Here is a 57,671-nt window from a genome sequence, read left to right on the forward strand (position 1 = left end):
CACAACCCCCCGGCCGCCTGCGCGGGATCCCGCCCTGCCCCCTTTTCCACCTGACCCTGGTGGGCGCGGCCCCCGGCCGCCCCCTCCTCGTGCTCTCACCCGGCTAGACCCAGGTGTCGAGCCACATCCTGTTCCGCCACTGGTCCATCGGGATCGCCGTGCCCGTGTAGATCGGCCAGAAGTAGATGAAGTTCCAGACGATGAGAAGAACGAGAACTCCCGCCCCCACCGCCCCGAACGTCCGGCGTCTCTCCGAGGAGCCCGCGGGGCCGATGATCGCGCCGAGCATCATCGTCACCGCCAGGCACAGGAACGGCACGAACACCACCGCGTAGAAAAGGAAGATGGTGCGTTCCTGGTAGAGGAACCACGGCAGCCAGCCCGCCGCGATGCCGCAAGCGATCGCGCCCGCCCGCCAGTCCCGGCGGAAGAACCAGCGCCAGAGGATGTACAGGATCGCGAAGCAGGCCGCCCACCACAGCAGCGGTGTGCCCAGGGCAAGGACCTCCTGAGCGCACTTCTCCGTCGCGTTCGACGGGCAGCCCGCCGTGCCCGGTGCCGGGGACTCGTAGAAGTACGAGACGGGGCGGCCCAGGACGATCCAGCTCCACGGGTTCGACTCGTACGTGTGCGGCGAGTTCAGGCCCACGTGGAACTTGTAGACCTCCGTCTCGTAGTGCCACAGGCTGCGCAGCCAGTCCGGCAGGAACGCCCACGTCCCGCCGCCGTCGATCTTGTCCTGTTCGGCCGCCCAGTTACGGAAGTACCCCTTGTCGGTGACGATCCAGCCGGTCCAGCTGACCAGGTACGTCACGATCGCGACCGGCACCACCGAGACGAAGGCGGGCAGCAGGTCGCGCCGCGCCACCGACGCGTACGGCCGGATCGCGCCCGCCGTGCGCCGGCCGCCCACGTCCCACAGCACCGCCATCAGACCGAACGCGGCCATCACGTACAGGCCGTTCCACTTGGTCGCCGCCGCGAGACCCAGCGACACGCCGGCCGCGAGCCGCCAGGGCCGCCAGCCGAGCCGCAGCGTCTCCGCGGTCCAGGCGTCCGGCCGCAGCAGCCCCTCCTCGTCCTCCGGGAGCGCCGCGGCCAGCTTCCGCCTCGCCCAGTCCCGGTCGACGACCAGGCAGCCGAACGCGGCGAGCACGAAGAACATCAGCACCTGGTCCAGCAGCGCCGTGCGGCTCATCACGAAGTGCAGGCCGTCCACCGCGAGCAGCAGACCCGCCAGGCACCCCAGGAACGTGGAGCGGAACAGCCGCCGCCCGATCCGGCAGAGCATCAGCACCGACAGGGTGCCGAGCAGCGCCACCATGAACCGCCAGCCGAACGGGGTGAAGTCGAAGATCTTCTCGCCCAGACCGATGACCCACTTGCCCATCGGCGGGTGGACGACGTAGCCCGGCTCGGTGGGGATCGGGACCGCGTCCGGGTTCAGCAGGATCGACTTGTCGACGTCCTTCGGCCACGCCCCTTCGTAGCCCTGGTTGATGAGCGCCCAGGAGTCCTTCGCGTAGTACGTCTCGTCGAATATCACCGCGTGCGGCTTGCCCAGGTTCCAGAACCGCAGCAGCCCCGCCACCAGCGCCACCAGCAGCGGACCGCCCCAGGCGGCGAGCCGCCACACCCGGTTCGCCGCCCCGGGCGAGACCCCGAGCAGCGACCAGAGCCGCTCCGACGGCCGCGTGTAGGGCGGTACGAGACGCTCCCGCAGCCCCGGTCCGGCGGCCCTGGATGCGGGGGATGCGTAGCCGAAGCGCCGCAGACGCTGCTGCCACGACGGAGGCTCTTCCACGGCGCGCTGACCCTGCAGGGCCTCGGGTGCGGTACTGGTCACGGCGCCATCGTAGGGAACGCGCCTGTGCGAGTCGCCTGTCCGGGCTGCGAGGATGACCCATGTGACAGGAACGCTGGTACTTGCAGGGACCCCCATCGGGGAGATCGCGGACGCCCCGCCGCGGCTCGCGGCCGAGCTGGAGACCGCCGACATCGTCGCGGCGGAGGACACCCGGCGGCTGCGCGGCCTGACCCGGGCCCTCGGTGTGCACACCACGGGCCGGGTCGTCTCGTACTTCGAGGGCAACGAGTCCGCCCGTACGCCCGAGCTGGTCGAGGCGCTCGTCGGCGGCGCGCGGGTGCTGCTCGTCACGGACGCGGGCATGCCGTCCGTCTCCGACCCCGGCTACCGGCTCGTCGCCGCCGCCGTCGAACAGGACATCAAGGTCACCGCCGTCCCCGGCCCCTCGGCCGTGCTGACCGCGCTCGCCCTGTCCGGGCTGCCCGTGGACCGCTTCTGCTTCGAGGGCTTCCTGCCCCGCAAGGCCGGCGAGCGGCTCGGCCGGCTCCGCGAGGTCGAGAAGGAGCGCAGGACCCTCGTCTACTTCGAGGCCCCGCACCGGCTCGACGACACCCTCGCCGCCATGGCCGAGGTCTTCGGCGCCGAGCGCCGGGCCGCCGTCTGCCGTGAGCTGACCAAGACGTACGAGGAGGTCAAGCGCGGCGGCCTCGGCGAACTGGCGGAGTGGGCGAAGGAGGGCGTACGGGGCGAGATCACCGTCGTCGTCGAGGGCGCCCCGGAGGCGCCGCCCGCCGAGCTGGACGCCGAGGAGCTGGTGCGCAGGGTGCGGGTGCGCGAGGAGGCGGGGGAGCGGCGCAAGGAGGCCATCGCGGCGGTCGCGGCCGAGGCGGGCCTTCCCAAGCGCGAGGTGTTCGATGCCGTCGTCGCGGCAAAGAACGCGGCTGCGTCGGGCCCGGGGAAGGGTAAAGAGCTATCGTGAAAAGCAAAGCGAAACCCGCGCGGCGGGCCTCCTGAGGGCCTGAGAGCAAGGGATGGCCCAAGGGCTTTCCATTGTTCGTCCGGCGCTGATGCGCTCCGGCCCGAAAAGGCGTCCACTGGATCAGTGGAGAGGAGCTGGCATGAGTGAGATCACCGGCACCGGCATACCCGTCGCCCACGAGGCGTACGCCTTCGCCTGCATGAGGTGTGGGTACGGCTGGGAGCAGGCGTACGACATCGAGCACCACGTCGACGCCGCCGGCCAGGAATTCATCGTCTACAAGGCCGGTGGTGAGCGAGTCCCCTCGCCGCTGTCCAGTCCGACCTGCATGAACTGCGGCGGACACGTCGTCCGCATCATGCGCGCGGGTCAGGTTTCCTCGGTCCTGGACTCGTGGGAACAGGCCCATCACCGAAACGTCCCGGGGACGCCGCGCAGGCCGGTCATCCCGGCCGGGCCGATCGGCCTGGCGGGGCCGATCGGGCAGGACCTGGAACGCGAGGAGGGCCCGGAGCGGGACGCCCCCGGACCGGTGCACATCGAGGAGCCCCGCCGTCGGCGCCTGTTCCACCGCAAGCCGCCGGCTTCCTGACCACCGACCCCGCAGGCCACCGCGAGTGAACTCATGGCCCCTCGTACGATCGGGGCCATGAGTTCCAAGGACGCCCCGCCGCCGCTGCCCGAGCCCCTCCTGGTGCCCGTGGCGGACTCGCACACCCACCTCGACATGCAGTCCGGCACCGTCGAGGAGGCCCTCACCAAGGCCGCCGCCGTCGGCGTCACCACCGTCGTCCAGGTGGGCTGCGACCTCAAGGGCTCCCAGTGGGCCGCCGAGACCGCCGCCGCGCACGAGAACGTGCACGCCGCCGTCGCCCTCCACCCCAACGAGGCGCCCCGGATCGTCCTCGGCGACCCGGACGGCTGGTCCCGTCAGGGTGCCCGCGAGGCGGGCGGGGACACGGCCCTCGACGAGGCGCTCGCCGAGATCGACCGGCTGGCCGCCCTGCCGTACGTACGGGCCGTCGGCGAGACGGGCCTGGACTACTTCCGCACCGGCCCCGAGGGCATGGCCGCCCAGGAGCGCTCCTTCCGCGCCCACATCGAGATCGCCAAGCGTCACGGCAAGGCGCTCGTGATCCACGACCGGGAGGCCCACGCCGACGTGCTCCGCGTCCTGGCGGAGGAGGGCGCTCCGGAGCGGACCGTCTTCCACTGCTACTCCGGCGACGCCGAGATGGCCGAGATCTGCGCCGCGAACGGCTACTTCATGTCCTTCGCCGGCAACATGACCTTCAAGAACGCGCAGCCGCTGCGCGACGCCCTGGCCGTCGCCCCGCTGGAGCTCGTCCTGGTCGAGACGGACGCCCCGTTCCTCACCCCGGCGCCGTACCGCGGACGGCCCAACGCGCCGTACCTCATCCCGATCACCGTCCGCGCGATGGCGGCCGTGCGCGGGATCGCGGAGCAGGAGCTGTGCGAGGCGATCGCGGTGAACACCGCCCGCGCCTTCGACTACTGAGATCGACGAGCGACGGAGATCACCGATCCGCCGAGAGATCACCGATCCATAACGGTTACGTGCAGTAGTCGGGTCGCTTTGTAGCGTGACGGCCGCGGCGGCTAGGGTCCCGGCCTCGTGAGCACTTCCCAGGGCAGTCACCGAGCCGGACGGCGGGCAGCGACGGGGCCCGTGCCCGTGCCCGTCCACGACCAGCCGACGCAGGCGGCCGTACTCGTACCGGGTCAGGCCGCCGGCCAGGGCACCCGTGCCGAGGCTCGGCGGGCCGCCCGCCGCCGGAAGACCGCCCCCGGCGCGGTCGAGGGGCTGCGGCGCATCGTCCCGCAGGCCCTCGTCGTCGCCTTCCTCGCCGGCGGCACCAGCGCCTTCGTCGCCAACGACAAGGCGATCCGGCTCTCCGTCGACGGCGTGCCGCGCACCCTGCACACCTTCGCCGACGACGTCGACGAGCTCCTCGCCGACGAGGGCCTCGCCGTCGGCTCCCACGACATCGTGGCCCCCGCCCCCGGCGCGGACCTGGCCAGCGGCGACGAGGTCGTCGTCCGCTACGGCCGGCCCGTCGCCCTCACCCTCGACGGGCAGCGCCGCCAGGTGTGGACCACGGCCCGCACCGTCGACGGCGCCCTGCGCCAACTCGGGGTCCGGGCCGAGGGCGCGTACCTCTCGGTCTCCCGCTCCGCCCCCATCTCCCGCCGGGGCCTCGCCCTCGACGTCCGCACCGAACGGACCGTCACCCTCCTCGCCGACGGCCGCGCACGGACCCTGCGCACCAACGCCGGCACCGTCCGCGAGGCGGTCGAGGAGGCCGGGATCACCCTCTCCGGCCAGGACACCACCTCCGTACCGCCGAGCTCCTTCCCGCGCGACGGCCAGACGATCACCGTCATGCGGATCACCGGCACCAGGGAGGTCCGGGAGGAGCCGATCCCGTACGCCGTCGAGAAGACCCGCGACCCCGAGCTCTTCGCGGGCATGGAGGTCGTCGAACGGCAGGGGGTGCAGGGCGTGCGCCGGGTCACGTACGCCCTGCGGACCGTCAACGGCGTCCGGCAGAAGCCGAAGAAGATCGGCGAGGAGATCGTGCGGGAGCCCGTCACCCGGAAGGTGAAGGTCGGCACCCGGCCGCTGCCCTCGTCGGTGGCCGGCGCGGACGGTCTCGACTGGGGCGCGCTCGCGGCCTGCGAGTCCGGCGGCCGGCCGGGCGCGGTCGACCCGTCGGGGACGTACGGCGGGCTCTACCAGTTCGACCCCGGCACCTGGCGTTCGCTCGGCGGCAGCGGAGTCGCCCAGAACGCGCCCGCCTCGGAGCAGACCTACCGGGCGAAGAAGCTGTACGTGCAGCGGGGAGCGAGTCCGTGGCCCCATTGCGGCCGAAGGCTGTACCGGTGAGCCGTAGGCTGTACCGGTGAGCACCACCACCGGCCCCGAAGGCCCCGACGCCCTCCTCGGCCCCGCCGACATCCGTGAACTGGCGGCCGCGCTCGGCGTACGCCCCACCAAGCAGCGCGGCCAGAACTTCGTCATCGACGCCAACACGGTCCGGCGGATCGTCCGCACGGCCGAGGTGCGCCCCGACGACGTGGTCGTGGAGGTGGGCCCTGGGCTCGGCTCGCTGACCCTGGCGCTCCTGGAGGCCGCGGACCGGGTGATCGCCGTCGAGATCGACGACGTGCTCGCCGGCGCGCTGCCGTCGACGATCGCGGCCCGCCTGCCGCGGAAGAAGGACCACTTCGCGCTGGTCCACTCCGACGCGATGCACGTCGAGGAGCTGCCGGGCCCGCCGCCCACGGCGCTCGTCGCGAACCTCCCGTACAACGTGGCCGTGCCCGTCCTGCTGCACATGTTGGACCGTTTCCCGACGATCGAGCGGACCCTGGTCATGGTCCAGGCGGAGGTCGCCGACCGGCTCGCCGCGCAGCCCGGGAACAAGGTGTACGGCGTGCCGTCGGTGAAGGCCAACTGGTACGCCGAGGTGAAGCGGGCCGGCTCGATCGGCCGCAACGTCTTCTGGCCGGCGCCGAACGTAGACTCGGGCCTCGTCTCGCTCGTCCGCCGTACGGAGCCGGTGGCGACCACCGCCTCCAAGGCGGAGGTCTTCGCGGTCGTCGACGCGGCCTTCGCGCAGCGCCGCAAGACCCTGCGGGCCGCGCTCGCGGGCTGGGCGGGCTCGCCCGCGGCGGCGGAGGAGGCGCTGGTGAAGGCCGGGATCTCGCCACAGGCGCGGGGCGAGTCGCTGACGGTGGAGCAGTTCGCGCGGATCGCGGAGGCGAAGGCATGAGCGGTACGGGGCTGGGGCGCGGGGCGGGCACGGAGCCCGGCACGGGTACGGATGTCGACGCGGGTGCGGGAGCCGGTTCGGCCGGCGGCCGGAGCGTCACCGTACGGGTGCCCGCCAAGGTCAACGTCCAGCTGGCGGTCGGCGGGGCACGCCCCGACGGCTTCCACGACCTGGCGAACGTCTTCCTCGCCGTGTCCCTGTACGACGAGGTCACCGCGACGCCCGCGGACGAGCTGACGATCACCTGCGAGGGGCCGGACGCCGACAAGGTCCCGCTGGACCGGACGAACCTCGCCGCGCGCGCGGCGGAGCTGCTCGCCGCCCGGCACGGCATCTCCCCGGACGTGCACCTGCACATCGCCAAGGACATCCCCGTCTCCGGCGGCATGGCGGGCGGCAGCGCGGACGGCGCGGGCGCGCTGCTCGCGTGCGACGCGCTGTGGGGCCTGAACTCCTCGCGCGCGGACCTGCTGGAGATCTGCGCCGAGCTCGGCAGCGACGTGCCGTTCAGCCTGGTCGGCGGGGCGGCGCTCGGCATCGGACGCGGCGAGCGGCTGACGGAGCTCCCGGTCGGCGGCGGCTTCCACTGGGTGTTCGCCGTCGCCGACGGCGGGCTCTCGACCCCGGCGGTGTACGGCGAGTTCGACCGGCTCGCCGAGGGCGTCACCGTCCCCGAACCGGTCGCCTCCCCGGCGCTCCTGGACGCCCTGCGCACCGGCGACGTGACCGCCCTGGCGGGCGCGCTGGCCAACGACCTCCAGCCGGCCGCCGTCTCCCTGCGCCCCTCCCTGACCGCCACCCTGAACGCGGGCACGGCGGCGGGGGCCCTGGCGGCGCTCGTCTCGGGCTCGGGCCCGACGACGGCGTTCCTGGTGAAGGACGAGGACGCGGCCCGCACGGTCGCCGAGGCCCTGATCGCCTCCGGCACCTGCCGCACGGCCCGCGTGGCGACGTCCCCGGCGCCGGGTGCGGCGGTCCTGTAGCCCGCCAGGGGCCGCCTCCTAGCCCTTGTTCAGCGTGGCCAGGAGCAGGTTCGGGTTCGGCACCTCCTTGAAGAAGGACGCGCTGGTGACGTAGACGGTCTTGTCGTGCACGGCCACGGATGTCGGGTTGGACAGCCCGTCCTGCCCGGTGAGCACGATCTTGTGCGTCCCGTCGGGGCGTACGAGGGCGACCTCGTCGCTCATGATCAGCGCGGCGAGGACCGTGTCGCCCTTCCCGGTGAAGCCGAAGTCGTCGATCCACGTGAGCCCGGTCGCCCGGGTCTCGATCGGGCCGGCGCTCTTGTCGGCGCGTACGGGGATGCGCAGCAGGGTCTGGCGGTCGGTGTTGGACACCCATACGGCGTCGTTGTGGAACTTGAGGCCGTTGGCGCCGACGCCGACGCCGTCGGGTGGGGCGATGGGCTGGAGCGCGGTCCCGGTGGACCAGGCCGTGGGCGTACCGCCCTCCTGCGGGACGCTCCACACGGTGCCGCGCACCGAGTCGGCGACGTACAGGGTGCCGCACTTCTCGTCGAGGGCGAGGGCGTTCGGGAACCCGTCGGCCGGCAGCTCGGCGATCTGCACGGGCGCGGCGCCGTCGGGGCCGATGCGCCAGACGCCGTTCTCGCTCGTCCCGGTGGCGTACGTGACGTACAGGGTGCCGTCGTGGGCGCGGGTGATGCCCATGGTCGCGGCCACTCCGATGACGGGGGTGTTCGGGTTCGCGACGGCGGGCAGGGTCGCGAGGATCCGGGTGGCGCCCTTCGTGTCGACGCGGGCCACCTGCCGGGCGAAGGCGAACGTCACGTTCGCGGAGCCGTCGGGTGAGAGGGCGATGTTCTCGGGAGCCTGTCCGGCGGCGAAGTCGAAGCGGGCGACGACGCGCGGATCGGTGACGGTCGGCTGTCCGGCCGAGGTGGGCGCGGAGGCGAGCAGAGCGAGGGCGAGGGCGGCCGTGGCGGCGGCCGCCAGGCGTGGGAGTCGGGGCATGGGCCTCTCCTGGGGCGGAGGTCGGGTCGTGCGGTGCCGGTGCGGCACTCCATGAACATGACGAACAGTCAGGTGGAGGAGGCGGTGCCGTGGCCGGGAGATCGCCCGCGTGGTCGACGACTTGGGCCCAGTCGGCCCGTACTCAGACCCGAGTTGAGTATCCGAGCGGTGCCGCGGGCCCGCCGCCGGGCGGGACCGTACCCGCATGGGAAACAGCGGAATCAGCGGAATCAGCGCGCGGGAGCTCGCCGCCGCCACGCCCGCGACCCGGGACCGGTACGTCGACCTGTTGCGGGTCGCCTCGCTCGGGGTCGTGGTCCTCGGTCACTGGCTGATGGCCGCGGTGACGTCCGACGGGTCGGTGGGGAACCTGCTCGCCGTCGTGCCGGAGCTCCAGGTGGTGACCTGGGCGTTCCAGGTCATGCCGGTGTTCTTCTTCGTCGGCGGCTTCTCGCACGCCCTCGCCCACCGCTCCCGCCCCCAGTACGCAGCCTTCCTGCGCGCCCGGCTCCAGCGGCTGCTGCGGCCGACGATGGTGTTCGTGGGGGTGTGGGGCGCCGCCGCGCTGGTGATCCAGCTCCTCGGCGCGGACGGCGGGCTGACCGGGGTCGCGCTGCGGCTCGTCACCCAGCCGCTGTGGTTCATCGGCATCTACCTCGCGATGGTGGCGTTCACCCCGCCCCTGCTCACGCTGCACGAGCGGTGGGGATGGAGCGCGTTCGGCGCGCTCGTCGGCGGGGCGGTCGCCGTGGACGTCCTGCGGTTCGCGTTCGACGTGCCCTTCGTGGAGTTCCTGAACTTCGCCTTCGTATGGCTGGCGATCCACCAGCTCGGCTTCCTGCGGGCCGACGGCATGATCCGGCTTCCCGGCGCCCTCGCCGCCGGCGGTCTACTCGGCGCGGGGCTCCTCGTCGCCCTCGGGCCGTACCCGCTCTCCATGGTCGGGATGCCCGGCGAGAAGGTCTCCAACATGGCCCCGCCGACCCTGGCGCTCCTCTGCCACGGCCTCTGGCTGGTCGGCGCGGTGGAGCTGCTGCGGGGCCCGGGAGCCCGGTTCGCCGCCCGGGCCGGCGTCTGGCACAAGGTCGTCGCCGCGAACGGCATCGCGATGACCGCGTTCCTGTGGCACCTGACCGCGATGCTCGGCGTGTACGGCGCGCTGCTCGCGCTCGACGTGACGCTGCCCGCGCCCGCGACATCCGCCTGGTGGGCCCAGGTGCCCCTCCGGTTCGCCGCCGCGGCCGTCCTCACGGCCCTGCTCGTCGCCGCCTTCCGCCGCTTCGAGCGCCCCGCCCCCGCGGCCCCCGCCACCGGCTCGGGCGGCCTGCCGGCCGCCGTGGGCATCACCCTGGCGCTCTTCGGTGTCCTCGGTCTGTCGATGACGGGCTTCGCCGGCCTTCTGGACGGCCACGCGGCGACTCTGATCGCCGTCCGCGTCACCGCCCCGGCCGCCGTCACCATGGCCCTCGTCGGCTGGCTGCTCGTCGAGCGGGCGGGTCGCGTAGGCAATCCCGGGAAGCGCTCTACCTGATCCCGAGTCAGATATTGGGACTGGCACGGCCGTTGGTGCCTGCGCTGCAAGAACCGGTCCGTGCGACCTCGCACGTTCGGCTACCCCTACGCTGGTGCCTTTCACGATCGTGAATCGGTGCGGTGCGACGGATGGGAGCGGGACGGGTGACGGGGGAGAGCGGCGCGGAGATGGTCGGCCAGGTTCTGGGCGGGCGGTACCGCGTGACCGCGACGATCGGGCGCGGTGGCATGGGCGTGGTCGCCCGTGCGGTGGACCAGGTGCTGAACCGCGAGGTCGCCGTCAAGGTGCTGCGGGCCTACACCGACGCCTCCGCCGCCGAACTGGCCGATCTGCGGGTCCGGATGGAGCGGGAGGCGCAGGCCGCCGCCCGTATCCGGCACAGCGGTGTGGTGACCGTGCACGACGTGGTCGAGGAGCAGGGGCTGCCGGTCATCGTCATGGAGCTGGTCGACGGGCCCTCCCTCGACGACGTGCTGACGGAGCGGGGTCCGCTGGACCCGCGCGAGGCGGCCGCGATCGGTGCCAAGGTGATGGACGCGCTCGCGGCGGCGCACCGGGCCGGGGTCATGCACCGGGACGTCAAGCCGGGCAACGTACTGCTCGAGCGCGGCGGGCGGGTCGTCCTCACCGACTTCGGCATCGCCACCATGGAGACCGCCGGCGACGAGGCCATGGCCAAGCTGACCCAGAGCGGCCAGATCGTCGGCTCCCTCGACTACCTGCCGCCGGAGCGCGCGCAGGGCCAGGAACCGGGCGCCGCGTCGGACATCTGGTCGCTCGGCATGACGCTGTACGCGGCGGTGGAGGGCGCCTCGCCCTTCCGCCGTACCTCGGTGTGGTCCACGCTGGCGGCGATCGTCGGCGAACCGCTCCCGGAGCCCCGGCGCTCCGGACCGCTCGCTCCGGTCCTGCAGGCGCTGATGGCCAAGGAGCCGCAGCACCGGCCCGACGCCGGGCGGGCGCGCGAGATGCTGGAGGCGGTCGCCGCGGGCCGGACGGTGGACCCCGTGCCGGGCCCCGGACAGGGCTGGGCCCCTGGTCCCGTACAGGCCCCCGCCCCTGGTCCCGTACAGGCCCCGGCCCCGGGGCACGTACAAGCGTCCGCACCTGGCCCCATGCAGGCCCCGGCCTCAGGTCCGGTCGCCCCGTCCGGCGCCTTCGGTCCTGCCGCCGTGCCGTTCCAGCAGCCCGTCCCGCAGCCCGCGCCGCAGCCCGCGGGCGCCGCCTACATGCCGACCGACCCGCACGGCGGTGTCCCCCAGCCGGGCATGCAGTCCGGCATACCCGCCGGTCGTGGCAGCCGCTCAGAGACCCGTACCGCCACGATCCGCGCGCGGCGGCGCCGCACCCGTACCGTCGTCGCGGCGGCGGTCGCCACCGTCCTCGCCGGCGGCGGCGTCGCCTTCGCCCTGATGAACGCGGGGGGCGATACGGGCGGCGGCGGCTCGCAGGCGGCGCCGCCCGCGGCGAGCGGCCCGTCCGACGGTGACATGTCAGGTACGGGCGGCGCGTCCGACGGCGCGACCTCCCCGGGGGACCTGACGTCCATGGGCCCCGGCGAGACCCCCTCCGCGACGCCCTCGAAGGAGAAGGACGGTTCCGGCAAGGACGGAGGGGCAGGGCCCACGACGACGCCCGGGACCGGGAGTGACGCGCCGGACGCGAAACCGTCCGCCTCCGCGAAGCCCACGCCCAGTTCCACGGGGAACGAGCCCACCCCGGTGTCGACGGCGTGCACCGGCTGGGCCCACTCCAACCGCAGCGACGGCCACGGATACATGTCCCAGAACTCCCACCTCTACACCGGGCCGTACGCGGAGTGCGGCTGGGTGACCACGGTCAAGTCCGGCGCGAAGATCTACTACCACTGCTACGTCACCAATGCCCATGGCAACAAGTGGATGTACGCCCGGATCGAGGGCACGGAGAGCGAGGGCTGGGTGTACGGCGACAAGACCACCGGGGGCAGCGGCACACTCAACCGCTGCTAGAGCCTGTCTCCTGGATCTTGCCGGGCGTCGCCGCACCGGCCCGGCCGTCTACCCTTGGACCTCGATCCATCCCCCGGTACAGGAGTCAAAGTGGCCGTCAATCTGGTCAATGTCGAGGCTGTCAGCAAGGTGTACGGCACCCGTGCCCTGCTCGACGGCGTCTCGCTCGGCGTCTCCGAGGGCGACCGGATCGGCGTCGTGGGCCGCAACGGCGACGGCAAGACCACCCTCATCCGGATGCTCGCGAAGCTGGAGGAGGCCGACACCGGGCGCGTCACGCACAGTGGCGGGCTACGGCTCGGCGTGCTCACGCAGCACGACTCGCTCGACCCGAAGGCCACCATCCGGCATGAGGTCATCGGCGTCATGGCCGACCACGAGTGGGCCGGCAGCGCCAAGATCCGCGACGTGCTCACCGGGCTCTTCGGCGGGCTCGACATGCCCGGCTTCGAGAAGGGCCTCGACACCGTCATCGGGCCGCTCTCCGGTGGCGAGCGGCGCCGGATCGCGCTCGCCAAGCTCCTCATCGAGGACCAGGACCTGATCGTCCTCGACGAGCCCACCAACCACCTCGACGTCGAGGGCATCTCCTGGCTCGCCAAGCACCTCCAGGAGCGCCGCTCCGCGCTCGTCTGCGTCACCCACGACCGCTGGTTCCTCGACCAGGTCTGCACCCGCATGTGGGACGTGCAGCGCGGTGATGTGCACGAGTACGAGGGCGGCTACTCCGACTACGTCTTCGCCCGCGCCGAGCGCGAGCGCATCGCGGCCACGGAGGAGACCAAGCGGCAGAACCTGATGCGCAAGGAGCTCGCCTGGCTGCGGCGCGGCGCCCCCGCCCGTACCTCCAAGCCCCGCTACCGCATCGAGGCCGCCAACGAGCTGATCGCCGACGTGCCGCCGCCGCGCGACACCTCCGAGCTGATGAAGTTCGCCAACGCCCGCCTCGGTAAGACGGTCTTCGACCTGGAGAACGTCACCGTCACGGCAGGCCCCAAGACGCTGCTCAAGCACCTCACCTGGCAGCTCGGCCCCGGCGACCGCATCGGCCTGGTCGGTGTCAACGGTGCCGGCAAGACCTCCCTGCTGCGGGCGCTGGCCGACGCGGCCGTGACTCAGGGCGACATCCAGCCCGCCGACGGGAAGATCGTCGTCGGCAAGACCGTACGGCTCGCCTACCTCTCCCAGGACGTCACCGAGCTGCCCGCGACGCTGCGGGTCCTGGAGGCCGTCCAGCAGATCCGCGACCGGGTCGACCTCGGCAAGGGCCGGGAGATGACCGCCGGTCAGCTCTGCGAGCAGTTCGGCTTCTCCAAGGAGAAGCAGTGGACGCCGGTCGGCGACCTCTCCGGCGGCGAGCGGCGCCGGCTCCAGCTGCTGCGGCTCCTGATGGACGAGCCGAACGTCCTCTTCCTCGACGAGCCCACCAACGACCTGGACATCGAGACCCTGACCCAGCTGGAGGACCTCCTCGACGGCTGGCCGGGCTCGATGGTCGTCATCTCCCACGACCGCTTCTTCATCGAGCGCACCACGGACCGGACGTTCGCGCTGCTCGGCGACGCGGCGCTGCGGATGCTGCCGCGCGGCATCGACGAGTACCTGGAGCGGCGGCAGAAGATGATCGAGGCGTCGGTCCCGGCTCCGGCCGCGACGCAGGCCGCGCAGCAGAAGCCGGGTGTCTCCGCCGCCGCCGCGCGCGCCGCGAAGAAGGAGTTGCAGAAGGTCGAGCGGCAGTTGGACAAGGTCTCCGAGAAGGAGGCCAAGCTGCACGCACAAATCGCCGAAAACGCCACGGACTTCGAGAAGGTCGCGAAGCTGGACGCGGAGCTGCGGGAACTGGCCGGGGAGCGCGAGGAGTTGGAGATGCGCTGGCTGGAACTGGCCGAGGACGCGTAGAGAAGCCGTGCAGAACGCGTAACGGCGGTATCACGGGCCGGTCCTCCCTTGGGAACAAGGGGTGGACCGGTCGCTTTTGCGCCATCCCCCGAGTGGTAGAAAGAAAACCCGCTCACATCAAGGGGGAACGCGCTGATGACCCAGCCGCCCAGCAACCAGCCGCCGGGCTTCGGCGCACCGGACCCGAACCAGGGTGGCACGCCGCCGATGCCGCCGGTCCCGCCACAGGCCCCACCGGCCCCGCAGACACCGCCGCCCGCCGCGCCCGGCCCGTACGACCAGCCGGCGCAGCCCGGTTACGGCTATCCCCAGCAGGCGCCGCAGCCCGGGTACGGCTACCCGCTGGGGGCACCTCCCGGGCCGCAGGGCCCAGGGGGACAGCAGCCCCAGCAGCCGGGGCCGTACGGCCAGCAGCCGCAGCCCGGACCGTACGGGCAGCAGCCCGGCCCCTATGGCCAGCAGCCCGGCCCGTACGGCGGCTACCCCGGCCAGCCCCAGTACCCCGCCGCCCCGACCCCCTCCGGGGGCGGCAACCCCTTCAAGGGCAAGCCGGGTGTCATCATCGGCGCGGCCGTGGCCGCGCTCCTGGTGATCGGTGGCGGCACCTGGTTCGCCCTCAGCGGTGACGGCGAGAAGGAGCCGGTCGCCAATCCGACCGCGAGCAGCGGCACTCCGAAGCCGTCCGAGTCCGTGGACCAGGGCGACGGCAGCGGCGACGGCGAGGGCCGCAACGGCGAGGACGACCTCAACGCCGGCCGCAAGCCCGGCGAGGCGAAGATCAACTGGCTGCTCAAGAACAACGTCGACCTGCCCCGCAACGGCGCCGACGTCTTCGGCCCGTGGGTCGTCGGCGACGTCGTCGTCAAGGGCATGTACAAGAGCCTCGACGGCTACAGCCTCAGCGACGGCTCCGCGAAGTGGCACCTGGACCTGCCCTTCGAGCTGTGCACGACCGCCCCCGAGCCCGCCGCCGACGGCAGCCTCGTCATCGGCGTCAACGACAGTGCGGGCGACCGCGCCAAGTGCACCGAGCTGCAGAAGGTCGACCTCAAGACCGGCAAGGTCGGCTGGAAGAAGTCCGTCCCCAAGGGCACCGGTTTCAGCTCGCTGTCCGACACCACGATCGCCATCAGCGGCAACACGGTGACCGCGGCCGGCACCGGCAACTCGCACGGCTACTCCCTCGCCGACGGGCGCGACATCTTCACCGGGCCGACCAGCGGCTGCAAGCCCTACGCCTACGCGGGCGGGGCGAAGCTGATCGCCGCCGCCAGCTGCCCCACCAGCGACTACAAGAAGAAGCAGGAGCAGATCAGCGAGGTCGACCCGAACACCGGCAAGGCGCGGTGGACCTTCAAGCTCCAGCCCAACTGGGAAGTCGACAAGGTCTACTCGGTGAACCCGCTGGTCGTCTCCGCCCAGCAGCGCGACGAGAAGAAGTGGACCGTCTTCGCCGTCACGCCGGACGGCAAGCTCCGCTCGCAGATCGAGGGCGGCAAGGACAAGTACGCGCCCAACTGCGGCGGTTCCTTCGTCGTCTTCGGCCGCAACCTCCAGGGCTGCACCGGCGTCGCCGCCGACGCCGGCACGTTCTACATGGCCACCGAGGCCGCCTACGGCACCGCCAACGCGGTCGTCGCCTTCGATCTGAACACCGGCAAGGCCAAGTGGCGCGCCTCCGCCCCCGCCGAGCGGACGATGACCCCGCTGCGCATGGAGGGTGCGGACGTCCTGCTGTACGTGGACGCCTCGTACGACACCGGCGGCGCGGTCGCCACCCTCGCCCCGACCGGTGGCACGCCGAAGATCCTGCTCCAGCACCCGGCGTCGACGGCCCAGGTCGAGAACACCTTCTACGACGCGGGGTACGCCTACGGCAACGGCACGTTCGTCGTGTCCAGCGGACGGGTGAGCGCCTCGAACGACAAGGAAGAGAAGGAAGTCAAGACGATGATGGCCTTCAGCAAGTGACGGCTGTCGGACTCCGATGACGACACCACAGCAGCCGGGCCCGGCACCGCAGCAGCCGGGCCCGCCCCCGCCGACGTACGGGCCGTACGGACGGCTCAATCCGTACGGAGGCGGGGGCCCCGGCCCCGACACGCCCCCTGCGCCGACTCAGGTGCAGCCGCCCGTTCGCGGGAAGCGCCGCACGACCGCCGTGATCGCGGCCGTCGTGGCGGCGCTGCTCGTCGTCGGCGGTGGGACCTGGTACGCCCTCGGCGGCCCCGGGGAGCGCACGGACGACAAGGCGTCCCCGAGCGGGAGTCCCGCGCCGGTGACGTCGTCCGCGCAGCCCTCGGGTCCCCCCGCGCCGGACGCCGCCGCCGCGGCCCGCTACAACACGGGACGCGCCCCCGGCGACGCCTCCGTGCTCTGGGTCCGTAAGAACGACATCGACGTGCCCGGTCTGGGCGGCGACGTGTTCGGCCCGTGGGTGGTCGGGGACACGGTCGTCACCGCCATGTACCGCACGGTCACGGCGCATTCGGTGACCGACGGCACGGTGAAGTGGCGGCTGAAGCTCGACACCGAGATCTGCCGGGCGTCCCAGATCGCCTCCTCCGACGGGAAGATCGCCCTCGCCCTGAAGGACCGCCTCCACGCGGAGACCGACGAGTGCCGTCGGCTCCAGATGGTCGATCTGGCCACCGGCAAGGCCGGCTGGCAGCAGAAGATCGTCGAGCAGAGCAAGTGGGACATGAGCCACGAGTACTCGATCGCGATCAGCGGCGGCACCGTCACCGCGGGCCGGCACGGGTTCTCGACCGGCTACCGGCTCAGCGACGGCAAGCAGATCTTCGGCAGGTGGGAGGGGAGCGCCTGCCAGCCGTACGCCTACGCCGGCGGTCCCGCTCTCGTCGCCGCGGTGTCCTGCCCGACCTCCGACGCCGACAAGCCGCAGGAGGAGATCCACGGGGTGGATCCGGCGACCGGCACGTCCCGTTGGAAGTACCGCCTCCCGGTCGGCTACCGGGTGGACCACGTCCTCTCCGTGCGGCCGCTCGTCGTCTCGGCCCACAACCGTGCCGAGGACAAGCACGGCGTGGTCGTCCTCAACGAGGACGGGACCAAGCGTTCCTCGCTCCAGGGCACTGACGACTACGCCGAGGGGTGCACCGAGGACGTCGTCCACCAGGGCAATCTGCAGCGCTGCAAGGTCGTCGCGGACGACACCACCCTGTACATGGCCACCGCCGGGGCCGGCAAGGGCAAGAGCAACGCCGTCGTCGCCTTCGACCTGACCACGGGCAAGGAGGTGCGCCGCATCCAGGGGCCCGTGGACCACATGGCGTGGCCGCTGCGGATGGAGGGCCGTTCGCTGGTCGTCCGGATGGCCGCGCTCCTCGACGGGCCCGGCACGCTGGCCACCGTCGCGCCGGGCACGAGCAAGCCCGTCGAGCTGCTCCGGATCCCGAGCGCGGCCGGACGGGCCGAATCACGCTTCTTCGACTGCCCGGCGGTGTACGTCGACGGCCGGTACATCCTGGTGCAGAGCACGGTCACCGGCTCGGACGACGCTGATGAGATGAAGAGGGAGACGCTGATGGCCTTCGGCAAGTGACACCGATTCCCGCCCGCCTTCCGACACTTCAGAGGTACGCACGCCATGACGCAGCCGCCGCCCCCGCCCAACCAGCCCCCGGGCCCGCCGCCGAACCAGCCGCCCGGCCCGCCCCAGGGGGGCTTCGGCGCGCCCCAGGACCCCCCGCCGGGCGGGTTCGGCGCGCCCACGCCGCCGCCGGAGCAGCCCGGGTACGGATACCCGCAACAGCCGCCGACGCAGCAGCAGCAGTACGGATATCCGCAGCAGCCGCCCACGCAGCCGCAGTACGGATATCCGCAGCAGCCGCCCACGCAGCCGATGGGGGCACCTCCCGGGCCGCAGGGCCCCGGGGGACAGCCGCAGTACGGCTACCCGACCCAGCCGCAGTACCCGCAGCAGCCCGCACCGGCCGGCGGCGGCAAGAAGCTGTCCACGCAGATGCAGATCATCGTCGCCGCCGTGGTCGCCGTCGCCCTGATCATCGGCGGTGGCATCTGGTACGCCAACTCCGGCGGCGGTGAGGAGAACGAGACCGCCAACGGCGGCACCGGTTCGACCCAGGGCCAGGAGGGCCAGAACAAGGGCAACGGGCTCGGCGGCAACGGCAAGGAGAAGGTCCCGGCCAACACCCAGGCCAAGCTGTCGTTCCAGCTGCCCGAGCCGAAGGTCGAGGACCTCACGGACGTCTCCGGCTCCTGGATCACCGACAAGGCGTTCGTCAAGACGGGCGTCAACTCGATCGTCGGCTACGACCTCGCCAAGGGCACCCCGCTGTGGACGCTGCCCCTGCCGGGTCAGGTCTGCGGCACCTCGCGCCACGTCACGGCGGACCGCAAGGTGCCGATCCTCTTCGAGGCGACCAAGCGCGTCGCGCCGAAGTTCTACCAGGTGTGCACCGAGGTCGGCCTGGTCGACCTGAACACCGGCAAGCTGGTGTGGTCCACCTCGGTCACCGGCGGGTCGGCCGGCGACCAGAAGGTGCGGTTCAGCGAGGTCACGCTGAGCGGCACGACCGTCGCGGCCGGCGGCACGGACGGCGGCGCCGCCTTCGACCTGGCCAACGGCAACCCGCGCTGGAAGCCGCAGGCCAACGCGGAGAACTGCTTCGACATGGGGTACGGCGGCGGCGAGGGCCTCGTCGCGGCGCGCAAGTGCGGGTCGTACGACGCCCAGTACGTCGTCATCCAGAACCTCAACCCGACGACGGGCCAGCCGATCTCGCAGTACAAGATGCCCGCGGGCGTGGAGTACGCGTCGATCGTCTCCACCAAGCCGCTCGTCGTCGCCGCCGACGTCGGCGACACCGCCGGTGACGGCAGCGGCATCTCGGACTTCTTCTCGATCGACGAGAAGACCGGCAAGCTGAAGGTCAAGATCGCCGCGAACGCGGACCGCTTCGCCGGCCGCTGCCGCTCGACCACGGTCGAGGAGTGCACCAAGGTGCTCGTCGGCAACAACCGGCTCTACCTGCCGACCGAGGAGCACGAAGGCTCCACCGGAGAGTACGGCGACGAGACCAACGAGATCGTCGCGTTCGACCTGACGAACGGGAAGACGACCCCCGAGAAGGCGGACGCCGGGGACCGGTACACGCTCGTCCCGCTGCGGATGGACGGCGGAAACCTCATCGCGTACAAGGTTCCGCCGTACGACAAGGGCGGCCAGATCGTCTCCATCGACGGCGGCACGATGAAGTCGACGGTGCTCCTGGAGAACCCGTCCGACAAGTCGGTGCGCGACGCGGAGGACTCCTTCAGCGAGGACTACTCCGAGATCCTCTTCGCGAACGGCCATATGTTCATCTCCGCGCTGAACATCAGCAAGCCGCGTGAGTCGTCCTCGACGAACGACAAGGAGTACCTGGCACTGGCGTTCAGCACGAACTGAACCCCGCCTGGGACCGGGACGGCCCGGCGCGTCGAGTGAAGTCGACGCGCCGGGCCGTTCGCTTCCCAACGGGTGGCGGGTCAAGGTGATTTCAGCCCGTGGGTGGCATTCCGTCGGAGTTCGGGAACGTATGCCCACAGGAGCGTGTAGTTTGCCGGGTCATCGGAGTGCTGGGGCCGGGGGACGGCACCAGGGGGGATAAGGGGTTGCTCGATGGGCGTGCGGCTCATGGTGGTCGACGACCACCGCCTGCTCGCCGAGGCGCTCGCCTCGGCACTGAAACTGCGTGGGCACCGGGTGCTCGCGGCGGCCGCCCCGGCGGCGGGCGCCGCGGAGCTGGTGGTGAGCCGCGCACCGGAGGTGTGTCTGCTCGGCACGGCCGCACCGGCCGAGCCGGGCGCCTTCGACCCGATCGTACGGATCAAGCGTGAGCGGCCGCAGGTGGCCGTGGTCGTGCTCGGCCCGGTGCCCTCGCCGCGCGGGATCGCGGCGGCCTTCGCGGCCGGCGCCTCGGGATACGTACGGCACGACGAGCGCATCGAGGGCGTCGAGCGCGCGCTGATCAAGGCGCGGGCGGGGGAGGCGGCGGTGGCGCCGCAACTGCTCCAGGGGGCCTTCGCCGAGCTGCTCAACCCGGCGGCGCAGCCGGACGACGAGGGGCAGCGGCTCCTCGGGATGCTGACGCCGCGAGAGGTCGAGGTCCTCGTCCGGGTCGCGGAGGGGGAGGACACGCGGCTGATCGCCGCGGGGATGGGGATCGCACCGAGCACGGCGCGGACGCATGTGCAGCGGGTGCTGATGAAGCTGGGGGTGGGGTCGCGGCTGGAGGCGGCGGCCTTGGCGGCCCGCACCGGTCTGTTGGATCGCGCCCATGTGCCGGGGGCCCGGAGCGAGGGCCTCTAGCCCCTGCGGAACAGAAGCCCACAACAGGGGTGGTGCTCTCTGTTGACTGTCGATGTTTGATTGTGGTTCCTTGTGCGTGGTTCTGTTTGGTTCCCCGTTGAGGACACCCCGTGAAGAAGACCGTCACCACCCTCGCCGACGGGCGCGAGCTCATCTACTACGACGCGCGGGACGACGCCGTCCGCGACGCCGTCGACGCCCGGCCGCTCGACCCCGTCTCTTCCACCTCCGAGATCCGGTACGACGCGCTCCTCGGGGACTCCGTCGCCATCGCGTCCCACCGGCAGGGGCGGACCTATCACCCGCCCGCCGACGAGTGCCCGCTCTGTCCCTCCCGCGACGGGCGGCTGAGCGAGATCCCGGCCCCCGACTACGACGTCGCGGTCTTCGAGAACCGTTTCCCCTCGCTCGCCGGGGAGTCCGGGCGGTGCGAGGTCGTCTGCTTCACCTCCGACCACGACGCGTCCTTCGCCGACCTCACCCCCGAGCGCGCCGCGCTCGTGCTCGAGGCCTGGACCGACCGGACCGCCGAGCTCGCCGAGCGGCCCGGCGTCGAGCAGGTGTACTGCTTCGAGAACCGGGGCCCCGAGATCGGCGTCACCCTCGGCCACCCCCACGGCCAGATCTACGCGTTCCCGTTCACCACCCCCCGTACCGCCCTCATGCGGCGCAACGCCGCCGAGCACCGGGCCCGTACCGGACGCAACCTCTTCGACGACCTCGTCGCCCGCGAGCGGGCCGACGGCGTCCGCATCGTCCTGGAGAGTGACCACTGGATCGCCTTCGTGCCCTACGCCGCGCACTGGCCGTACGAGGTCCACCTGCACCCGACCCGCCGCGTGCCCGACCTCAGGGCCCTCGACGACGCGGCGCGCACAGACTTCCCACAGATCTATCTGGAACTCTTGAGGCGCTTCGACCGGATCTTCGGCCCGGACGAGCCGCCCACGCCGTACATCGCCGCCTGGCACCAGGCGCCGTTCACCGGCGGGGACCGGGAGGAGTTCGGGCTGCACCTGGAGCTTTTCACCGTCCGGCGGGCGCCCGGCAGACTGAAGTACCTCGCGGGCACCGAGTCCGGCATGGGCGCGTTCATGAACGACGTGCCGCCGGAGGCGGCGGCCGCGCGACTCCGAGAGGTGGCGAGCAAGTGAAGGCTGCGACAGCCAAAGCTGCGACATCCAAATACCTGGTGACGGGCGGCGCGGGCTACGTGGGGAGCACGGTCGCGCGGCATCTGATCGAGGCGGGCCACCGGGTCACCGTCCTCGACGACCTCTCCACCGGCTTCGCCGAAGGCGTCCCGGCCGGCGCCGAGTTCGTCGAGGGCCGCATCCAGGACGCCGCGCGGTGGCTGGACGGTTCGTACGACGGCGTCCTGCACTTCGCCGCCTTCTCCCAGGTCGGCGAGTCGGTCGCCAAGCCCGAGAAGTACTGGGAGAACAACGTCGGCGGCACGATGGCCCTGCTCGCCGCCATGCGCGCGGCCGGCGTTCGCAAGCTGGTCTTCTCCTCCACGGCTGCCACCTACGGCGAGCCGGAGTCCGTCCCGATCACCGAGTCCGCGGCGACCGCGCCGACGAGCCCCTACGGCGCCTCCAAGCTGGCCGTGGACCACATGATCGGCGGCGAGTGCGCCGCCCACGGCCTCGCCGCGGTCTCGCTGCGCTACTTCAACGTGGCGGGCGCGTACGGCGGTTGCGGCGAGCGCCACGACCCCGAGTCGCACCTGATCCCGCTCGTCCTCCAGGTCGCCCTGGGCCGGCGCGAGGCGATCAGCGTCTACGGCGACGACTACCCGACGCCCGACGGCACCTGCGTACGCGACTACATCCATGTCGCCGACCTCGCCGAAGCCCATCTGCTCGCGCTCGGCGCCATGACGCCCGGCGAGCATCTGATCTGCAACCTCGGCAACGGCAACGGCTTCTCCGTGCGCGAGGTCGTCGAGGCCGTCCGCAAGGTCACCGGGCACCAGGTCCCCGAGGTGACGGCCGCGCGCCGGCCCGGCGACCCGGCGGTGCTCGTCGCCTCGGCGGAGACCGCGCGCGAGCGGCTCGGCTGGATTCCGTCCCGCCCGGACCTGGCGGACATCGTGCGCGACGCGTGGGCGTTCGCGAGGGAGAGGGAGCAGGGACGCGGATGAGCGTGGCCGAGGAGTTCGAGGGACTGTACGGGGCGGCGCCGGAAGGCGTCTGGGCCGCCCCGGGGCGCGTCAACCTGATCGGTGAGTACACCGACTTCAACGACGGCTTCGTGATGCCACTGGCCCTGCCGCACACGGCGGTGGCCGCCGTGTCCCGGCGTACGGACGGGGTGCTGCGCCTCCACTCCGCCGATGTCGAGGGCGGGGTCGTCCAGCTCGACGTCTCCTCGCTCGAACCGCTCTCCGGTACCGGCTGGGCCTCGTACCCGGCCGGTGTCGTCTGGGCGCTGCGCGAGGCGGGCCACCCGGTCACCGGGGCGGACATCCACCTCGCCTCGACCGTCCCGACCGGCGCCGGGCTCTCGTCCTCCGCCGCCCTGGAGGTCGTCACCGCACTGGCCCTGAACGACCTGTTCGGGCTCGGTCTGAGCCGGCCCGGACTCGCCGTTCTCGCCCAGCGCGCGGAGAACGCCTTCGTCGGCGTCCCCTGCGGGGTGATGGACCAGATGGCGTCCGCGTGCGCGGTCGAGGGCCACGCGCTCTTCCTGGACACCCGCGACCTCTCGTACCGCCAGGTGCCCTTCGACCTCGCCGCGCGGGGGCTACGGCTCCTGGTGGTGGACACCCGGGTGAAGCACGCGCTCGGGGACGGCGCGTACGCGGAGCGGCGCGCCGGGTGTGAAGCCGGTGCGCGGGCGCTCGGTGTGCGCGCGCTGCGCGAAGTCCCGTACGTGCACCTATCCGATGCCCTCGCGCGTTTGAGCGACGAATCGGTTCGCCGCTACGTCCGGCACGTCGTTTCGGACAACCACCGGGTCGAGCGGACCATCGCCCTCCTCGACGCCGGGGACGCTCGGGCGGTCGGCCCGGTCCTCAACGAGGGGCACGGGTCGCTCCGGGACGATCTGCGCGTCTCCTGCCCCGAGTTGGACCTCGCGGTCGAGGCGGCGAACGCGGCGGGCGCGCTCGGTGCGCGGATGACCGGCGGCGGTTTCGGCGGCTCGGCGATCGTGCTGGTCGAGGACCGGGCGGCGGACTCCGTGGCCGCCGCGGTCGAGAAGGCCTTCGCCGAGGCCGGGTTCACCGCCCCGAGGATCTTCCCCGCGGTGCCGTCGGAGGGTGCGCGACGGCTCTGAAGGCTCCGAAGACAGCTCCGAAACACCCCGAAAAAGCCCCTGAATTGTCGACTTCTGTCGCGATCCGACACATGCGGCACAGGCGTACCCGGGCGTTCGGCCAGTTCCGCGAATCGCCCTCGGTGGCGGCGCCCCGCCCGTACTCTGATGCACAGCGCCGGTGGGGGCCGGCGCTGATCAGGGGGCGAGACCAGTCGGGTACGGCGCCCGGGACGGGGTAACAGTCACTGCACGGCGGCGGCCGTGCGATCGACGGACCCTCGTCCCCGGCGCCGTACCCGCGCTGTTCCGTTCCTCGACACTTGGGGGTGTCCGTGGGTCGTATCCGGGTTCTGGTGGTGGACGATCACCGCATCTTCGCCGAGTCGTTGGCTGCCGCCCTCGCGGCGGAGCCCGACGTCGACGTCTCCGCCGCGGGCAGCGGCCCCGCCGCGCTGCGCTGCCTGGACCGCGGGGTCGCCGAGGGGCGCCGGTACGACGTGATGCTGGTCGACGCCGACCTGGGCGCGGTCGTCGGGCCGACGGCGGCGGTCGCCGTGGCCCGGGTCGTACCGGACCACGGGGAGGGCGTCGTCGACGGCATCTCGCTGGTCGCCGGGGTCCGTTCGGCCCAGCCCGCCGTCCGTACGGTCGTGCTCGCGGAGAAGGACGACGCGCACCGGGCCGCGCTCGCGCTGCAGGCCGGGGCCTCGGGATGGGTGGCCAAGGACTGCTCGCTGCAGCGGCTGCTCGCCGTCATCCGCGGTGTCCTGCGCGACGAGACGCATCTGCCGCCCGCGCTCCTGACCGGCGTTCTGCGGGAGCTGACGGCGGCCCGCAAGCACCGCACCGAGAGCGAGCAGCTGGTGGAGTCGCTGACCCCGCGCGAGCGTGAGGTGCTGCGCTGCATGGTCGCGGGCCTGGGGCGCAAGGCCGTCGCCGAGCGGCTCTTCCTCTCCCCGCACACCGTCCGTACGCACATGCAGAACGTGCTCGGGAAGCTGGGCGTGCACTCCACGCTCGCCGCGGTGGCCCTGGCGCGCAGGGCCGGTGTCGGACCCGCCCAGCTATCCGGGGATGTTGTCGAACGGGGCGGTCAGCTGGCGTAGCAGCCCGGCCAGTTCACCGCGCTGGGCGCGGGAGAGCTGGGCCAGGATGGCCCGCTCCTGGGCGAGCAGCCCGGCGAGCGCCTGGTCGGCCCTGTCGCGGCCCTCGGGGGTGAGGCGGACCAGGACCCCGCGCCGGTCGCTGGGGTCGGGCAGCCGCTCGACCAGGCCCTTCTTGGTGAGCCTGTCGATGCGGTTGGTCATGGTGCCTGAGGTGACCAGCGTCTGGGTGAGGAGCTGGCCGGGGGAGAGCTGGTACGGGGCGCCGGCGCGGCGCAGCGACGTCAGGACGTCGAACTCCCAGGGCTCCAGCTGGTGCTCGGAGAAAGCGAGCCGACGGGCGCGGTCGAGGTGGCGGGCGAGCCGTGAGACGCGGCTCAGCACCTCGAGCGGTTCCACGTCGAGGTCCGGGCGCTCGCGGCGCCATGCAGCGACCAGCCGGTCGACCTCGTCCTCCATGTCGATCAGTGTAGAGGGTCTGTTGACATAAAGTCTCTTGACGTCAAGATATATTCCGCTGGACTATGGGGAAGGACCGGGCCGGAACCCTGTTCCGCTTCGGCAACTCGTTCCAGCAAGGGGGCTCGAACATGCATTCCGCACCATCTCCTGCATCTGCCGCACCGACGTGGGACCCGCAGCAGTACCTCCGGCACTCCGGCCACCGAACCCGCCCGTTCCTCGATCTCCTCGCCCGAATACCGCACCTCCCCACCGTTGACCGTCCCGCCCGGATCGCCGACCTCGGTTGCGGCCCCGGCAATGTGACCGTCCTGCTCGCCGACCGCTGGCCCGACGCCCACATCTCCGGCTTCGACCTCTCGCCCGACATGCTGGAACGGGCGGAGAAGGACTGGGCCGGCACGACGGCCAGCGGCGGCTGGCTCGACTTCCGGCGCGCCGACGCCGCCCACTGGACCCCCGAAGAGCCCTACGACCTGATCGTCTCCAACGCCGCCCTCCAATGGGTCCCCAACCACCCCGAGTCCTTCGCCGCCTGGATCGACGGCCTCAAGCCGGGCGGAACGCTCGCCTTCCAGGTCCCCGGCAACTTCACCTCGCCCAGCCACGCCCTGCTCGGCGAACTCTGCGACGCCCCGCAATGGCGCGACCGCCTCGACGGCGAAGGGCGCCGATTCGTCCATGTCCTCGACGCGGCCGACTATCTGAACCGCCTTGCCGACCTCGGCTGCGAGACCGACACCTGGGAGACCACCTACTCACAACTCCTGCCGGGCGAGGACCCGGTCCTCGACTGGGTCAAGGGCACGGCCCTGCGCCCCGTACTGACCGCACTGGAGGGCGACCAGGAAGCGACCACCGCCTTCCTCACCCAGTACCGCGACCTGCTGCGCGAGGCGTACCCGCCGGGGCCGCACGGCACGGTCTTCCCCTTCCGGCGCATCTTCGCCGTCGCGACGAAGCGGTCGTGACACACGGGCGCCCCGCGCCGGAGATCCGGTGCGGGGCGCCCGTGTGGAGGAGAAGCGGCGCACCTGCGGGAGCAGGACCGCTGCCGTCCGCGGGGAGCAGGACCACTGCCGTCCGCGGGGAGCGGGGCCGGTGCCGTCAGCTCTTGCGGTGTCCTATCAGCCGCGGCTTCTGCTCGAGACCGTCCAGGCCGTGCCACGCCAGATTCACCAGGTGCGCGGCGACCTCCGCCTTCTTCGGCTTGCGGACGTCCAGCCACCACTGGCCCGTCAGCGCCACACTGCCCACCAGCGCCTGCGCGTACAGCGGGGCCAGCTTCGGATCGAAGCCGCGGGCCTTGAACTCCAGACCCAGGATGTCCTCGACCTGCGTGGCGATGTCACTGATCAGCGAGGCGAACGTGCCGGTCGACTGCGCCACCGGGGAATCGCGGACCAGGATCCGGAAACCGTCCGTGTACCGCTCGATGTAGTCGAGCAGCGCGAACGCCGCCTGCTCCAGGAGCTCACGCGGATGGCCCGCCGTCAGCGCTCCGGTCACCATGTCGAGCAGCTGCCGCATCTCCCGGTCGACGACGACCGCGTACAGCCCCTCCTTGCCGCCGAAGTGCTCGTACACCACCGGCTTGGAGACCCCGGCCTTCGCCGCGATCTCCTCCACCGACGTGCCCTCGAAGCCCTTCTCGGCGAAGAGCGTCCGGCCGATGTCCAGCAGCTGCTCCCGGCGCTCCGCGCCCGTCATCCTCACCCGGCGGCCACGCCGGGGCTTGTTCTCGCTGCTGCTGGTACTGCCGTCGATCGCCACGTTCTCCATCATGCCGCGTCGACGGGCTCGCCCCGGCGCCGGGCTTCGATCCGGGAGGCGTTCGGCCAGCGCACGTCGTACGCCCAGCCCAGCTGCTCGAACCAGCGGATCAGCCGCGCGCTGGAGTCGACCTGGCCCCGCAGCACCCCGTGCCGCGCCGACGTCGGGTCTGCGTGGTGCAGGTTGTGCCAGGACTCGCCGCAGGACAGCACGGCCAGCCACCACACGTTGCCGGAGCGGTCACGGGACTTGAAGGGGCGCTTGCCGACCGCGTGACAGATCGAGTTGATCGACCACGTGACGTGGTGCAGCAGCGCGACCCGCACCAGCGAACCCCAGAAGAACGCCGTGAACGCGCCCCACCAGGACATCGTCACCAGACCGCCGACCAGCGGCGGGATCGCCAGCGACAGCATCGTCCAGAAGATGAAGTCGCGGGAGATCCGGCGGATCGCCGGGTCCTTGATCAGGTCGGGCGCGTACTTCGCCTGCGGCGTGCGCTCCTCGTCGAACATCCAGCCGATGTGTGCCCACCACAGCCCCTTCATCAGGGCCGGCACCGTCTCGCCGAAGCGCCACGGCGAGTGCGGGTCGCCCTCCGCGTCGGAGAACTTGTGGTGCTTGCGGTGGTCCGCCACCCAGCGCACCAGCGGACCCTCCACCGCGAGCGAGCCCATGATCGCCAGCGCGATCCGCAGCGGCCGCTTGGCCTTGAAGGAGCCATGGGTGAAGTAACGGTGGAAGCCGATCGTGATGCCGTGGCAGCCGATGTAGTACATCGCGACCAGCAGGCCCAGATCGAGCCAGGACACTCCGCCCCAGCTCCAGGCCAGCGGCACGGCCGCGACCAGGGCGATGAAGGGCACCGTGATGAACAGCAGCAGCGTGATCTGCTCGATCGATCGCTTCTTGTCGCCGCCGAGCGTGGCGGGGGGCAGGGCCTGTTCGGTTTCGAGCAAGTCGGGGCTTGTGGTCATGGGTGTCCCCTGGGGATGAAGGGATGTGGGATGAAGGCGAGGATGAAAGTGAGCGGAATGGGACAAAAAGCGCGCGTGGCTACGCCTCCGTAACCTACGGCGACGTAAGTATGGCAGCGCGGTGGCGCGCGGCAAGAGGGCGCAAGAGGAGCCAGGGCGTGTCCGGCGGATCAGGGCCGGATCCGCCGCCCCCCTAACCGTCCGCCTCCTTTTGTTGGCCCGGGGGGGGGCGCGCGCAATGCGGGCCATTGCGCCCCCTGGGGGTGCCGGGGGTTTATGGGCGGTTCCCGCGGCCCACGCCCTGGCGGGGAGTCCAGGGAGTGGACACCTATCCTGTGTGCGTCGGACAGCGCGGTCCGCAGCCTCCAGTACCCCTCCAGACGTGCTCAAACACTGCAAGGAGCCGCACCTGTGAGCAGTGCCGACCAGACCCCCACCGCCAGCGCCGAGCTGCGTTCCGACATCCGCCGACTGGGCGACCTGCTGGGCGAGACCCTCGTCCGCCAGGAGGGACACGAGCTTCTCGACCTCGTCGAGAAGGTCCGCAGCCTCACCCGCGAGGACACCGAGGCGGCCGCCGAGCTGCTCGGCGAGACGGACCTGGAGACCGCCACCAAGCTGGTGCGCGCCTTCTCCACGTACTTCCATCTGGCGAACGTCACCGAGCAGGTCCACCGCGGCCGCGAGATGCGCGAGAAGCGCGCCGCCGAGGGCGGACTGCTCGCCCGCACCGCCGACATGCTCAAGGACGGCGACCCCGAGCACGTCCGCGAGACCGTACGGAACCTCAACGTACGGCCCGTGTTCACCGCGCACCCCACCGAGGCCGCCCGCCGCTCGGTCCTCAACAAGCTCCGCCGGATCGCCGCCCTCCTGGAGACCCCGGTCATCGAGGCCGACCGGCGCCGCCACGACCTGCGGCTCGCCGAGAACATCGACCTCATCTGGCAGACCGACGAACTCCGGGTCGTCCGCCCCGAGCCCGCCGACGAGGCCCGCAACGCCATCTACTACCTCGACGAGCTGCACGCCGGCGCCGTCGGCGACGTCCTGGAGGACCTCGCCGCCGAGCTGGAGCGCGTCGGCATCGAGCTGCCCGCCGGCACCCGCCCGCTCACCTTCGGCAGCTGGATCGGCGGCGACCGCGACGGCAACCCCAACGTCACCCCGCAGGTCACCTGGGACGTGCTGATCCTCCAGCACGAGCACGGCATCACCGACGCCCTCGACCTCATCGACGAGCTGCGCGGCTTCCTCTCCAACTCCATCCGCTACGCGGGGGCCACCGAGGAACTCCTCACCTCCCTCCAGCGCGACCTGGAGCGCCTCCCGGAGATCAGCCCCCGCTACAAGCGCCTCAACGCCGAGGAGCCGTACCGGCTCAAGGCCACCTGCATCCGCCAGAAGCTCGTCAACACCCGCGAGCGCCTGGCCAAGGGCACCCCGCACCAGGAGGGCCGCGACTACCTCGGCACTTCCGAGCTGGTCCACGACCTCGCCCTGATCCAGACCTCGCTGCGCGAGCACCGCGGCGCCCTGTTCGCCGAGGGCCGGATGGACCGCACCATCCGCACCCTGTCCGCGTTCGGCCTCCAGCTCGCCACCATGGACGTCCGCGAGCACGCCGACGCCCACCACCACGCGCTCGGCCAGCTCTTCGACAGGCTGGGCGAGGAGTCCTGGCGGTACGCCGACATGCCGCGCGACTACCGGCAGAAGCTGCTCGCCAAGGAGCTGCGCTCCCGCCGCCCGCTCGCGCCCACGCCCGCCCCGCTGGACGCGGCCGGCCAGAAGACCCTCGGCGTGTTCCACACGATCAAGGAGTCCTTCGAGCGCTTCGGCCCCGAGGTCATCGAGTCGTACATCATCTCGATGTGCCAGGGCGCCGACGACGTCTTCGCCGCGGCCGTCCTCGCCCGCGAGGCCGGCCTGATCGACCTGCACGGCGGCTGGGCCAAGATCGGCATCGTGCCGCTCCTGGAGACCACCGACGAGCTGAAGGCCGCCGACGTCATCCTCGACGGGATGCTCGCCGACCCCTCCTACCGCCGCCTCGTCTCGCTCCGCGGCGACGTCCAGGAGGTCATGCTCGGCTACTCCGACTCCTCCAAGTTCGGCGGCATCACCACCAGCCAGTGGGAGATCCACCGCGCCCAGCGCCGCCTGCGCGACGTCGCCCACCGCTACGGCGTACGCCTCCGCCTCTTCCACGGCCGCGGCGGCACCGTCGGCCGCGGCGGCGGCCCCTCGCACGACGCGATCCTCGCCCAGCCCTGGGGCACCCTGGAGGGCGAGATCAAGGTCACCGAGCAGGGCGAGGTCATCTCCGACAAGTACCTCATCCCGTCGCTCGCCCGGGAGAACCTCGAACTGACCGTCGCCGCCACCCTGCAGGCCTCCGCCCTGCACACCGCGCCGCGCCAGTCCGACGAGGCGCTGGCCCGCTGGGACGCGGCCATGGACACCGTCTCCGACGCCGCCCACACCGCGTACCGCAGGCTCGTCGAGGACCCCGACCTGCCGTCGTACTTCTTCGCCGCCACCCCCGTCGACCAGCTCGCCGACCTGCACCTGGGCTCCCGGCCCTCGCGCCGCCCCGACTCCGGCGCCGGCCTGGACGGACTGCGGGCCATCCCGTGGGTGTTCGGCTGGACGCAGTCCCGGCAGATCGTCCCCGGCTGGTACGGCGTCGGCTCCGGCCTCAAGGCGCTGCGCGAGGCCGGCCTCGACGAGGTCCTCGGCGAGATGTACGAGCGCTGGCACTTCTTCCGCAACTTCCTCGCCAACGTCGAGATGACGCTCGCGAAGACGGACCTGCGGATCGCCCGCCACTACGTCGACACCCTCGTGCCGGACGAGCTCAAGCACGTCTTCGCCACCATCGAGGAGGAGCACGCGCTCACCGTCGCCGAGGTCCTCAAGGTGACGGGCGGCCAGAAGCTCCTCGACTCCAACCCGGTGCTCCAGCAGACCTTCGCCATCCGCGACGCCTACCTGGACCCGATCTCCTACCTCCAGGTCGCCCTGCTGGCCCGCCAGCGCGCGGCGGCCGAGCGCGGCGAGGACCCGGACCCGCTGCTCGCCCGGGCCCTGCTGCTCACGGTGAACGGCGTGGCCGCGGGCCTGCGCAACACCGGCTGACGCCTTTCGTACAGCAGACAGAAGCCCCCGCCGGAATCCTTCCGGCGGGGGCTTCTGTCCGGTGGCGCACGGCGTCGACGATCCGCCGATGGCAGCAGCCCTCCGACCGCCCGCCCCGGCCCTCCAGCCACAACGGCCCCACGGTCCGGACGGTCGCCCGCAAGATCACCCGATCGGGGCCGGCGTCATGATCAGAACATGCCGTTCCGGTTCCGCGCCTCCTCGGGGATCTGCTGCATGACGTCCCAGTGTTCGGCGATCCGGCCGTCCTCCATGCGGAAGATGTCGACGATCGCCGTTCCGGGACCGCCCGGTACCCGGACGCCGTGGACATGGGCGATCACGTGGTCGCCCTCGGCGAAGATCCGCTTCACCTCGGCGTGGAGGTGGGGGAAGTCCGCCCTGAGGGTCTCGACGAACTCCCGGAAGCCCTCGAGGTCGTCCGCGATCCGGGGGTTGTGCTGCACGTAGCGGTGGCTGAGCAGCTTCGAGGCCGCGTCGTGGTCCTTGTCGTTGATCGCGGCCTGGTAGAAGGCCAGGACGGTTTGCTTGTTCTCTTCAAGTCGTGCGCTCGACATGACTCCCCCTCATAAGTGAACAGCTGTAGCGCTACGACTGTAGGGCAACGATCGTGCGGATACAATCGATCACCGTGGATGCCACGTCACCGAGCAAGCGACAACCGCGCGGGCGTAACCCCCGAGGCCAGGGCGAACGTCTCCGCGAGGAGGTCATCGCCGCCACTCTCGGCATGCTCGACGAGCTGGGCGACGACCAGACTCTGTCCCTCCGGGCCGTCGCCCGGGAGATCCACGTCGCCGCGACATCGGTGTACCTCCACTTTCCCGACCGCGACGCGCTCGTCCTGGCCGCGCTGGAGCGCTGCCACCGCGACCTCATGCTCGCCGTGCAGCAAGCCGAGCTCGCCGAAGAAGACCCGGTCGCCCAACTTCGCGCCCGGACCCTCGTACTCGGCGTCTGGGCACACGACCACCCGGGGCTCTACAAGGTGCTGCACGAGAGCACCCTCAACCAGCGTGCGGACATGCGCTTCAAGGAAGAACTCGGACGCATGACCACGGCCGCGGTCCAAAGATGCATGGACGCCGGCCTCGCCCCCGCGGACGACGCTTCCACGGTCGCCCTCGACCTGCGCGCCGCTGTGCACGGCGCGGTCTCGATGCGGGTCAACCAGCGCGACCACAACTGGCCCCCGTTGGAGGATCAGGTCGACCGCTTCCTCCGCAAGCTCGTGGGCGCCTCTCCGGCGCCTGCTCCCGAAGAGGCAACTGGCCAGTAGCCATGCGTCCCGGACCTGCGGGATCCGAACTCTCCGTGCCGGAACATGACGGTGCCCCCGTCGGAATCCGTGGATTCCGACGGGGGCACCGTCATGAACTGCCTCAGTGCTGCTGAGCCTTGCGGCGGCGCGTCACCAGGAAGGCACCGGCACCCGCGAGGGCGACGGCGGCGGCGGCGATGATGCCGACGGGGGCGCTGGAGCCGGTCTCGGCCAGGTCACCGCCGGTCTTGCTGTCGCCGGAGGCGGACGGGGTCGCACCGGCCGCCGCGGAGTCCGTGGCGGACGGCGTCTGACCCGGCGTGCCGGGCGTCGACGACTCGCTCGGCGTGCCCGACGGGGTCACGGACGGGCTGGCCGAGGTCGACGGGGTCTCGGCCGGCTTGCACTTGGACTTGAAGACCTTGTGCTTGGCGCGGCCGTTCTCGCCCTCCCAGTTCCAGAACAGCTTGTACTGGCCGTCGGGGAGGGTCATGTCCTCGGTGCGCTCGTGGCCGTCGGCGTCGAGCGTGATGACGCCGGACTTGACCGTGGTGCCCTTGTCCTGGTCGTTGTTCGCCCAGGCCTCGATGTGCCAGTTCACCTTCTGGCCGGCGTCGAAGCCGAAGGCGTCGACGTAGAAGCTGCAGACCTTGGGCTCGTTCTTGCGGAGCTCCTCACCGGTCTTCGAGTCGTGGATCTTCACGGTGCCGTTGTCGCCGTGCTTGCCAGTGGCGGAGGCGGCGGGCGCCAGCACGAGGGAACCCGCCACGGCCGCGACCAGCGCGCCGGCGGGGATGAGGGATCGTCGCATGTGCAGTCGTCCATCTGAGAGATGAGAGGGTTGCCGTGGGAGGTGGCGGGGGCAGCCTAGCGGCACCTTTAAGTCACGTTTAACCCACGGGTCATAACAATCCGGCGCGATCGAGCCACGCTGTCCGGAATCGCTCTCAGAGCGCGAAGAACGCCGCCAGCAGCAGCGCGCCCCCGACCCCCGCCAGCGACCACGCCGTCCTCGTCAGCCGCAGCCCGCCCCCGACGAGCGGCGCCGCGAGCAACAGCGCCCCGCCCAGCGGCAGCCAGGCGTGCAGGCCGCCGCCCCACCCCGTCCGTACCGCCTCCGTCGTACCCGGCTTCACCACCACCGGAAGGGTCTGGCCCTTGCCGGCCGCCACCGACCGGTCGATGGTCAGCGTGGAGTGCGGCGAGGGCGGACCGTCCGGGGTGTAACGGCCGCTGCACGTCTCCTCGTTGCAGCCGGTCACCGTCAGAGTGCCGTGCTCACGGCCCTTGGACAGCAGGACGTGCTGCGCCGTGCCCCAGGACGACCAGACGCCCGCGACGACGAGCAGCAGGGCGACCAGGACCATGGCGGCGTTACGGGCGTGCGTCATGGTCCGCGATCGTACAGTCGTACCGTCTCGGCGAGTCGGTCAGGAGTTGTACGCGGACTGCGCGCGCTCCAGACCCTCCGCCACCAGGCACTCGACGGAGTCCGCCGCCCGGTCCACGAAGTAGTCGAGCTCCTTGCGCTCCGTCGAGGAGAAGTCCTTCAGGACGAAGTCCGCGACCTGCATCCGACCCGGCGGACGGCCGATCCCGAACCGCACCCGGTGGTACTCGGCACCCATCGCCTTCGTCATCGACTTCAGACCGTTGTGGCCGTTGTCGCCGCCGCCGATCTTCAGCCGCAGCACGCCGTAGTCGATGTCCAACTCGTCATGGATCGCCACGATGTGCGCCGTCGGCACCTTGTAGAAATCGCGCAGCGCCGTCACCGGGCCGCCCGACAGGTTCATGTACGACATCGGCTTCGCGAGGATCACCCGACGGTTCGCGGGCCCGGGAGGACCCATCCGGCCCTCGACGACCTGCGCCTGCGCCTTCTGCGCCCGCTTGAACTTCCCGCCGATGCGGTCCGCGAGCAGGTCCACCACCATGAAACCCACGTTGTGGCGGTTGGCCGCGTACTCCGGCCCCGGATTGCCGAGACCGACGATCAGCCAGGGGGCGTTCGCGTCGTCCGTCATGGGGGTCTCGTCTCCTCGTGTGCGTACCGGCATGTGAACAGAAGAAACGGGGTGACGGGCCGCACGGCCCGTCACCCCGTCGCGTCAAGCAGAGCCTACGGCTCAGGCCTCGGCGCCCTCGGCGGCCTCGCCCTCGGCGGCCTCGGCGGCCGGCTCCTCGGCCTGCGCGGCCAGGATCTGGATGGCGACGGCGTCCTCGTCGGTCACCAGGGTGGTGCCCTTCGGCAGCGCGATGTCCTTGGCGAGGATGGAGGCACCGGCCTCCAGGCCCTCGATGGAGACCGTGACGGACTCGGGGATGTGGGTGGCCTCGGCCTCGACGGAGAGCGTGTTCAGCACGTGCTCCACCAGGAAGCTGCCCGGGGCCAGCTCACCCTCGGTCTCGATGACGATCTCGACGGTGACCTTCTCGCCGCGCTTCACGAGGAGCAGGTCGACGTGCTCGAGGAAGCCCTTCAGCGGGTCGCGCTGCACGGCCTTCGGGATCGCCAGCTCGTTCTTGCCCTCGAGCTCGAGGGAGAGCAGGACGTTCGGGGTACGCAGGGCGAGCAGCAGCTCGTGGCCCGGCAGGGTGATGTGGACCGGCTCGGTGCCGTGACCGTAGAGAACGCCGGGGACCTTGCCCTCGCGGCGGACGCGGCGCGCCGCACCCTTGCCGAACTCGGTACGGGTCTCGGTGGCGAGCTTCACCTCGGACATGTGCACTCCTCGTAGATGGTGACGAATGTGACTGTCACCCGGCCACGACTGGCGATGGCCTGCTACGAAGAGCGCGTCGATAACGGACCGCCGTACCTCGCTGGGTACGGCCTCCCTCGCCGAGCAACTACGGCAGTCTACTCGCCGCCGGCCCCGCCACCCAATTGGATCACCCGACCCCGGGCCCGGCCGGCGTCCGGCTGCCTCTGAGACGCGGCCGGATCCTCCCGGTGGCGGCATCTCGTGCGTCATAAGGGCGGCATAAATGATGCCCATGCGTTAAACCCGGGCAGTCCAGGGAGAACCACCTCGCGGGCGTCGACGGCGACGCCATCTCGCGACGGAGGAGACATGCCCAAGGGAACTGGCCACCTGGTTCGCGCGCTCGCGCTCTTCTCGGCCGCCGCGGTGATAATCGCCGCGCCCGCCGCGCCCGCCGTGTCCGCGCAGGAGGGGCGTGCCGTGCCCGGGGCGACGGCGGAGAACCCCGACCTGTGGTTCGTCGAGCTCCAGAGCCCGCCGACCGCCGACGGCACCAGCCTCAACACGACCCGGCGCGAAAAGGCCGCCTTCCGTGCGGAGGCACGTGGCAGAGGCCTGGACTACACCGAACGCCGCGCCTTCGACACCCTCTGGAACGGGCTCTCGATCAAGCTCGCCGCCTCCCAGCTCGACACCCTCACCCAGCTCGCGGGCGTGAAGGCGGTCTACCCGGTCGACACCGTCGCGCTCCCCCCGAGGCAGGACGTCGCCGACCCCCAGCTCGCCACCGCGATCGCGATGACCGGCGCCGACATCGCACAGAACGAACACGGACTCACCGGCACCGGCATCACCGTCGGCGTCATCGACACCGGCATCGACTACCACCACCCCGACCTCGGCGGCTGCTTCGGACCCGGCTGCCGCGTCGTCGGCGGCCACGACTTCGTCGGCGACGACTTCACCGGCGAGGACACACCCCCCGCCCCCGACGCCGACCCGGACGACTGCGACGGCCACGGCACCCACGTCGCCGGCAACATCGGCGCGAACGGCCAGGTCAAGGGCGTCGCACCCGGCGTCTCCCTCACCGCCTACAGGGTCTTCGGATGCACGGGCGAGGTGACCGTCGACATCGCCCTCCAGGCCATGGAGCGCGCCTACGCCGACCGCGTGGACGTGGTCAACATGTCCTTCGGCGGCTCCTTCGCCTGGCCCCAGCACCCCTTCGCCCAAGGAGCCGACCGGCTCGTCCGCCGGGGCATCCCGGTCGTCGCGGCGATCGGCAACGAAGGCCAGGACGGCCTGTACTCCGGCAGCGCCCCCGGCGTCGCCAACCAGACGATCGGCGTCGCATCCTTCGACAACACCCACATCGACCTGGCGACGTTCACGATCAGCCCGGACGGGACGAGGATCGGGTACTTCCCGGCCCTGGGAGCACCGGCACCACCCACCAGCGGCAGCTTCCCCATGGCCCGGACCGGCACGCCCAGCACCACCGACGACGCCTGCGAGCCCTTGCCCGCCGGCAGCCTCACCGGCCAGGTCGCCCTCATCCGGCGCGGCACCTGCTTCTTCCACACCAAGGCCAGGAACGCCGAGCTCGCCGGAGCGGCCGGAGTCGTCCTCTACAACAACGTGCCCGGCCGCTTCGCCGGAAGCCTGTCCGGCGAACCGCCCGTCACCATCCCCGTCGTCACCGTCTCCGACACCGAAGGCGTCCTCATCGACGGCCGGCTCGCAGACGGGCCCGTCACCATGACCTGGACCGCCGACAGCGCGCGCTTCCCCAACGCCACCGGCAATCAGATCTCGTCCTTCAGCTCCTACGGGCCGAGCCCCGACCTCGCCGTCAAGCCCGACCTCGGCGCCCCGGGCGGCTTCATCCGCTCCACCATCCCCGTCGAACAGGGCAGCTACGGCACCCTCAGCGGCACCTCCATGGCCGCCCCGCACGTCGCCGGCGCCGTCGCGCTGCTCCTGGAGGCCAAGCCGAACGCCTCTCCCGGCGCCCTGCGCACCCTCCTCCAGAACACCGCCGACCCCAAGCCGCAGGCCAACGCAGCCGGCGCCCTCGACAACGTGCACCGACAGGGCGGCGGCCTGCTCGACATCCCCGGCGCCGTCCTCGCCAAGGCGCGAGTCGAGCCCAGCAAGCTCGCCCTCGGCGAGAGCCAGGCCGGACCCGCGACGCGCACCCTCACCATCAGGAACACGAGCAACACGGCGCGGACCTACCAGCTCACCCACGCCCCGGCACGAGCCACCGGACCCGACACCTTCGACGTCACCCAGCACGACGCACCGGCCACCGTCGCCTTCACCTCGGCCGGAAACCCGATCACCCAGGTGACCGTGCCCGGCGGCGGAACCGCGACCGTCACCGCCACCATCACCGCGCCCACGTCCCTCGCGGACCGAGGCCTCTACGGCGGCTACCTCACCCTCACCGACACCCAGGAGACCGCCGAGGTCTACCGCGTCCCCTACACCGGCTTCAAGGGCGACTACCAGTCCATCCCGGTCCTCACCCCGACCGTGAACGGCTTCCCCTGGCTCGCCCGCTGGGACGGCGACGACTTCCGCAAGGTGCCGTCGGCGTCCCCCACCTTCTCCATGGCCGGCGGGACCAACGTCCCGTACGTCCTCGCCCACCTCGACCACCAGGTACGCCGCGTGCGCATCGAGGTCTTCGAAGCCGCCACCGGGCGCGCCTGGCACACGGCCGTGGACTTCCAGTACCACCGACGCAGCGCCGGGCCCGACGACTTCTACTTCTTCCCGTTCAACGGCGTGACGAAGAGAGGGAACCGGACGCTCACCGTCCCCGACGGTGAGTACGTCCTGAAGCTCACCGTCATCAAGGCGCTGGGCAGCGAGCCGGCCGACACCGAGACGTGGACGTCACCCACGTTCGCCATCGACCGCCCCTAGACGACCGAAAAGGGCCGCTTCCCCGAGGGGGAAGCGGCCCTTTTCGTGTACGTGCCTAGTGCTCCTCGAAGAGGCTCGTCACCGAGCCGTCCTCGAACACCTCGCGCACGGCGCGCGCGATCGTCGGGGCGATCGACAGGACCGTGATCTTGTCGAGCTCCAGGGAGCTCGGCACCGGGAGCGTGTCCGTGAACACGAACTCGCTCACCTTCGAGTTCTTCAGACGGTCCGCCGCCGGCCCGGAGAGGATGCCGTGCGTCGCCGTCACGATGACGTCCTCCGCGCCGTGCGCGAAGAGCGCGTCGGCCGCGGCGCAGATCGTGCCACCCGTGTCCACCATGTCGTCGACCAGGACACAGACGCGGCCCTTCACGTCACCCACGACCTCGTGGACCGTCACCTGGTTGGCGACGTCCTTGTCACGGCGCTTGTGCACGATCGCCAGCGGCGCGTCCAGACGGTCGCACCAACGGTCGGCGACACGCACCCGGCCCGCGTCCGGAGAGACGATCGTCAGCTTCGAGCGGTCGACCTTGTTGCCCACGTAGTCCGCCAGGACCGGGAGCGCCGACAGGTGGTCCACCGGACCGTCGAAGAAGCCCTGGATCTGGTCCGTGTGCAGGTCCACCGTGAGAATGCGGTGCGCACCCGCGGTCTTCAGCAGGTCCGCCACCAGACGGGCCGAGATCGGCTCACGGCCACGGTGCTTCTTGTCCTGACGGGCATAGCCGTACGACGGGATGATCACGGTGATGCTCCGCGCGGAAGCCCGCTTCAGAGCGTCGATCATGATCAGCTGCTCCATGATCCACTTGTTGATCGGAGCCGTGTGGCTCTGGATCAGGAAGCAGTCCGCGCCACGAGCCGACTCCTGGAAACGGACGTAGATCTCACCGTTCGCGAAGTCGAAAGCCTTGGTCGGCACGAGGCCGACACCCAGCTGGTGCGCGACCTCCTCGGCCAGCTCGGGGTGGGCGCGGCCGGAGAAGAGCATCAGCTTCTTCTCGCCGGTCGTCTTGATCCCGGTCACAGCACTGTCTCCTCAGACGTGTCTTCTGGCCGCGAACTCCGCGCTCCCGTGCGCGTGTGCGAGCCAGCCGAATTTATGTGCACGTATCACGGTACGCCGAGTTCGACGCACCCGTTTCCGGTCAGCTTTCGCCGGCGGGCTCCTCCGACGCCGCCTGAGCGGCCTGCGCAGCCGCGCTGCCGGGCCGCTTCCGAGCCACCCAACCCTCGATATTCCGCTGCTGGCCCCGGGCGACAGCGAGCGAACCGGCCGGTACGTCCTTCGTGATGACGGACCCCGCGGCGGTGTACGCACCGTCCCCGATCGTGATGGGTGCCACAAACATGTTGTCCGACCCGGTCCGGCAGTGCGACCCGATCGTGGTGTGGTGCTTCGCCTCACCGTCGTAGTTCACGAAGACGCTCGCGGCGCCGATGTTCGTGTACTCGCCGATCGTCGCGTCGCCCACGTAGGAGAGGTGCGGGACCTTCGTGCCCTCGCCGATCGTGGCGTTCTTCATCTCCACGTACGTGCCCGCCTTGGCCTTCAGACCGAGGTTCGTGCCCGGACGGAGGTACGCGAACGGACCCACCGACGCGCGCTCGCCGATCACGGCCGAGTCGGCGACCGTGTTGTCCACCCGGGCGCCCCTGCCGACCCGCGTGTCCTTCAGACGCGAGTTCGGACCCACCTCGGCGTCCTCACCGATGTGCGTGACCCCGAGCAGCTGCGTACCCGGGTGGATGACCGAATCCGGCTCGAACGTCACCGTGACATCCACGAGAACGGAGGACGGATCGACGATCGTGACGCCGGCCGTCATCGCCCGCTCGAGCAGGCGCTGGTTCAGCAGCGCACGCGCCTCGGCGAGCTGGACCCGGTTGTTGATCCCCAGGATCTCCCGGTGGTCACCTGCCACCGAAGCACCGACCCGGTGCCCCGCCTCGCGGAGGATCGACAGCACGTCCGTGAGGTACTCCTCACCCTGGCTGTTGTCCGTACGCACCTTGCCGAGCGCATCGGCGAGCAGCCGGCCGTCGAACGCGAACACCCCGGAGTTGATCTCCCGGATCGCCCGCTGCTCCTCCGTCGCGTCCTTGTGCTCGACGATCGCCGTGACCGCACCCGAGGCGTCCCGGACGATGCGCCCGTAGCCGGTGGAGTCCGGCACCTCGGCGGTCAGCACGGTGACGGCGTTGCCGTCGGCGGCGTGCGTGCCGGCGAGCGCCTTCAGGGTCTCCCCGGAGAGCAGCGGAGTGTCGCCGCACACGACGACGACGGTCCCGTCGGGGGCCTGGCCCAGCTCCTCGAGACCCATACGGACGGCGTGACCGGTGCCGTTCTGCTCGTGCTGCACGGCGGTACGGGTGCCGGCGTAGTGCGCGTCGAGATGCGCGGTGACCTGCTCGCGGGCGTGCCCGACGATCACGACGAGCTGCTCGGGCTCCAGCTCCCGCGCGGCGGACACGACGTGTCCGACGAGGGAACGTCCGGCGATTTCGTGCAGGACCTTGGGGGTCTTCGACTTCATGCGGGTGCCCTCACCCGCTGCGAGGACGACGACGGCGGCCGGGCGGTTGGCGCTCACGGGAATGCCCTTCGGCTTCGGGTGGTGGACATCCGCAGGATACCGGGGGGTTTAGGTTCGGAAATGAGTGCGGGTCCCGACCGAGGTGGTCAGGACCCGAACCGAACAGCTCCCGGAGAAGGAATCGAACCCTCATTCAATGGACCAAAACCATTTGTCCTACCTTTAGACGATCCGGGATGGTTCGCCCGCTATGTCCGATTTCCCGGAAGGGATGCCGGAGCAGCCCCTACTATGCCGCACCACCAGCCCTCGACGCGACGGTAGAGCTCTGCACTTTGGTGGACTTGGATCACCAAGCAGCCTCGGTACTCCGCGTCCGTGTTCTTGCGGTTGGTCTTCGGGCTGTGCTTCTTGAGCGAGGTTTTGTTGAAGGAGGCGGGGCCCATGCCGACCAGCTCGGCCCAGAATCGCTCCGCTGTCGCGACATCGGCCGTTTCGTGGATGTGCACGTAGAAGCGCAACCGTTCGTCCTCGACGCCGAGGAGTCGGAGCCAGTCGAGGAAGAGCTTGATCATGTTCGGGTCGCTGTTGACGAACGTGATCCGTTCCTGTCGGCGGTGGGGCTTGGACTTCGTCCCCTCGGCCCAGTACAGCGCGACGCCCATAAGGAACAGCTCGCGGTCGGTCACCACGCCGATCTCGCTCGCGGCCTCTCGCTTGGTCCTGCGGCGCTCCTCGTCGCGTCGCTGGAGCGTGACCTCCCACCCCCGCCTGGCGATCGCAGATGCCTCCTCGCGGGTGCGCTTGCGCTCCGGCCTCGGGAGGTCGCGTACCCAGAGCGAGATCGAGCTCTTGGAGCAGCCCAGCTCGACCTGGATCTGGTCGTACGTCATTCCCCGGAGGCGCAGCTCCCGCGCCCGGTCGCGGAGGTCGTCCTTCGCGTTCGGGCGCTTCGTCCACTCGGGCGGCGGCTCCCCCTTCACGAGGCGGTGGAGCATGTCGTTGTTGTAGACCTTCAGGCGGTCTCGGATCTGGCGGAGGCTGAGGCCCTCGCGGCGTAATGCGAGGGCCTGCTCGCGGAGGCTTTCGAAGTCGGCGTACCGGCTTGTCTCGGGAGTCATATGAACACCTTCGTCCGGAATCCGGACGTCCGGGTCGAAAGTCTGGGCGATTCAACAGTTCGAGGGACGGGTGTGTGTACGTGGTTGACGCGCGTCGCTGCCCGGTCGTGCCGTCTCCGGAAAATGACTCGCCCCGCCCGTACGCTGGAGGGCATGACCACAACGGGGGCGGACCAGGAGGCGGCGGGCGTGACTGCTCGTGGCCGGTGGTGGTGGGGGAGACGGCGTAGTGCCGTGCTCGATGTCGGGCTGGCCGTGGTGTCGGCGCTGGAGTGCGGGTTGGAGGGGGTCGGCTTTGCCGACCAGGCGGGGTTGCCCGTGCCCGTGGGGGTGTTGTTCGGGCTGATCGTGGGGTCCGTGCTGCTGGTGCGGCGCCGGTGGCCGATCGTCGTCGTGCTGGTGTCGATCGCCGTGACGCCCGCCGAGATGGGCTATCTGATGGGGATCGTCGGGCTGTACACGCTCGCCGCCTCCGAGGTGCCCCGTCGGATCACGGCTGCTCTGGCCGGTATGTCGACGGTCGCCGTCTTCGTCGTGACCGTGGTGCGGGTGCGTCAGGACGTCGCGCAGGCGGATGTCGACCAGCAGGATTTTGACCCCAGTGGGTGGTACGTCCCGGTCGTCTCGGTGATCATGACGCTGGGTCTCAACGCGCCGCCGGTTCTCTTCGGCCTCTACATAGGGGCCCGCCGTCGGCTGATGGAGAGCCTGCGGGAGCGCGCGGACAGTCTGGAGCAGGAGCTGTCGCTGCTCGCCGACCGGGCGGAGCAGCGGGCCCAGTGGGCGCGGCAGGAGGAGCGGACCCGGATCGCGCGGGAGATGCACGACGTGGTCGCGCACCGGGTGTCGTTGATGGTGGTGCACGCGGCGGCGTTGCAGGCGGTCGCGTTGAAGGACCCGCAGAAGGCGGTGAAGAACGCGGCGCTGGTCGGGGACATGGGCCGGCAGGCGCTGACGGAGCTGCGCGAGATGTTGGGTGTGCTGCGGGAGGAGCAGGTGCGGGCTCCGGCGGTGGTGCCGTTGGAGGCCGTGGGTCTGGCGGCTGCTGCGGCGGCCGAGGCGGCCTCGGAGGACGGGCCGTGCCTGGACGCCTTGGAGGATCTGGTCGAGCAGTCCCGGCAGGCCGGGGTGGTCGTCGAGCTGACGGTGCTGGGGGAGGTGCGGGCGTACGCGGAGGAGGTCGAGCGGACGGCGTACCGGGTGGTGCAGGAGGCGTTGACGAACGTCCACAAGCATGCGGCCGGCGCGAAGGTCGTCGTCCGTCTCGCGCACCGGGACGCGGAGGTCGCGATGCAGGTCGAGAACGGTCCTTCGGACGCGGCGGCGACGGATGCCCAGCTGCCGAGCGGCGGGAACGGTCTGGTCGGGATGCGGGAGCGGGTGACCCGGCTGGGTGGCGTGTTCGTGTCGGGTCCGACGGACGCGGGCGGCTTCCGGGTGTCGGCGGTGCTGCCGGTGGGGCAGCGGGCCGCGTAGCCGTCGGTGCGGCGGACGGGGCGTGCCGTCCGCTCAGCCCGTGGTGAGCCGCGTCGGCTGGGTTCCTGTGATCAGCGTCGACAGGGCCGTGTCGATGTCCCGTCCAAGGAACCAGTCGCCCGTGTGGTCCAGGCTGTACACGCGGCCCTCCGTGTCGATCGCGAGCACCGCCTGGTGCTGCTCCCCTTCCTCCCCGAGCGGGGCGATCTCGGTGTCGAGCGCGCGCCCCAGGTCCGCGAGGGTGCGGGCCAGGTGGAGGCCGGCCAGCGGGTCGAAGCGTACGGTCGCGGGGGCGATCTGCCGGCCGCTGCCCGGCGCCGTGACGCGCAGGCCGCCGAATTCCGCCCAGGCTTCGACGGCCGCCGGGAAGACCCTGTGCCGGTGGCCGCCCGGGGAGACGTGGGCGCGCAGCGTGTCGGCCCACTGTTCGGCGAGTTTGATGTCCCAGCGGCCCGGTTGCCATCCCGCCTCGCGGAGGGCGGCGTCGACGTTGACCGGGAATCGGGTGGTGCTCAGGTGGTCGGGCATGAAGGTGCGGTCAGCCGTTCTCGACAGTCGAGGAGGTGGGGTCGACGGTGCGTACTCCGAAGTGGGCGAGCATCGCCGTACAGGAGCGGCAGGGGGCGGCGTAGCTGCCGTGCAGCGGGTCGCCGTCCTCGCGGATGCGGCGTGCGGTCAGTTTGGCGTGCCTGAGCGAGCGGCGGGCTTCGCCGTGGGTGAGCGGCTTGCGCTGGGCGCGCTTGGAGCGGCTGGTCTCGGTGGCGGTGAGGTGGCGGGAGAGCAGGATCGCCTCGGGGCAGCGGCCGGTGAAGCGCTCGCGCTGTCCGCTGGTGAGGGTGTCGAGGAAGTCCTGGACGAGTGCGTGCAGGACGGGTGGCTGGTCGCCGCGGCCCGCGGTGCAGGTGAGGGTTTCGCCGCGTACGGAGAGCGCGGCGCCGACGGTGGGGAGGATGCCGTCGCGGCGGAAGCGCAGTAACGGGGCGCGGGTGGGCTCGGTGCTGCTCCAGTTGAGGCGTGGGTCACCCTGCGTGGGCGTCGGTGCTGCGTACATGGTGCGTGTCTTCCCCTCCTGCAATCCCCCGAGTTGCTGGAACAGAGTGCCAAATGGGACGCCTCATGTGGAAGCGGGGTACTCAAACGCGCCGTCGGTGTGTCGTAACTATCGCCGGTGTGTCATCCGCTCGTGACAGTTGGTCACGGGCTGTGGTCGTGGGGGCATCGGGCCGGGTCGCGGGCTTGTGGCAGCGCATAGGCTGTGCGGAATCAGCCAGCAGCCAGCGCAGGGGGCAACCGCCATGACGACAGGTCGGCTCGGGCAGCACGCCGCGCCACCGAACGCGGCTTACGCCGGGCAGGTCGTGCACTTCCCGGATCCGGTCCGGGCCTCCCGGCACCCCAGAGGGGTGCGGGTGGACGAACACGGCTATCCGGACTTCTCGCCGTATGCCCGTGCGGCGGCGGAGATCGCCGATCCGCCCGAGGGTTTCGGTGTCGACGAGCTGCGGTTGACGGACTACGTGTCGGCGAACGCGGCGCTGGCCGCGACCGGCCACGAGCTGTGGGACACGATTCCCGCGGTGGCGACCCCGCACGGCTGGACGTGGCACCACGTGGCGGGCAGCCGGCGGATGGAGCTGGTCCCGGTCGAGGTGAAGGCGTTGCTGCGTCACCACGGCGGGGTGTCGACGGCCGCCGTCGACCACGGCAAGCGGGGTACGCGTCCGCTGCAGGAGACGCGGCCGACGCACTTCGGGCTGCCGAAGGGCCTGGTGTCGGTGACCGAGCAGCAACTGCTCGGGGTGGAGGAGGACCTGGGGTACCGCCTGCCGGGTGCGTACCGCTCCTTCCTGAAGGCGGCGGGCGGTTGCGCGCCGGTGGGCGCGGCGCTCGACGCGGAGCTCGGTCTGCTGGTGGATCAGCCGTTCTTCACGGTGCGTGAGGAGGCGGGGGTCAACGACCTCGTCTACGTCAACAAGTGTCTGCGCGATCACCTGACGAAGGATTACCTGGGCGTCGCGTTCGTGCAGGGCGGGATCCTCGCGGTGAAGGTGAAGGGCGATCGGGTCGGGTCGGTGTGGTTCTGCGCGTACGACGACGCGCGGGATCAGGACGGGTGGAGTGTGAACGAGCGCGTGGAGCGGTTGCTGCTGCCGTGCGGTGAGGACTTCGACGCATTCCTGCAGCGGCTGGCGGGCAATCCGCCGGAGCTGGAGACGGTGGCGAACCTGATGGTGGACGGCGGCTTCGCGCGCGCCGTGCCCGTGGTCCCGGTGGGGGAGTGAGCTGGCTGTGGTGACGTTCGCGCAGGCGCAGGAGCGCGCCGAGGAGTGGATCAACGGCGACGTGCCGGCGTACCAGCACCGCGAGGTGCGGGTGCGGGAGTTCGAGCTGGGTTTCGTCGTGTGGGCGGAGGACCGTGAGGACGGTCCGACGTCGGACGGGGGCCGGCAGCGGCTGGTCATCGCGCGGGACAGCGGCGAGGCGACGCTGTGGCCGGGGTTGCCGGTGGGTGAGGTGATCCGGCGGTACGAGGAGGAGTACGGGGCCTCGGACGAGGGTGATGCGGGGGCAGCGGCGCCCGCGCCGCCGGAGCGGATCGATCTGAACGCGACGTCGTTCCTGCTGAGCCCGCCGGAGTGGCTGCAGGATGCGGCGGACAAGCTCGGCCTGCCCTCAGCCCCGCCGAAGGGCCCGAACGCCTCGCAGGCGGGCGGGAGTTCGTCGTCTCCGGAGACGACGGGTGCGGTGGCGTCCGCATCGGCGTCGGCGGGTACGGGCGCCGGCGCGGCTGCGTCGGCGGGTACAGGTGCTCCGGCGGATGCCGGTGCTTCCGCGAGCGCCGGGTCCGGTGCTCCGGCCGGTGCTCCTTCGGGTCGTCCGGTCGACTACGAGCCGACGGCGTCGGACGGGGTGCCGGCGAGCAGCCCGTGGGCGGACGCGAACGCGAGCTCGGGAGGGGCGGAGGGTTCGGTGCCGCTGCCGGCGACGGTCTTCGCGCCGCCGCTCTCGGGCGCGGACGACGAGGACTCGCCGTCTCCGATGGTGGGCGCGGACGCCCCGACGGCTCTGATGTCGGGCGGCAGCGCGCTCCCTCCGACGGCGATCGCCCCGGCCCTCGACCGCAACGCCCCGCCGCCGCCCGGTGCCGACAACCCGTTCGCCCCGAGTGGCCCGGCGTCCGCCGGCGGTCCCGGCGCCCCGGCTGGATCCGGTAGCCCGTTCCCGTCGGGCGGCCCCGGTGCGCCTGGGACTCCGGGTTCGTCCGGCGGCCCGGGTGCGCCTGGGGCTCCGGGTTCGTCCGGCGGCCCGGGTGCCCCTGGCGGCCCGTTCCCGCCGGGCGGTCCGGCGTCTGCCGACAGCTCGGGTTCGCCTGCGGCTCCCGGTGCCCCTGGGGCTCCTGGCGCCCCGGGTGCACCTGGTGCTCCCGCTGGATCCGGTGGTCCGTTCCCGTCGAGTGGTCCGGCGTCTGCCGGTGGTTCAGGCGTTCCTGCGGCTCCCGGCGCCCCGGGTGTGCCGCCGGCCCCGGGTGCCCCTGGGGCCCCGGGTTCGTCCGGCGGTCCGGCTGCGCCTGGTGCCCCTGGCGCCCCCGGTGTGCCCCCGGCTCCCAGCGCCCCCGGTGCCCCCGGGGCCACGCCCGCTCCCGGGGTTCCTCGGGGTGGGGACATTGCGGATGCGGCCACCAGTAAGGCCGTGCTGCCGCCGCGGGGTGCGCGGGGGAGTGGGGCGAATCCGCCTCCGCCGCCGCAGGCGCCTGGGGTTCCCGGTGCGCCCGCTGGGGCATACGTACCCACGCAGTTGGTGGCGCAGCTCGGGCCCGACGGGCCCCAGCCTCCCGGGCCTCCCGGGCCGCCCACGCCGCCGCAGCCCGTGCATCAGGCCGCGACCATGCTCGCGCACCCGAGCCAGGGCGGACCCGGCGCGCCGCCGCCTCCGCCCGCGCCGCCGGGTGTGCCCGGTGGCTCCGACGGTGCGGGTGCCGGTGTCGCGTACGCGGCGACGATGCTCGCCCACCCCGGGCCGGGAGGCATCGCCCCGCCCGGACCTCCTGGTGCGCCTGGTGCGCCTGGTGCGCCCGGTGCACCCGGCGCTCCCGGCACGCCGCCCGGTGGCGTGCACCACGCGGCGACGATGCTGGCGCAGCCCGGCCCGGGTGGTCCGCCGACTCCGCCGGTGCCGCCGCCGTCCGCGCCGGGGACTCCGCCGGGCGCTCCGCCCGCGTACGGGTACCCGCAGCAGCCGACCGGTCAGCCGACCGTCGGCCCCGGCTACCAGGCCGTGCTGCGCTACCGCGCGCCCGACGGCTCCGAGGCCCAGATCATCCGGCGGTCCGCCCCCGGCACCCCGCACCCCGAGTGGCAGATCCTGCACGAGCTGCGCGCCATGAACGTGCCGCCGCAGCAGGTGCTGGAGCTGCACACGGAGTTGGAGTCGTGCGAGCTGCCGGGCGGTTACTGCGCCCGGATGATCCGGGAGACCTGGCCGCAGGCGCGGATCACCAACATCGCTCCGTACGGCAAGGACCACGCGGGCCGTCAGCAGGGGATGCGGCAACTCCTCACCCACCAGGGTGAGTTGCATCAGGTCGCGGACGGTCCGGCCCGCCCGGCGCCGGTCCGCGCCCCGCTGCCGCCGGTGCAGCCGGCCCCGCCGATCCCCCCGGAGGGTGTCGCGCAGGAGCTGGCCGGTGCCTTCGGCCCCGGCATCTGCCGGTTCGACCAGCGGGCGGTGTCCCGGCAGGGTGTGCCGGAGGTCGTGGCGGTGACGCTCGTATGGGCGGGTCTGCCGGCCGACTTCGGTCCGTTCTTCTGGGCCCAGCCGGCCCATCCGGTGGTTCCGACGCTGGCCGAACTCGCGGCGCAGCGGCAGGTGCAGCCGGCGTCCGACGCGGGCTCGTACCTGGTGATCGGCTCGGACTTCGGGCGGGCGATCTGTGTCCAGTACGGGACCGCGCACATCGTCGCCGTACCGGTCGAGGCCGGTCCGGGCGGGCAGCCGGTGGCGCCGCAGTTCGTGAACAGCGGGCTGCCGGAGTTCACCCGGTCGATGGCGCTGCTCGGCCGGATGTGGCGGCTGCGGTTCGGGCTCAACCCGGAGCAGGCGGGGCGTTGGACGGTCGACTTCCAGGCGCAGTTGGCGATGCTGGACCCGGCGGCGCTGGCGTCGCCGGAGAACTGGTGGTCGGTGCTCCTGGAGCAGATGTGGGACGGACTGCTGTAGACCGCATGTGACCGAAGGCGCCCGATGTGGAGGACACGTCGGGCGCCTTTTGTCGTGTCTGATGGCGCATCCTTGGCATTTGAGCCATTACGGAAGGGGCGTCAGGGATGGATTTCGCCGTGGGACGGGGGCGTGGATACCGCCCGGAGCAGGTCGACCGTCATCTCGCCGCGCTCTCCGGTGAACGCGACGCCGCCTGGGAGCGTGCGGCGCGGCTGACCGTCCTGGCGAAGGAGATGGAGGCGGAGGCGGCCCGGCTGCGCACGGAGGTGGCCGCGCTCGCGCCGCAGCGGTACGAGTCGCTGGGGGACCGGGCGCGGAGGATCCTCGAGCTCGCGGAGGCGGAGGACGAGAGTCTCGTGCGTGCGGCCGAGGCGGAGGCGCAGGCCTTCGCGGAGGCGGCGGAGACCGCGGCGCGGTCCGCGGGCGAGGCGGCGCGGGCGTACGCGGAGCGGGTACGGGCGCAGGCGGAGGCCACCGCCACGGCGACCCTCGACGCCGTCGGCGAGGCGGCCGAGGCCACGCGGACGGCCGCCGGTCGCGCGGCGGAGGAACAGCGGGCTCAGGCGCGGGAGGAGTTCGAGGAGACGGCCCGCAGGTCGGCCGCGCTGCTTGCGGTCCAGACGGAGGAGCAGGCGGCGGTAGGGGAGGAGGGCGAGCGGGCGGCGACGGCCCGGGCGGCCGAGCTGGACGCCCGCCACGCCGAACTCCGCACCTCCGCGGAGGCCCGCCTGGCGGAGGCCCGGCGCGCCCTCGCGGCGACGGAGGAACAGGCCCGCCACGGCCAGGAGGACGCGGAGGTCCGGGCGGAGGAGCTGCTGGCCGAGGCCCGTTCGCAGCGGGAGCGCACCGAACGGACGACGGAGCGGATCCTGCGGGAGCACCAGGAGGCGCGGGACGAGATCCACGCCCGCATGGACCACATCCGCACCGCCCTCGCGACCCTGACGGGCCGCCCGGCTCCCGCCCCGCCGAAGGACGAGACGCGGCAGGACGACACGCCGGATGCCGACACGCCTGAGGCCGACACGCCGGAGGCAGGGACGCCCTAGGCAGGGACGCCCTAGGCCGAGACGCCCTAGGCCGGGACACCCGAGGCCGAGAGGCCTGAGGCCGACACGCCCGAGGCCAAGACGCCCGACGGCGGCGTCTGAGCGCGCCGCCCCTGGGCGCACGGTTCACACCTCGCCGGCCCGCTCCTCCTCCAGGACCGGGAAGCGGCGCGGGGCCAGGAACAGCAGGACCACCAGGGCCAGTGCCGCCGCGCCCGCCGCGCCCAGGTACACGTAGTCGACGGCCGCGTCGACCGCGCGGCGCAGGATGTCGTCCGCGTGGGGGAGGGTGGACGCCAGGCTGTCCAGGTCCTGGTCGGTGCCGAGGCGGGCGGCCAGGACGCCGTTGGCGATCGCGCCGAAGAGGGCCGCGCCGACGCTCTGGCCGACCTGGCGGCAGAAGAGGACGGACGCCGTCGTCGTGCCGCGTTCCTCGTACGGGACCGTCGACTGGACCCCGACGATCAGCGGGAGTTGGAAGAAGCCGAGTGCGCCGCCGAGCAGCAGCATGAGCAGGGCCGGCTGCCATGGCTCCCCGGGGAAGGGGAGGAAGGGGAAGGCGAGCAGGACGAGGAGCGCGAGGGTGATGCCGACGACCGCGGTGAGGCGGAAGCCGATGCGGTTGTAGACCCGGTTGGAGAGGGCCGCGGTGACCGGCCAGCTGAGCGTCATCGCGGAGAGGACGAAGCCGGCGGCTATCGGGCCGAGGCCCAGGACGGCCTGGGCGTAGGTGGGCAGGAAGACGGTCGGGGCGACCATCAGCAGGCCGAGCGCGCCGAGCGCCAGGTTGACGGCGGCGATCGTGCGGCGGCGCCAGATCCAGCCGGGGATGATCGGTTCGGCGGCCCGCCGTTCGACGAGGACGGTCACGCCCGCGAGGGCGAGCGCGCTCGCGAACAGGCCGAGGGACGGCGCGGACAGCCAGGGCCAGGCAACCCCGCCCTGGACGAGCGCGGTGAGCAGCAACGCCCCGGTTCCGAAGATGGCCGTCGCGCCCGCCCAGTCGACGGACACCTTCCGGGGCGCGCCCCGCTCCGGCTCCACCAGGTACCGGCCGAGCAGCCAGAGTGCCACCAGGCCCACCGGCAGGTTGATGAGGAAGATCCAGCGCCAGTCCGCGTACCCCGCGAGGAGGCCGCCGGCCGCCGGGCCCGCGACGGAGGCGGTGGCCCAGACGGAGGAGAGTTTCGCCTGGATCTTGGGGCGTTCCTTCAGCGGGTACAGGTCGGCCGCGATCGTCTGGATCGTGCCCTGGAGCGCGCCGCCGCCGAGGCCCTGGACGACCCGGAACGCGATGAGCGAGGCCATGTTCCAGGCCGCGGCGCACAGCAGGGAGCCGATGAGGAAGAGGACGGTCCCGGCCACCAGGACCGGCTTGCGGCCGAAGGTGTCGCAGAGTTTCCCGTACACCGGCAGCGTCACGGTCACGGCGAGCAGATAGCCGGAGAACAGCCAGGAGAAGACCGAGAGGCCGCCGAGGTCGCCGACGATCTGCGGCACGGCGGTCGAGACGACCGTGCCGTCGAGCGCGGTCAGGCCCATCACGAGCATGAGCGCCGCGACGACCGGGCCGCGGCCGCGTGGAGTGGCGGCCGGTGCCGCGGCCTGCTGCGTCGTCGTCTCGGACACGCCGAACCCCTCCGTCTGATGCGTCGTACATCTAAATTCGTCGGCCCAGCCTCTCACTCGACCCCCGGGTGGAGAACCCTTAAGGGTCCCTCCCCCATAGAGGGCAGGGGCCGTTCGTCCCGGCGGAGGAGGAGAAGGGCCCCGCCCGTCTTTACCTTGGACTTACGGAAAACCCCAGGGCGAAGAGTGCGACGAGCACCAGTGACCGGCCGCCCCGGCTCCGCGCAGACTCGACACGAGCCCGAACCGACCCACGCGTACCCACGCTTGTTTCTGCGTGCCCGCGCACACCCACTCATAGGAGACATACCGTGACTTCGGCTGTGACCATCCCCAGGCACGGGGACGCTGGAGGGCAGACGGCCGTTGCCGCGCGGGCGCGGCAGGTCGTCAAGGCGTACGGAGCGGGCGAGACGCGGGTCGTCGCGCTCGACCACGTCGATGTGGACATCGCCCGCGGGCAGTTCACGGCGATCATGGGCCCCTCGGGCTCCGGCAAGTCGACGCTGATGCACTGCCTCGCCGGTCTCGACACCGTCACCAGCGGCGAGATCTTCCTCGACGAGACCCGGATCACCGGCCTGAAGGACAAGAGGCTGACCCAGCTGCGGCGGGACCGGATCGGCTTCATCTTCCAGGCGTTCAACCTGCTGCCGACCCTCAACGCGCTCGAGAACATCACGCTGCCGATGGACATCGCCGGCCGCAAGGCGGACCAGGAGTGGCTGGACCGGGTCGTGTCGACGGTCGGTCTCGCCGACCGCCTCAAGCACCGGCCCACCCAGCTCTCCGGCGGTCAGCAGCAGCGCGTCGCCGTCGCCCGCGCGCTCGCCGCCCGCCCCGAGATCATCTTCGGCGACGAGCCGACCGGAAACCTCGACTCCCGCGCCGGTGCCGAAGTCCTCGGCTTCCTGCGACAGTCGGTCGACGAGCTCGGGCAGACCATCGTGATGGTCACCCACGACCCCGTCGCCGCCAGCCACGCCGACCGTGTCCTCTACCTCGCGGACGGCCGGATCGTCGACGAGATGTTCCGGCCCACCGCCGACGCCGTCCTCGACCGGATGAAGGACTTCGACGCGCGCGGGCGGACGTCATGACCGTCCTCAAGACCTCCCTGCGCAACTTCCTCGCGCACAAGGGCCGCATGGCGCTCTCCGCCGTCGCCGTCCTGCTGTCCGTGGCGTTCGTGAGCGGCACGCTCGTCTTCACGGACACCATGAACGCGACCTTCGACAAGCTCTTCTCCGCGACCGCCGCCGACGTCACCGTCAGCCCCAAGGACGCGGCGACCGACGACGAGACCCCGCAGACCGGCCGCCCCGAGACCATGCCGGCCTCGGTCGTCGACCAGGTCGCCCGGGCCGAGGGCGTCACGTCCGCCGAGGGCAAGGTCATCTCGCTGAGCGTGACCGTCACCGACGCCCGCAACAACAACCTCGGGTCCTCCAACGGCGCCCCGACGATCGCCGTCAACTGGAGCTCCAGGGAACTGCGTTCCATGGAGATCACCTCCGGTCACGCCCCGCGCGGCCCCACCGAGGCGCTCCTGGACGCCGGTACGGCCGAGAAGCACAAGCTGAAGATCGGCGACGAGCTGCGCACGATCGCCGTGACCGGTGACTTCACCACCCGCATCTCCGGTATCGCCTCGTTCAAGGTCACCAACCCCGGTGCCACCGTCGTCTACTTCGACACCGCCACCGCCCAGCGCGAACTCCTCGGCAAGCCGGGCGTGTTCACCAACGTGGAGGTGACGGCTGCCCCCGGCTTCAGCCACGACCAGGTCAAGAAGAACATCTCCGCCGAGCTCGGCGCCGGGTACAAGCTGCTGACCCAGGCGGAGTCCGCCGACGCGGGACGCAAGGACGTCGAGGGCTTCCTGAAGCCGATGAAGTACGCGATGCTCGGCTTCGCCGGAATCGCCTTCCTCGTCGGCATCTTCCTCATCGTCAACACCTTCTCCATGCTGGTCGCCCAGCGCACCCGCGAGATCGGCCTCATGCGGGCCATCGGCTCCAGCCGCAAGCAGGTCAACCGCTCCGTCCTCGTCGAGGCGTTCCTCCTCGGCGTCGTCGGCTCGATCGCGGGTGTCGCGGCGGGCGTCGGCCTCGCCGTCGGCCTGATGGAGCTCATGTCCGCCATGGGCATGGAACTGTCCACCGAGGACCTGACCGTGAAGTGGACGACGCCCGCCGTCGGTCTGCTGCTTGGCGTCGTCGTCACCGTCCTCGCCGCCTACATCCCGGCCCGCCGGGCCGGCAAGGTCTCCCCGATGGCCGCCCTGCGCGACGCCGGGACCCCGGCCGACGGCAGGGCCGGCCTGGTACGGGGCGGGCTCGGCCTGCTCGTCACGGTGGGCGGCGCCGCCGCGCTGTTCGCGGCGACCCGGGCGGAGAAGGCCTCCGCCGGTTCGCTCTGGCTCGGCCTCGGTGTCGTGCTCTCCCTCGTCGGCTTCATCGTCGTCGGACCGCTCCTCGCGGGCGGGGTCGTCCGCGTCCTCGGCGCGGTGATCCTGCGGGTCTTCGGCCCGGTCGGGCGGATGGCCGAGCGCAACGCGCTGCGCAACCCGCGCCGTACGGGAGCGACCGGCGCCGCGCTGATGATCGGGCTCGCGCTGGTGGCCTGTCTGTCGGTGGTCGGCTCGTCGATGGTCGCCTCGGCGACCGAGGAGCTGGACCGTTCGGTCGGCGCGGACTTCATCGTGCAGTCGACCAACGGGCAGCCGATCATGCCGCAGGCCCAGGCCGCCCTGGAGAAGACGCCCGGCCTGGACCACGTGACCGAGTACAAGTGGGTCGAGGCCACGATCACCGACCCGAAGGGCAAGGCCGTCGAGAAGGGCCTGGTCGCCGCCGAACCGTCGTACGCGCAGGACCTGCGGCGCGACACGACAGCCGGCGAGCTCTCGGCCGCGTACGGCGCGAACGCGATGTCGGTGGGCAGCGACTACGCCGCCGAGCACGGCGTGAAGGTCGGCGACGAGCTGACCGTGGCGTTCAAGGGCGGCGAGAGCGCGAAGCTGAAGGTCGCGGCGATCACGTCGGACGAGAACAACGTCGACAAGGGCGTGATGTACACCAACATCACCACCGCGGCGCAGTACCTGCCCGCCGACAAGCTGCCGCAGAGCGTGATCATGTTCGCGACGGCCGAGGACGGCAAGGAGACGGAGGCGTACGCGGCCCTCAAGGACGCGCTCGCCCCCTACCCGCAGTACAAGGTGCAGAACCAGGCCGACTACAAGCAGGACCTGAAGGACCAGGTCGGCCAGCTGCTCAACATCGTCTACGGGCTGCTGGCGCTCGCGATCATCGTCGCCGTGCTCGGCGTGGTGAACACGCTCGCGCTGTCGGTGGTCGAGCGGACCCGGGAGATCGGCCTGATGCGCGCGATCGGCCTCTCGCGCCGCCAGCTGCGCCGCATGATCCGCCTGGAGTCGGTGGTCATCGCCCTCTTCGGCGCCCTGCTCGGCCTCGCGCTGGGCATGGGCTGGGGCACGGCGGCCCAGAAGCTGCTGGCCCTGGAGGGTCTCGGGGTCCTGGAGATCCCGTGGCCGACGATCCTGACGGTCTTCGTCGGCTCGGCGTTCGTGGGCCTGTTCGCGGCCCTGGTCCCGGCGTTCCGCGCGGGCCGGATGAACGTCCTGAACGCGATCGCGACGGAGTAGTCCGCACGAGGAGCGGTACGGGTGTGAGTACGGTCCCGGTGGTCACCGCCGGGGCCGTACGTGTACGCGTTCGAGTGCCCTGCGGCAGGGTTCGGGAGCGGGCGTCGGCGGCGCGTCGTACGCTGGGAACCCCCCGGCCCGTGAGACGTGTCGGGCTGTTCGCGTTGCCCGCCCCCGTAACTCCCGGGATGGAAGTCCATGAGTCTGCACGGTCTGCTCGACCTCGTCGTCAAGGACGCGGCCCTCGCCGAAGCGGTGAAGGCCGCGGCGGACGGCCACCGCGGCCACGTGGATCTGGTCGGTCCGCCCGCCGCGCGGCCCTTCGCGGTGGCCGCGCTCGCCCGGGACGCCGGCCGCACCGTCCTCGCCGTCACCGCGACCGGCCGGGAGGCCGAGGACCTGGCCGCCGCCCTGCGCAGCCTTCTCGACCCGGACACGGTCGTCGACTACCCCTCCTGGGAGACGCTGCCGCACGAGCGGCTCTCGCCCCGCTCCGACACCGTCGGCCGGCGCCTCGCCGTGCTGCGCCGGCTCGCCCACCCGTCGGCCGACGACCCGTCCGCCGGACCGGTGTCGGTCGTCGTCGCGCCCGTACGGTCCGTGCTCCAGCCGCAGGTCAAGGGCCTCGGCGACCTGGAGCCGGTGGCCCTGCGCACCGGGCAGACGGCGGACCTGAACGAGATCGTGGAGGGCCTCGCCGCCGCCGCGTACTCCCGGGTCGAGCTGGTCGAGAAGCGCGGTGAGTTCGCCGTGCGCGGCGGCATCCTGGACGTCTTCCCGCCGACCGAGGAGCACCCCCTCCGGATCGAGTTCTGGGGCGACGACGTCGAGGAGATCCGTTACTTCAAGGTCGCCGACCAGCGCTCCCTGGAGGTCGCCGAGCACGGTCTGTGGGCGCCGCCGTGCCGCGAACTGCTGCTCACCGAGGACGTCAGGCAGCGGGCCGCTGCCCTGGCCGAGGAGCACCCCGAGCTGGGCGAGCTGCTCGGCAAGATCGCCGAGGGCATCGCCGTCGAGGGCATGGAGTCCCTCGCGCCCGTCCTCGTCGACGACATGGAACTGCTGCTCGACGTCCTGCCCAAGGGCGCCATGACGGTGGTCTGCGACCCCGAGCGGGTCCGCACCCGGGCCGCCGACCTGGTGGCGACCTCGCAGGAGTTCCTCCAGGCGTCGTGGGCGGCGACCGCCGGTGGCGGCGAGGCCCCGATCGACGTCGGCGCGGCCTCCCTGTGGGGGATCGCGGACGTACGGGACCGGGCGCGCGAGCTCGACATGATGTGGTGGTCGGTCTCCCCGTTCGCCGCGGACGAGACACTCGACGCGGACACTGTGAAGCTGGGGATGCACGCCCCGGAGACGTACCGCGGCGACACCGCCCGCGCCCTCGCCGACACCAAGGGCTGGCTGGCCGACGGCTGGCGCACGGTCTACGTGACCGAGGCGCACGGTCCGGCGACCCGCACGGTCGAGGTCCTCGGCGGCGAGGGCATCGCGGCCCGCCTCGAGGCCGACCTGGGGGAGATCGCCCCGTCGGTCGTGCACGTGGCGACCGGCTCGATCGACTACGGCTTCGTCGACCCGGCGCTCAAGCTCGCCGTCCTCACCGAGACCGACCTGTCCGGCCAGAAGGCGGCCGGCAAGGACGGCCAGCGGATGCCGGCCAAGCGCCGCAAGACGATCGACCCGCTGACCCTGGAGGTCGGCGACTACATCGTGCACGAGCAGCACGGCGTCGGCCGGTACATCGAGATGGTCCAGCGGACCGTCCAGGGCGCCACCCGCGAGTACCTCCTCGTCGAGTACGCGCCGGCCAAGCGCGGCCAGCCCGGCGACCGGCTCTACATCCCCACCGACCAGCTGGAGCAGGTCACCAAGTACGTGGGTGGCGAGGCGCCGACCCTGCACCGGCTCGGCGGCGCGGACTGGACGAAGACGAAGGCGCGGGCGAAGAAGGCGGTCAAGGAGATCGCCGCCGACCTGATCAAGCTCTACAGCGCCCGGATGGCGGCCCCCGGCCACGCCTTCGGCCCGGACACCCCCTGGCAGCGCGAGCTGGAGGACGCCTTCCCGTACGCGGAGACGCCCGACCAGCTGTCCACCATCGCCGAGGTGAAGGAGGACATGGAGAAGACGGTCCCGATGGACCGCCTGATCTGTGGTGACGTCGGCTACGGCAAGACCGAGATCGCGGTCCGCGCCGCCTTCAAGGCGGTCCAGGACGGCAAGCAGGTCGCGGTCCTCGTCCCGACCACGCTGCTCGTGCAGCAGCACTTCGGCACGTTCTCGGAGCGGTACTCGCAGTTCCCGGTGAACGTACGCCCGCTGAGCCGCTTCCAGACCGAGACCGAGTCGAAGGCGACGATGGAGGGCCTCAAGGACGGCGCCGTCGACATCGTCATCGGCACCCACCGCCTCTTCTCCTCCGAGACCAAGTTCAAGGACCTGGGCCTGGTCATCGTCGACGAGGAGCAGCGCTTCGGCGTCGAGCACAAGGAGCAGCTGAAGAAGCTCCGCGCCAACGTCGACGTCCTGACGATGTCCGCCACCCCCATCCCCCGTACGCTCGAGATGGCGGTGACCGGCATCCGCGAGATGTCGACGATCACGACTCCGCCGGAGGAGCGGCACCCGGTCCTCACCTTCGTCGGTCCGTACGAGGAGAAGCAGATCGGCGCGGCCATCCGCCGTGAACTGCTCCGCGAGGGCCAGGTCTTCTACATCCACAACCGCGTCGAGTCGATCGACCGGGCCGCGGCGCGGCTGCGCGACATCGTCCCGGAGGCGCGCATCGCGACCGCCCACGGTCAGATGTCCGAGTCGGCCCTGGAGCAGGTCGTGGTCGACTTCTGGGAGAAGAAGTTCGACGTGCTGGTCTCCACGACGATCGTCGAGTCCGGCATCGACATCTCCAACGCCAACACCCTGATCGTCGAGCGCGGCGACAACTTCGGTCTGTCGCAGCTGCACCAGCTGCGCGGACGCGTCGGCCGTGGCCGCGAGCG

At 71.6% G+C, this 57,671-nt stretch carries 44 protein-coding genes and 1 tRNA gene (1 of these 45 only partly in view); 28 read left to right on the forward strand and 17 right to left on the reverse strand.

The genetic code is table 11. The features are described 5' to 3' along the window. Nucleotides 1–103: 103 nt before the first annotated feature. Complete coding sequence (locus tag ACFV9D_RS06685) at nucleotides 104–1,846, reverse strand: dolichyl-phosphate-mannose--protein mannosyltransferase (protein WP_385141924.1); 1,743 nt, start codon at nucleotides 1,844–1,846, stop codon at nucleotides 104–106. A gap of 52 nt (nucleotides 1,847–1,898) precedes the next feature. Here ACFV9D_RS06685 and rsmI point away from each other — a divergent pair, with 52 nt between their 5' ends. The 6 genes from rsmI (at nucleotide 1,899) to ACFV9D_RS06715 (ending at nucleotide 7,566) form a co-directional block, all read left to right on the forward strand. Then, complete coding sequence (gene rsmI / locus ACFV9D_RS06690; protein ID WP_385141927.1) at nucleotides 1,899–2,786, forward strand: 16S rRNA (cytidine(1402)-2'-O)-methyltransferase; 888 nt, start codon at nucleotides 1,899–1,901, stop codon at nucleotides 2,784–2,786. A 139-nt stretch (nucleotides 2,787–2,925) separates the two neighbouring features. After that, nucleotides 2,926–3,378: a hypothetical protein gene (locus ACFV9D_RS06695; protein WP_385141930.1), complete on the forward strand. Its 453-nt coding sequence runs from the start codon at nucleotides 2,926–2,928 to the stop codon at nucleotides 3,376–3,378. Nucleotides 3,379–3,435: 57 nt separating this feature from the next. Next, nucleotides 3,436–4,305, forward strand: a complete 870-nt coding sequence (locus ACFV9D_RS06700) for a TatD family hydrolase (RefSeq protein WP_385141933.1) — start codon at nucleotides 3,436–3,438, stop codon at nucleotides 4,303–4,305. Between the two features lie 117 nt (nucleotides 4,306–4,422). Further along, complete coding sequence (locus ACFV9D_RS06705) at nucleotides 4,423–5,694, forward strand: ubiquitin-like domain-containing protein (RefSeq protein WP_385141936.1); 1,272 nt, start codon at nucleotides 4,423–4,425, stop codon at nucleotides 5,692–5,694. A gap of 16 nt (nucleotides 5,695–5,710) precedes the next feature. Next, nucleotides 5,711–6,583, forward strand: a complete 873-nt coding sequence (gene rsmA, locus ACFV9D_RS06710) for a 16S rRNA (adenine(1518)-N(6)/adenine(1519)-N(6))-dimethyltransferase RsmA (protein ID WP_385141939.1) — start codon at nucleotides 5,711–5,713, stop codon at nucleotides 6,581–6,583. Further along, nucleotides 6,580–7,566: a 4-(cytidine 5'-diphospho)-2-C-methyl-D-erythritol kinase gene (locus ACFV9D_RS06715; RefSeq protein ID WP_385141942.1), complete on the forward strand. Its 987-nt coding sequence runs from the start codon at nucleotides 6,580–6,582 to the stop codon at nucleotides 7,564–7,566. The genes rsmA and ACFV9D_RS06715 overlap by 4 nt, the downstream gene beginning before the upstream one ends. An 18-nt stretch (nucleotides 7,567–7,584) precedes the next feature. Here the strand turns inward: ACFV9D_RS06715 and ACFV9D_RS06720 are convergent, their stop codons facing one another. After that, nucleotides 7,585–8,556: a hypothetical protein gene (locus ACFV9D_RS06720; protein WP_385141944.1), complete on the reverse strand. Its 972-nt coding sequence runs from the start codon at nucleotides 8,554–8,556 to the stop codon at nucleotides 7,585–7,587. 205 nt (nucleotides 8,557–8,761) lie between these two features. Here ACFV9D_RS06720 and ACFV9D_RS06725 point away from each other — a divergent pair, with 205 nt between their 5' ends. The 11 genes from ACFV9D_RS06725 (at nucleotide 8,762) to ACFV9D_RS06775 (ending at nucleotide 24,687) form a co-directional block, all read left to right on the forward strand. Further along, nucleotides 8,762–10,087, forward strand: coding sequence for an acyltransferase (locus ACFV9D_RS06725; protein WP_385141947.1), 1,326 nt, complete (start codon nucleotides 8,762–8,764; stop codon nucleotides 10,085–10,087). A gap of 146 nt (nucleotides 10,088–10,233) precedes the next feature. Continuing rightward, nucleotides 10,234–12,081 carry a protein kinase gene (locus tag ACFV9D_RS06730; RefSeq protein ID WP_385141951.1) on the forward strand — a complete coding sequence of 616 codons (1,848 nt, stop codon included), beginning with the start codon at nucleotides 10,234–10,236 and terminating at the stop codon, nucleotides 12,079–12,081. A gap of 90 nt (nucleotides 12,082–12,171) precedes the next feature. Further along, nucleotides 12,172–13,980 carry an ABC-F family ATP-binding cassette domain-containing protein gene (locus ACFV9D_RS06735; protein ID WP_385141953.1) on the forward strand — a complete coding sequence of 603 codons (1,809 nt, stop codon included), beginning with the start codon at nucleotides 12,172–12,174 and terminating at the stop codon, nucleotides 13,978–13,980. Nucleotides 13,981–14,115: 135 nt separating this feature from the next. Further along, nucleotides 14,116–15,951, forward strand: a complete 1,836-nt coding sequence (locus ACFV9D_RS06740) for a PQQ-binding-like beta-propeller repeat protein (RefSeq protein ID WP_385141956.1) — start codon at nucleotides 14,116–14,118, stop codon at nucleotides 15,949–15,951. Nucleotides 15,952–15,967: 16 nt separating this feature from the next. After that, nucleotides 15,968–17,545 carry a PQQ-binding-like beta-propeller repeat protein gene (locus ACFV9D_RS06745; RefSeq protein WP_385141959.1) on the forward strand — a complete coding sequence of 526 codons (1,578 nt, stop codon included), beginning with the start codon at nucleotides 15,968–15,970 and terminating at the stop codon, nucleotides 17,543–17,545. Between the two features lie 45 nt (nucleotides 17,546–17,590). After that, nucleotides 17,591–19,414 carry a PQQ-binding-like beta-propeller repeat protein gene (locus tag ACFV9D_RS06750; protein ID WP_385141961.1) on the forward strand — a complete coding sequence of 608 codons (1,824 nt, stop codon included), beginning with the start codon at nucleotides 17,591–17,593 and terminating at the stop codon, nucleotides 19,412–19,414. Nucleotides 19,415–19,627: 213 nt separating this feature from the next. Then, the gene (locus ACFV9D_RS06755) at nucleotides 19,628–20,317 is read left to right on the forward strand and encodes a LuxR C-terminal-related transcriptional regulator (RefSeq protein ID WP_385141964.1); all 690 of its coding nucleotides are present in this window, start codon (nucleotides 19,628–19,630) and stop codon (nucleotides 20,315–20,317) included. A 110-nt stretch (nucleotides 20,318–20,427) separates the two neighbouring features. Beyond that, nucleotides 20,428–21,471 carry a galactose-1-phosphate uridylyltransferase gene (galT, locus tag ACFV9D_RS06760; RefSeq protein ID WP_385141967.1) on the forward strand — a complete coding sequence of 348 codons (1,044 nt, stop codon included), beginning with the start codon at nucleotides 20,428–20,430 and terminating at the stop codon, nucleotides 21,469–21,471. After that, on the forward strand, nucleotides 21,468–22,463 hold the full coding sequence (gene galE, locus ACFV9D_RS06765) for a UDP-glucose 4-epimerase GalE (RefSeq protein WP_385141969.1): 996 nt from the start codon (nucleotides 21,468–21,470) through the stop codon (nucleotides 22,461–22,463). Before galT ends, galE begins: the two co-directional genes overlap by 4 nt. Beyond that, on the forward strand, nucleotides 22,460–23,599 hold the full coding sequence (galK, locus tag ACFV9D_RS06770) for a galactokinase (protein WP_385141971.1): 1,140 nt from the start codon (nucleotides 22,460–22,462) through the stop codon (nucleotides 23,597–23,599). Before galE ends, galK begins: the two co-directional genes overlap by 4 nt. A gap of 314 nt (nucleotides 23,600–23,913) precedes the next feature. Further along, the gene (locus tag ACFV9D_RS06775) at nucleotides 23,914–24,687 is read left to right on the forward strand and encodes a LuxR C-terminal-related transcriptional regulator (protein WP_385141974.1); all 774 of its coding nucleotides are present in this window, start codon (nucleotides 23,914–23,916) and stop codon (nucleotides 24,685–24,687) included. Here the strand turns inward: ACFV9D_RS06775 and ACFV9D_RS06780 are convergent. Beyond that, nucleotides 24,646–25,143 (reverse strand): MarR family transcriptional regulator, encoded by a 498-nt coding sequence (locus ACFV9D_RS06780; protein WP_361853527.1) that lies wholly within the window; start codon nucleotides 25,141–25,143, stop codon nucleotides 24,646–24,648. The genes ACFV9D_RS06775 and ACFV9D_RS06780 overlap by 42 nt on opposite strands. 131 nt (nucleotides 25,144–25,274) lie before the next feature. Between ACFV9D_RS06780 and ACFV9D_RS06785 the strand changes: the two genes are divergently transcribed. Further along, on the forward strand, nucleotides 25,275–26,117 hold the full coding sequence (locus ACFV9D_RS06785; RefSeq protein WP_385141977.1) for a trans-aconitate 2-methyltransferase: 843 nt from the start codon (nucleotides 25,275–25,277) through the stop codon (nucleotides 26,115–26,117). A 136-nt stretch (nucleotides 26,118–26,253) separates the two neighbouring features. Here ACFV9D_RS06785 and ACFV9D_RS06790 read toward each other — a convergent pair whose 3' ends face one another. Together ACFV9D_RS06790 and ACFV9D_RS06795 are read right to left on the reverse strand one after the other, a co-directional pair. Next, on the reverse strand, nucleotides 26,254–26,928 hold the full coding sequence (locus tag ACFV9D_RS06790; protein ID WP_329125614.1) for a TetR/AcrR family transcriptional regulator: 675 nt from the start codon (nucleotides 26,926–26,928) through the stop codon (nucleotides 26,254–26,256). Continuing rightward, nucleotides 26,928–27,896 (reverse strand): acyl-CoA desaturase, encoded by a 969-nt coding sequence (locus ACFV9D_RS06795; protein WP_385141979.1) that lies wholly within the window; start codon nucleotides 27,894–27,896, stop codon nucleotides 26,928–26,930. Before ACFV9D_RS06795 ends, ACFV9D_RS06790 begins: the two co-directional genes overlap by 1 nt. Nucleotides 27,897–28,307: 411 nt before the next feature. Between ACFV9D_RS06795 and ppc the strand changes: the two genes are divergently transcribed. Beyond that, the gene (gene ppc / locus ACFV9D_RS06800) at nucleotides 28,308–31,037 is read left to right on the forward strand and encodes a phosphoenolpyruvate carboxylase (protein WP_385141981.1); all 2,730 of its coding nucleotides are present in this window, start codon (nucleotides 28,308–28,310) and stop codon (nucleotides 31,035–31,037) included. A 191-nt stretch (nucleotides 31,038–31,228) separates the two neighbouring features. On the opposite strand, the gene ACFV9D_RS06805 is transcribed toward ppc, so the two are convergent. After that, nucleotides 31,229–31,615 (reverse strand): ester cyclase, encoded by a 387-nt coding sequence (locus ACFV9D_RS06805; protein WP_385141984.1) that lies wholly within the window; start codon nucleotides 31,613–31,615, stop codon nucleotides 31,229–31,231. 74 nt (nucleotides 31,616–31,689) lie between these two features. Here ACFV9D_RS06805 and ACFV9D_RS06810 point away from each other — a divergent pair, with 74 nt between their 5' ends. After that, nucleotides 31,690–32,337, forward strand: coding sequence for a TetR/AcrR family transcriptional regulator (locus tag ACFV9D_RS06810; protein ID WP_385141987.1), 648 nt, complete (start codon nucleotides 31,690–31,692; stop codon nucleotides 32,335–32,337). A gap of 103 nt (nucleotides 32,338–32,440) precedes the next feature. Here the strand turns inward: ACFV9D_RS06810 and ACFV9D_RS06815 are convergent, their stop codons facing one another. The 4 genes from ACFV9D_RS06815 to ACFV9D_RS06830 form a co-directional block, all read right to left on the reverse strand. After that, a complete protein-coding gene (locus ACFV9D_RS06815) occupies nucleotides 32,441–33,130 on the reverse strand; it encodes an LPXTG cell wall anchor domain-containing protein (protein ID WP_385141990.1) in 690 nt (229 codons plus the stop codon). Between the two features lie 136 nt (nucleotides 33,131–33,266). Then, on the reverse strand, nucleotides 33,267–33,710 hold the full coding sequence (locus ACFV9D_RS06820; protein ID WP_385141992.1) for a hypothetical protein: 444 nt from the start codon (nucleotides 33,708–33,710) through the stop codon (nucleotides 33,267–33,269). Between the two features lie 39 nt (nucleotides 33,711–33,749). After that, nucleotides 33,750–34,346 carry an aminoacyl-tRNA hydrolase gene (pth, locus tag ACFV9D_RS06825; protein ID WP_385141995.1) on the reverse strand — a complete coding sequence of 199 codons (597 nt, stop codon included), beginning with the start codon at nucleotides 34,344–34,346 and terminating at the stop codon, nucleotides 33,750–33,752. A gap of 102 nt (nucleotides 34,347–34,448) precedes the next feature. Then, complete coding sequence (locus ACFV9D_RS06830; RefSeq protein ID WP_385141998.1) at nucleotides 34,449–35,045, reverse strand: 50S ribosomal protein L25/general stress protein Ctc; 597 nt, start codon at nucleotides 35,043–35,045, stop codon at nucleotides 34,449–34,451. A gap of 351 nt (nucleotides 35,046–35,396) precedes the next feature. Between ACFV9D_RS06830 and ACFV9D_RS06835 the strand changes: the two genes are divergently transcribed. After that, complete coding sequence (locus ACFV9D_RS06835; RefSeq protein ID WP_385142000.1) at nucleotides 35,397–37,964, forward strand: S8 family serine peptidase; 2,568 nt, start codon at nucleotides 35,397–35,399, stop codon at nucleotides 37,962–37,964. A 55-nt stretch (nucleotides 37,965–38,019) separates the two neighbouring features. Here the strand turns inward: ACFV9D_RS06835 and ACFV9D_RS06840 are convergent, their stop codons facing one another. The 4 genes from ACFV9D_RS06840 to ACFV9D_RS06855 all read right to left on the reverse strand — a co-directional run bounded on the left by ACFV9D_RS06840 (nucleotide 38,020) and on the right by ACFV9D_RS06855 (nucleotide 41,625). Then, on the reverse strand, nucleotides 38,020–38,994 hold the full coding sequence (locus tag ACFV9D_RS06840) for a ribose-phosphate diphosphokinase (RefSeq protein WP_329119664.1): 975 nt from the start codon (nucleotides 38,992–38,994) through the stop codon (nucleotides 38,020–38,022). 121 nt (nucleotides 38,995–39,115) lie between these two features. Continuing rightward, nucleotides 39,116–40,561, reverse strand: coding sequence for a bifunctional UDP-N-acetylglucosamine diphosphorylase/glucosamine-1-phosphate N-acetyltransferase GlmU (gene glmU, locus ACFV9D_RS06845; RefSeq protein ID WP_385142003.1), 1,446 nt, complete (start codon nucleotides 40,559–40,561; stop codon nucleotides 39,116–39,118). 109 nt (nucleotides 40,562–40,670) lie between these two features. Then, nucleotides 40,671–40,741 (reverse strand) — tRNA-Gln (locus tag ACFV9D_RS06850). 11 nt (nucleotides 40,742–40,752) lie between these two features. Further along, complete coding sequence (locus ACFV9D_RS06855; RefSeq protein WP_385142006.1) at nucleotides 40,753–41,625, reverse strand: hypothetical protein; 873 nt, start codon at nucleotides 41,623–41,625, stop codon at nucleotides 40,753–40,755. A gap of 153 nt (nucleotides 41,626–41,778) precedes the next feature. Between ACFV9D_RS06855 and ACFV9D_RS06860 the strand changes: the two genes are divergently transcribed. Continuing rightward, nucleotides 41,779–43,101: a sensor histidine kinase gene (locus tag ACFV9D_RS06860; protein WP_385142009.1), complete on the forward strand. Its 1,323-nt coding sequence runs from the start codon at nucleotides 41,779–41,781 to the stop codon at nucleotides 43,099–43,101. Between the two features lie 33 nt (nucleotides 43,102–43,134). Here ACFV9D_RS06860 and ACFV9D_RS06865 read toward each other — a convergent pair whose 3' ends face one another. Beyond that, nucleotides 43,135–43,629, reverse strand: coding sequence for an SUKH-3 domain-containing protein (locus ACFV9D_RS06865; protein WP_385142012.1), 495 nt, complete (start codon nucleotides 43,627–43,629; stop codon nucleotides 43,135–43,137). Between the two features lie 10 nt (nucleotides 43,630–43,639). Next, a complete protein-coding gene (locus tag ACFV9D_RS06870; protein ID WP_385142015.1) occupies nucleotides 43,640–44,152 on the reverse strand; it encodes a YwqJ-related putative deaminase in 513 nt (170 codons plus the stop codon). A 244-nt stretch (nucleotides 44,153–44,396) separates the two neighbouring features. Here ACFV9D_RS06870 and ACFV9D_RS06875 point away from each other — a divergent pair, with 244 nt between their 5' ends. The 3 genes from ACFV9D_RS06875 (at nucleotide 44,397) to ACFV9D_RS06885 (ending at nucleotide 49,370) form a co-directional block, all read left to right on the forward strand. Continuing rightward, on the forward strand, nucleotides 44,397–45,383 hold the full coding sequence (locus ACFV9D_RS06875) for an SMI1/KNR4 family protein (RefSeq protein ID WP_385142018.1): 987 nt from the start codon (nucleotides 44,397–44,399) through the stop codon (nucleotides 45,381–45,383). A gap of 7 nt (nucleotides 45,384–45,390) precedes the next feature. Continuing rightward, the gene (locus ACFV9D_RS06880) at nucleotides 45,391–48,318 is read left to right on the forward strand and encodes an SUKH-4 family immunity protein (protein WP_385142021.1); all 2,928 of its coding nucleotides are present in this window, start codon (nucleotides 45,391–45,393) and stop codon (nucleotides 48,316–48,318) included. Between the two features lie 107 nt (nucleotides 48,319–48,425). Then, nucleotides 48,426–49,370 carry a cellulose-binding protein gene (locus tag ACFV9D_RS06885; protein ID WP_385142024.1) on the forward strand — a complete coding sequence of 315 codons (945 nt, stop codon included), beginning with the start codon at nucleotides 48,426–48,428 and terminating at the stop codon, nucleotides 49,368–49,370. Between the two features lie 126 nt (nucleotides 49,371–49,496). Here the strand turns inward: ACFV9D_RS06885 and ACFV9D_RS06890 are convergent, their stop codons facing one another. Further along, nucleotides 49,497–50,999 (reverse strand): MFS transporter, encoded by a 1,503-nt coding sequence (locus ACFV9D_RS06890; RefSeq protein ID WP_385142027.1) that lies wholly within the window; start codon nucleotides 50,997–50,999, stop codon nucleotides 49,497–49,499. Nucleotides 51,000–51,310: 311 nt separating this feature from the next. Between ACFV9D_RS06890 and ACFV9D_RS06895 the strand changes: the two genes are divergently transcribed. From ACFV9D_RS06895 to mfd, 3 genes are all read left to right on the forward strand, one after another. After that, nucleotides 51,311–52,099, forward strand: coding sequence for an ABC transporter ATP-binding protein (locus ACFV9D_RS06895; RefSeq protein WP_385142030.1), 789 nt, complete (start codon nucleotides 51,311–51,313; stop codon nucleotides 52,097–52,099). Continuing rightward, the gene (locus ACFV9D_RS06900; protein WP_385142033.1) at nucleotides 52,096–54,669 is read left to right on the forward strand and encodes an ABC transporter permease; all 2,574 of its coding nucleotides are present in this window, start codon (nucleotides 52,096–52,098) and stop codon (nucleotides 54,667–54,669) included. The genes ACFV9D_RS06895 and ACFV9D_RS06900 overlap by 4 nt, the downstream gene beginning before the upstream one ends. Before the next feature lie 198 nt (nucleotides 54,670–54,867). Further along, nucleotides 54,868–57,671, forward strand: partial view of a transcription-repair coupling factor gene (mfd, locus tag ACFV9D_RS06905; RefSeq protein ID WP_385142037.1) — the 5' portion only. The gene runs 727 nt beyond the window's last position; 2,804 of the gene's 3,531 nt are visible here — the first part of the coding sequence; the start codon lies at nucleotides 54,868–54,870; its stop codon lies off the right edge, out of view.

The sequence above is a fragment of the Streptomyces sp. NPDC059875 genome (assembly GCF_042731085.1).
Lineage (GTDB): Bacteria > Actinomycetota > Actinomycetes > Streptomycetales > Streptomycetaceae > Streptomyces.

What these genes read in the sequence shown, in the direction of transcription:
- ACFV9D_RS06820 (WP_385141992.1), bottom strand. Translation starts at nt 33,710, where the DNA reads ATGACGCACGCCCGTAACGCCGCCATGGTCCTGGTCGCCCTGCTGCTC.
- ACFV9D_RS06700 (WP_385141933.1), top strand. Translation starts at nt 3,436, where the DNA reads ATGAGTTCCAAGGACGCCCCGCCGCCGCTGCCCGAGCCCCTCCTGGTG.
- ACFV9D_RS06865 (WP_385142012.1), bottom strand. Translation starts at nt 43,629, where the DNA reads ATGCCCGACCACCTGAGCACCACCCGATTCCCGGTCAACGTCGACGCC.
- ACFV9D_RS06725 (WP_385141947.1), top strand. Translation starts at nt 8,762, where the DNA reads ATGGGAAACAGCGGAATCAGCGGAATCAGCGCGCGGGAGCTCGCCGCC.
- ACFV9D_RS06805 (WP_385141984.1), bottom strand. Translation starts at nt 31,615, where the DNA reads ATGTCGAGCGCACGACTTGAAGAGAACAAGCAAACCGTCCTGGCCTTC.
- ACFV9D_RS06755 (WP_385141964.1), top strand. Translation starts at nt 19,628, where the DNA reads ATGGGCGTGCGGCTCATGGTGGTCGACGACCACCGCCTGCTCGCCGAG.
- ACFV9D_RS06900 (WP_385142033.1), top strand. Translation starts at nt 52,096, where the DNA reads ATGACCGTCCTCAAGACCTCCCTGCGCAACTTCCTCGCGCACAAGGGC.
- ACFV9D_RS06740 (WP_385141956.1), top strand. Translation starts at nt 14,116, where the DNA reads ATGACCCAGCCGCCCAGCAACCAGCCGCCGGGCTTCGGCGCACCGGAC.
- ACFV9D_RS06745 (WP_385141959.1), top strand. Translation starts at nt 15,968, where the DNA reads ATGACGACACCACAGCAGCCGGGCCCGGCACCGCAGCAGCCGGGCCCG.
- ACFV9D_RS06795 (WP_385141979.1), bottom strand. Translation starts at nt 27,896, where the DNA reads ATGACCACAAGCCCCGACTTGCTCGAAACCGAACAGGCCCTGCCCCCC.
- ACFV9D_RS06860 (WP_385142009.1), top strand. Translation starts at nt 41,779, where the DNA reads ATGACCACAACGGGGGCGGACCAGGAGGCGGCGGGCGTGACTGCTCGT.
- pth (WP_385141995.1), bottom strand. Translation starts at nt 34,346, where the DNA reads ATGACGGACGACGCGAACGCCCCCTGGCTGATCGTCGGTCTCGGCAAT.
- ACFV9D_RS06780 (WP_361853527.1), bottom strand. Translation starts at nt 25,143, where the DNA reads ATGGAGGACGAGGTCGACCGGCTGGTCGCTGCATGGCGCCGCGAGCGC.
- galK (WP_385141971.1), top strand. Translation starts at nt 22,460, where the DNA reads ATGAGCGTGGCCGAGGAGTTCGAGGGACTGTACGGGGCGGCGCCGGAA.
- ACFV9D_RS06835 (WP_385142000.1), top strand. Translation starts at nt 35,397, where the DNA reads ATGCCCAAGGGAACTGGCCACCTGGTTCGCGCGCTCGCGCTCTTCTCG.
- ACFV9D_RS06785 (WP_385141977.1), top strand. Translation starts at nt 25,275, where the DNA reads ATGCATTCCGCACCATCTCCTGCATCTGCCGCACCGACGTGGGACCCG.
- ACFV9D_RS06875 (WP_385142018.1), top strand. Translation starts at nt 44,397, where the DNA reads ATGACGACAGGTCGGCTCGGGCAGCACGCCGCGCCACCGAACGCGGCT.
- ACFV9D_RS06830 (WP_385141998.1), bottom strand. Translation starts at nt 35,045, where the DNA reads ATGTCCGAGGTGAAGCTCGCCACCGAGACCCGTACCGAGTTCGGCAAG.
- ACFV9D_RS06695 (WP_385141930.1), top strand. Translation starts at nt 2,926, where the DNA reads ATGAGTGAGATCACCGGCACCGGCATACCCGTCGCCCACGAGGCGTAC.
- ACFV9D_RS06855 (WP_385142006.1), bottom strand. Translation starts at nt 41,625, where the DNA reads ATGACTCCCGAGACAAGCCGGTACGCCGACTTCGAAAGCCTCCGCGAG.
- ACFV9D_RS06870 (WP_385142015.1), bottom strand. Translation starts at nt 44,152, where the DNA reads ATGTACGCAGCACCGACGCCCACGCAGGGTGACCCACGCCTCAACTGG.
- ACFV9D_RS06750 (WP_385141961.1), top strand. Translation starts at nt 17,591, where the DNA reads ATGACGCAGCCGCCGCCCCCGCCCAACCAGCCCCCGGGCCCGCCGCCG.
- ACFV9D_RS06790 (WP_329125614.1), bottom strand. Translation starts at nt 26,928, where the DNA reads ATGGAGAACGTGGCGATCGACGGCAGTACCAGCAGCAGCGAGAACAAG.
- rsmI (WP_385141927.1), top strand. Translation starts at nt 1,899, where the DNA reads ATGACCCATGTGACAGGAACGCTGGTACTTGCAGGGACCCCCATCGGG.
- ACFV9D_RS06715 (WP_385141942.1), top strand. Translation starts at nt 6,580, where the DNA reads ATGAGCGGTACGGGGCTGGGGCGCGGGGCGGGCACGGAGCCCGGCACG.
- ACFV9D_RS06815 (WP_385141990.1), bottom strand. Translation starts at nt 33,130, where the DNA reads ATGCGACGATCCCTCATCCCCGCCGGCGCGCTGGTCGCGGCCGTGGCG.
- ACFV9D_RS06885 (WP_385142024.1), top strand. Translation starts at nt 48,426, where the DNA reads ATGGATTTCGCCGTGGGACGGGGGCGTGGATACCGCCCGGAGCAGGTC.
- ACFV9D_RS06720 (WP_385141944.1), bottom strand. Translation starts at nt 8,556, where the DNA reads ATGCCCCGACTCCCACGCCTGGCGGCCGCCGCCACGGCCGCCCTCGCC.